Consider the following 54,386-nt stretch of genomic DNA (forward strand, 5'->3'; position numbering starts at 1 on the left):
GGGCGCATAGCTCAGTTGGTAGAGCAGCTGACTCTTAATCAGCGGGTCCAAGGTTCGAGTCCTTGTGCGCCCACCATCTCTTGAACATTTCCTACGGATGGGCGCATAGCTCAGTTGGTAGAGCAGCTGACTCTTAATCAGCGGGTCCAAGGTTCGAGTCCTTGTGCGCCCACCATCCATAAGGGGCTGGAACCGAGCAGGTTCCGGCCCCTTTCCATTTCCGGGGTTCTGTTGGGGGGCGGGATACCCCCTCCTCACCCCTCGGCCTGCGCCAGGAAATCCGCGGTCACCCGGTCCATCGTCGCCAGATGGGTGTGGAACCAGTCGGGGAAGTGCTCGGTCACATACAGGCGGGCGCGGGCCTCATTGCCCTCCTCCAGTTCGGCTTCCATGGTTGCGACCACCTTCAGGACGCGGGCGTGCTCGTCCTTGTGGCAATGCAGGGCGAAAAAGCCGTGCTGGGTCATCAGCGCGTTCTCGCGGGCGAAATGCTCGCGCAGATGCTTGGCGAAGGCGGCGAAGGGGGCCTGAAGCTGGCCGGCCGGCGCGTCGCAGGCCGCCTGAAGCAGGGCGACCGAATCGACATGGTCGCGGTCCATGACCTCATAGCCGAGCATGGGGACATTGGCAGTAGGGGCGGCAGTAGCGGCGGCGGCGGGGGCGGCGGGCGTGGTGGTCGCAAGCATGATGTTCGCTTCCAAAAAAGATGGCCTTCGGAGACGACGCTCCGAAGGCCACCATACCCGCACGCCGGTCAGGGTTTCTTGACGGCGGTCAAGACACCCGAATCGTCAGCTTTTCGCCTCGCCGGCCTCAAGCTCGTCGATGAAGCCGCGGATGACGCCGAGCCCTTTCTGCCAGAAGGCGGGGTCGGAGGCGTCGAGGCCGAAGGGGGCCAGCAGCTCCTTGTGGCGCAGCGTGCCGCCGGCCGACAGCATGGCCAGATACTTCTCGGCGAAGCCCTGCTCGGCATCCTGATAGACCGCGTAGAGCGAGTTGACTAGGCAGTCGCCGAACGCATAGGCGTAGACGTAGAAGGGCGAGTGGATGAAGTGGGGGATGTAGGACCAGTAATGCCGGTATCCCTCGTCGAAACGCAACGCCGGGCCCAGGCTTTCGATCTGCACCGCCATCCAGATTTCGCCGATCCGTTCCGGCGTCAGTTCGCCTTCGCGCCGTTCGGTGTGGACACGGCGTTCGAAATCGAAGAAGGCGATCTGGCGAACCACCGTGTTCAGCATGTCCTCGACCTTGCCGGCCAGCATGATGCGGCGGCGCTTCGGGTCGGACTCCGCCGCCAGCAGGGCGCGGAAGGTCAGCATCTCGCCGAACACCGACGCGGTTTCCGCCAGCGTCAGCGGAGTATCGGACAGGAAGTGACCTTGGCGGCCGGCCAGGATCTGGTGGACACCATGCCCCAGCTCATGGGCCAGCGTCATCACGTCGCGCGTCTTGCCCTGGTAATTGACCAGCAGATAGGGATGGACGCTGGGCACGGTCGGGTGGGCGAAGGCGCCCGGTGCCTTGCCGGGACGGACCGGGGCGTCGATCCAGGGGTTGTCGAAGAAGCGTTTTCCCAGGCTGGCGAGGTCGGGAGAGAAGCGGCCATAGGCGCCCAGCACGATGTCGCGCGCCTCGTCCCAGGGGATGCTGCGGTCGGCATCTTCCGGCAGGGGGGCGTTGCGGTCCCAGTAATCCAGATGGTCCTGGCCGAACCATTTCGCCTTCATCGCGTAATAGCGGTGCGACAGCTCCGGATAGGCGCCCTTGACGGCGGAGACCAGCGCGTCGACGACTTCATCCTCGACCCGGTTTGACAGGTTGCGGGCGGAGGTCGGCGTCGGATAGTTGCGCCAGTCGTCCTCGATCTCCTTGTCCTTGGCCAGCGTGTTGGTGATCAGCGAGAACAGCCGCGCATTCTCGCCCAGCACCTTGCCCACCGCTTCGCCGGCCTCGCGGCGGACGGCGGGGTTGCGGTCGGACAGGCGGTTCAGCGCCTCCGCACAGGTGAGGTCCTTGCCGCCCATGGGGAAGCGCAGGCTGGCGATGGTCTCGTCGAACAGGCGGTTCCAGGCGGCGCGGCCGACCACGTGCTTTTCGTGCAGCAGCCGCTCGATCTCGTCGGACAGCTGGTGGTCGCGGTAAAGGCGGACGTCGCGCAGCCACGGCTCGTAATGGCGCAGTGCCGCCGAAGCCTTCTGCTTGGCCGCCAGATCCTTTTCGTCCAGCCGGTTGATCTCCAGCGTGAAGAAGATCAGGTGGGCGGAGATGTCGTTCACCCGCTCCTGCGCCGACTGGTAGAATTTGGCGATGGCCGGGTCGATCATGTTGCCGTTGTAGACCAGCCCGGCATAGGACATGACGCGCGACAGCGTCTCGTCGATATCCTCATATGTGTGGATCGCCGCAGCCAGATCGTCGCCGTTCAGCGCCGCCAGCTTGCCGGCATAGCGCTCCCGGAAGGCCTTGCACTCCCGCTCCATCCGGTCGAGGTCGGCCTTCAGCTCCGGCGACTCGGTGCCGGGATAGAGGTCGCTCAGGTCCCAGGTGGGAAGCGCACCCAGATCGGGGGTGTCGTTTGCGGCCGTGGCGGCGCTGCTGGTCATCGAGTCCCTCCAGAGATTGGTTGGATCCATATAAGCGCGCACTCGGCGCGGGCAAAGCCTTCATCAGGCGGGCGGGCATCAGGCGGGCGGGCTTCCTGCCACGCCGCCGATGGGTTGCAGGGCTCGCCGTCCGGCATTCAGGACCGCGCGCGACAGCTCGGCCAGCGCGGTGCCGGCGATGCGGCTCTGTTGCCAATGCAGCGGCACGTCCAGCGGCCGGTCTGGCACCAGCTCCACCAGACGGCCGGCCGCCAGATGGTCGGCCACCAGCGGGTCGGGGTTCATCCCCCATCCCAGCCCGGCCAGCGCCCCGTCGACGAAGGCGTGGGTGGAGGGCAGCCAATGGGTGGGCGGGGTGGGCACCGGCGCCGACCCGTGATCGCTCAGCACCAGACGCAGCCACTGCGCCTGCAGCTGGTCCTTGCGGTTGAAGGTCAGGCAGGGTGCGGTGGCGAGGTTTTCAGCCGTCACCCCGTCGGCGAAATGGCGGCGCAGATACTCCGGGCTGGCGGTGGCGCGGTAGCGGAGTGCGCCGAGCGGATGGCTGTTGCAGCCGGGGACCGGCGTCGCGCTGGCGGTGACGGCGGCCAGCACCTCGCCCTTGCGCAGCCATTCGGCGCTGTGGTCCTGGTCGTCCAGCACCAGATCGAACAGGCAGCCGGGCGTTTCCGCCATCGCCGCGGCCATCGCCGCGACGAACCATGTGGCGAGGCTGTCGGCATTCACCGCGATTCGCAAGGTGACCGGACCATCCGCCGGGCTCAGCCCCGGCAGGGTGCCGCGCAGTTCGCTTTCCAGCAGCGCCACCTGCTCCACATGCTGACACAGGCGCTGGCCGGCGGCGGTGCCGGTGCAGGGCTGGCCGCGCACGACCAGGATGGCGCCCAGCCGCTCCTCCAGCAGCTTCACCCGCTGCGACACCGCCGATGGGGTGACGTTCAACTGCCGGGCGGCTCGCTCGAAGCTGCCGGTGCGGATCACGGCGGCCAGCGCCATCAGCAGCGGATAATCCAGCATGATTTAGCTCTGCTTAATCGCGGCAAGAAGGATTAAGTACGGCAAAGGAGCGCGAGGTGGTAGCGGATTGACATCCGCCGACTCCGGAGCCGCCGCGATGACCGACCTTTCCCCCGCCGCCCTGATGCCTGCCTTCCTGCCGGGCCTGTTCCTGGGTTTCAGCCTGATCGTCGCCATCGGGGCGCAGAACGCCTTCGTGCTGCGTCAGGGCCTGCGCAACGAGCATGTGCTGGTGATCTGCGCCACCTGTGCGCTGTCCGACGCCGTGCTGATCCTGGCGGGGGTGAGCGGATTCGCCACCGTCGCGGCGCGCTGGCCCTGGCTGGAACCGTTGATGCGCTATGCCGGCGCTGCCTTCCTGCTGGTCTATGGCCTGCGCAGTGCACGGTCGGCATGGGCCGGCGGCAGCGGGCTGAACCCGGCCGATCGCGAGCCGGGCGGGCTGTTGCCTGCACTGCTGACCTGTCTGGCGCTGACCTGGCTGAACCCGCATGTCTATCTGGACACGGTGGTGCTGCTCGGCTCCGTCTCCGCCCGCTTCGCCGAGGCAAGGGGCGCCTTCGCGCTTGGGGCGATGACGGCCTCCTTCCTGTTCTTCTTCGCGCTCGGCTATGGCGCCCGGCTGCTGCGCCCTCTGTTCGCCCGGCCCGCCGCCTGGCGGGTGATGGACGGCGTCATCGCCCTGGTGATGTGGGCGATCGCGGCGGGCCTGCTGATCGGTTAGGAGCGGGCGAACAAGGCGTCGTCCTCACAGAACAGCAGGGACCGGTGCAGCGCCGTTCCGGCGATCGTGCCGGCGCCGACGGCCAGCGCCACCGATCCCGCCGCCCGTGCCGCATCGCCGCAGGCGAAGACGCCGGGGATGCTGGTTTCCTGCATCGCATCGACACGGATATGAGTGCCGAGCGGCCCGTCTTCGGTCGCACACCCGAGCTGTGCGGCCAGCGGGCTTGCAACGCGGCTTCGCGGCAGCACGAACAGTCCGGCGAAAGGCAGTGTGCGCCCGTCGGCGAGCGAGACCTCCGGTGGATCCCCGTCGATCCCGCTGATGAGCGCGGTCTCGACGCTCACCCCGCGCCGCGCCAGATGGGCCGACTGATCGGCGTCGGGTTCGAACGCCGCGTTCAGGAGCAGTGTCGTCGGCCCCCAATCCGGCAGCATCAGCGCGTGGTGCATGGATTGCCCGGACACGGCGACGACACCGATACGGCCTTGCATCAGCTCATAGCCGTGGCAGTAGGGACAATGGAAGACGGAACGTCCCCAACGTTCCGCCAGACCGGGAATCGCCGGCAGTTCGTCGACCACACCGACGGCGATCAGCAGCCGGCGCCCTCTGTAGGCGATGCCGTCCTGGGCGGTGATTTGAAATCCCTCGCCCGTCCTGGCGGCCTCTCCGGCCCGACCGGTCATCCAGGTAACGGTCGGATAGCGTATCAACTGGTCGCGCGCTTCCGAGGCGATTTCTCCCGGCGGACGGCCATCCTGACCGAGGAAGCCATGCGAGTGGCTGGCGAAGCGGTTGCGCCGCAGTCCCTCATCCACCACCAGTACCCGGCGTCGGGCACGGGCCAGCTGCAGCGCGGCGGCGATGCCGGCATAGCTTCCGCCGACGATGATGGCGTCAAAGGTCGTCGTGTCGTTTCCGTTCATGTCTGTGCCTTTCCACGGATTGACCGGGTGCGTCGTTCGCGTCCGATCACGACACACGATAAGTTACATGAAAGGCCGCGGTCAATGTGCCATGTAACTTATGAAGTGGCCTGAGTTGACCGTCCGCCCGGCGTCACACCGAAGGAACCGATCACCGATGAGACAGGACAGCCGCCTTTCCCGCATGCTGCATGTGCTGATCCACATGGACCGGCATGACGGTGCGCTGACGTCGGAAGCGATCGCCGAGATGCTGAACACGAATCCGGTGGTCATCCGCCGGACAATGGCGGGGCTGCGCGAGGCCGGCCATGTGCGGTCGGAAAAGGGCCATGGCGGCGGGTGGCGGCTGGCACGGCCACTCGACGGGATCACCCTGCTGGACATTCACCGCGCATTGGGGGAACCGGGGATCTTCGCCATCGGTCCAACGGCGGACGAGCCGAGTTGCCTGGTGGAGCAGGCCGTCAATGCCGCCCTCGACGGGGCATTGCGTGAGGCGGAGGCGGTGCTTGTCCGCCATCTCGGCCAAGTGACGCTCGCCGATCTCGCGGCAGATTTCGATCGGCGCATGAGGGCACTGGGGAAGTGCTGAGCGCGGAGTCTAGCCCGCTTTGGGCGTCTCCCCCTCCTGCGCCCGCCGGATCGCCGCTTCCACGCATTGCAGATGCAGCTTCTTGCGGGCGAGCTGGCGGGCGCGGCGCTCCTCCAGGTCGGTGGTCGCCATCGCCTCGATGATGCAGCCGCGCCAGCCGTTGGCGTCCAGGGCGCGGGCGACCTCGGCATAGCCGAAATAGCCCTTGTCCGGCTGTTCCCAGGGCGCACGGAAATCGGCACGGCGCAGGACGAAGCGGTTGGACTGGCTGCCGCCGCCCAGATTGGTGAGACGGGCCACGATCAGGCGCTCGCCGTTGCCGTGAACGACGGTCAGGATCGGGCGAATCCCGGTGATGGGTGGATCGACGGCCATGTTCCATGCATAACGGTCCAGGGGCGTCCTGACCAGAGCGTCGCTGATCGCACTGCCGACGCTCCATCCCGCGCCCGAATGGAGAATCGCCCATGCGTCTCTTCAACCGCCCCGGCCTGCGTCATGGTCCCGGCCTGTCGTCCGCCGTCCTTTCGCTCCTTCTGCTGACCGGCCCTGCCGCGGCCCAGCTGGCGCCCGCGCCAGCGGCGTCGCCGACGGTGTGCGAGGCCTATGCGGCCGGCGCGATGATCGAGGCGCAATTGTTCTTCGGACGCAACATCGGCAACGAGCTTGGCGTCAGCGATCGCGAATGGACCGACTTTCTCGACCGGGAGGTGACGCCGCGCTTTCCCAACGGGCTGACCGTTGTCGACGCCTCCGGCCACTGGCGCGACATCCAGACCGGCCATCTGGTGCGGGAGCCCAGCAAAATCCTCACGCTGCTGGCCGATGGCGACCCGGCGACGCTACGGCTGATCCACGAAATCGTCGATCTGTACAAGGACCGCTTCCACCAACAGTCGGTCGGTCTGGCCATCCGGCCGGTGTGCGTTTCCTTCTGAAGCGGCAGGGCTATTCCAATTCCCGGAACTTCGTTTCACGAATGGGGAATGCGACAGCTCGCCGCACCCCCGACCTTCAGACATTTGCCTGCACTTATGCTTTTGTCGCAGATTGTGGAGGCTGCGTAGCGGATCGTTTCGCGGCCAAGAGGAAATACGCACCGAATAGTACTAAAATAGAACGAGGGACGCCCTGCCATGAGCGCGATCGCCAGCACCGCCACTGCCGAGCTTTTCGACCAGATGCATGCCCGCTCCTTGTCGGACCCGGCCGGGTTCTGGGGAGAGGCGGCGAAGGACATCTCCTGGTACAAGCCATGGGACAAGGTGCTGGACGACAGCAACGCGCCCTTCTACCGCTGGTTCACCGGCGGGGAGCTGAACACCTGCTACAACGCGGTGGACCGCCATGTGGAAGGCGGGCGCGGTGCCCAGGCCGCGATCATCTATGACAGCCCGGTCACCCAAACCGTCCAGACCATCACCTATGCCGAGTTGCAGGAGCAGGTCGCCCGCTTCGCCGGCGCGCTGCGCGCCCAGGGTGTGGAGAAGGGCGACCGCGTCCTCCTCTACATGCCGATGATCCCGCAGTCGCTGGTCGCCATGCTGGCCTGCGCCCGTCTGGGCGCGGTGCATTCGGTGGTGTTCGGCGGCTTCGCCCCGCACGAGCTGGCGACCCGCATCGACGACGCCAAGCCAAAGGCCATCGTTTCGGCCTCCTGCGGCATCGAGCCGAACCGCGTCGTCAAGTACAAGCCGATGCTGGACGCCGCCATCGAGCAGTCGGCCCACAAGCCGGCCAGCGTCATCGTCTGGCAGCGCCCGCAGGAAACCGCCTCGCTGATCGAAGGCCGCGACGTCGACTGGGCCGAAGCGGTGGCGAAGGCCGAACCGGCGGAATGCGTACCCGTCAAGGCGACCGACCCGCTCTACATCCTCTACACCTCCGGCACGACCGGCCAGCCCAAGGGCGTGGTTCGCGACAACGGCGGCCATGCGGTGGCCCTGCGCTGGACCATGACCAACATCTACAACGTCAAGCCGGGCGAGGTGTATTGGGCGGCGTCGGACGTGGGCTGGGTCGTCGGCCACTCCTACATCGTCTATGCGCCGCTGCTGACCGGCTGCACCACCGTGGTGTTCGAGGGCAAGCCGGTCGGCACCCCCGATCCGGGCACCTTCTGGCGCGTGATCGAGCAGCACAAGGTCGGCACGCTGTTCACCGCCCCCACCGCCTTCCGCGCCATCAAGCGCGAGGATCCGGACGCCAATTACCTGAAGAAGTACGACCTGTCGCACTTCCGCGCCTTGTTCCTGGCCGGCGAGCGCTCCGACCCCGACACGCTGCATTGGGCCGAGGACAATCTGCACGTCCCGGTGATCGACCACTGGTGGCAGACCGAGACCGGCTGGGCGATCTCCGGCAACCCGCTGGGAGTCCACCTGTTCCCGATCAAGTACGGTTCCGCCACCCGGCCGATGCCGGGCTGGGACGTGCGGGTGCTGAACGCCGAACTGAAGGAGGTTCCGCGCGGCGACATCGGCGCCATCTGCGTCAAGCTGCCGCTGCCTCCGGGCACGCTGCCGACGCTGTGGAACGCCGACGAGCGCTTCAAGAAGTCCTACCTTGCCGATTACCCCGGCTATTACCAGACCGGCGATGCCGGCTTCATCGACGATGACGGCTATGTCTATGTCATGGCCCGCACCGACGACATCATCAACGTCGCCGGCCACCGCCTGTCGACAGGCGCCATGGAAGAGGTGCTGTCGAGCCACAAGGACGTCGCCGAATGCGCGGTGATCGGCGTGGCCGACGACCTGAAGGGGCAGGTGCCGCTGGGCTTCGTCTGCCTGAAGGCCGGCGTCACCCGTCCGCATGAGGAGATCGTCAAGGAGGTCGTCCAGCTGGTGCGCGAGCAGATCGGCCCGGTCGCCGACTTCAAGCGCGCCCTGGTGGTCGACCGGTTGCCGAAGACGCGGTCGGGCAAGATCCTGCGCGGCACCATGCAGAAGATCGCCGACAGCCAGGACTACAAGATGCCGGCGACCATCGACGATCCGGGCATCCTGCCGGAGATCGCCGACGCGCTGAAGACGCTAGGCTACGCCAAGGCGAGCAATACGCCGGCCTGACGCGCCAAAAGGGAAAGGGCGGCCTTCGGGCCGCCCTTCTTCATTTCGGGACCGGGATCAGCATGAGACGACCGACAGGTTTTCCGGCTCCTCGCTGCCGAGGTCGAGCAAGGGCAGGAAACTCGCGGGCTCCTGCGCGCCGGACAGCGCATAGCGGCGATTGAAGATATAGCAGGGCACCGCCTGCAGCCCCATCTGGCGGGCCAGCGTATCGGCGGCAAGGACCGACGCCGATTCGGCATCGGTGAACAACTGGCGCCGTGTCTCGACGAAGTCCATTCCCAGACCGGCAGCGACACTGGCCAGCGCGTCCGGATCGCCGATGTCCACGCCCTCGACGAAATAGGCGGCGAACAACGCATCGGCCATGGCGTTGCCCAGCCCCAGGCGGCCGGCGATGCGGACCAGGCGGTGCGCGTCGAAGCTGTTGGGCGTGCGCTGGATGCGGTCGAGCGCCAGCGGCAATCCGTCGCGCGCCGCCGTATCCTCCACCACCCGGTGAATCTGCCGGGCCCGCTCCGCCCCGCCGAACTTTGCGGCGAGATAGTCGTCGCGCGACATCCCGCCGCGCGGCATGTCCGGATTCAGCTGGAACGGCTGCCAACGGATTTCCGGGCGCAGGTTCGGCCGCTGCATCAGCGCCCGGTCGAGCCGGCGCTTGCCGATGTAGCACCAGGGGCAGATCAGGTCGGCGAAGGTTTCGATCAGCATGCCGCCACTATCCGCGCCTCTTCCAAATGGAGCAACCGCTTCTTCCGTCTCATCCCGCGGGCCGGAAGGGACCCGCAACCGTTTGTTAACCGAGTTGGCCCAACAGTCCTGAATAGTTCCGCCGATACTTGCAAGGTCGGCGGACACATCCCGGTGGGCGATTCCCGATGAGCAATTCCTATGTCGACGGCAAGGTGCGCGAAGCGATCCTGGCGGCCAAGGGCAGCCGGATGAATGCGCAGAAGATCCTGATGGCCTGGGCCGTCGAGGATCCCGACCTGCTGCGCGGCATCGCCCAGCCCTTCCTGAAGGCCATCGCCGCCGCCGCCATCGAACGCGCCGGCCGTCCGGCCAGCAGCCGGCCGGCCGCGCGTTCGGCCGCCGCCGGTGGTGCGGGGGGCGGGCGTCCGTCGGCCTCCGGCCTCAGCCGCGATGCGCTTGAGAATCTGCTGAACCAGCTGGGCCGGGAGCCGGACGAACAGCCGGCTCCGCAGCGCGCAACGCCTGCCGGCAAATCCGCGCCTGCGGGGAAGGGCGCCACCATTCACAATGCACCGGCCGGCGGGCCGAATCATGAGAAGGCGATGATGGCGATCGCCAAGGCCTTCGTCGCCAAGAAGGTGCGCTGACGCCTTACGACCCGTTGTTGGCCGTATAGGGCGTGGCGTCGTCGAACCAGCTCCGCTTGCGCGGCAGCGTCCGGATGTCCGGCGGCGGACTGGCCAGCGCGGTGTTGCCGTTGCGGTAGGGATCCGGGATGTGGTGGCATTCGACGTCGGCCAGCGTGCGGTAGCAATAAAGCCGCGACCGGTCGACCTCGACCTTGTCAGGGCAATAATCGCCGTCCTTCTCGAAGCTGAGGATCGAGCAATCGCGCCCGGTGGCCGCCGACACGATATGGTCGCCGATGGTCTTCTTGGTCGCATTCAGCGTCACGACATCGGCACCCGCCGCGGCCAGCCCGAGCGGGGAGGTGCAGCCGGTCAGCGCCCACGCCGAAATCGCCAGCGACAGGACAAGCCGGGCCCGCCTGGACCCCGTTCGCGCCGCATCCCTACCTGCGCCCACCATCCTGCGATTCCTCTTGCCAAGCCCTCTTGTCTAGCAGGGGCCACCCGATCCTGCACATTGCGCGTGCCCCCGGTTAACGACCGGTGAATTCACCGATGAGGCGTGCCTCAACGAAGCAGGGTGCAGATGCGCGCCCGGCATAGCACGACGACGAAGGCGTCCTTATCCTCTGTGCAGCCGACCTTGAAGGTCGTCGATCCTTCCCGCCCGACGGTGTAGCGAAGCACCTCGACCTTCGCCGGCGTGCAGTTGCCCATCGACTTGGCGATCTCCTTCGCTTCGGCCTGGGCGGCCGACACGTTGGCAGCCGCCATGGCGGGGCCCGCCGCCGCGAAAACGGCGACGGCCGGAAGAGCGGCGACAAAGTGGAAGAGGGGCGAATCGCGGAACGTCATGGCCGAACTATCGCACGGGGTAGGGCGGTTCCGGAAGGGCTGCCTCCGAAATGTCGCAGCGATGCGAATCCCGCCGCGCAGGAATGACGAAGCTGCTATTCTCGCCCGGAAATGCAAACGGGAGGGCGCCTCGCCACCCGTTGCCTGATCTGGGTGGGGAAACGCATGACCTTGAACGAACGGCGGCTCGGCGACCGCATCCTTGCCGCGCTGGAGCTGGCGCTGGAACAGAAGCATCTCGACGTTGCCGAACATCTGGCCCGCGCGCTGGAAGAGACGCTGACCCGCTTCGGCGGACCGGATGCGGTCGACCACCGCGAACTGTCCGCCGGCATGCTGCAGGCGTTCGACCGGCTGGAGGCCCTGCGTCGCGATGCCCACCGTCTGCCCTGAGCGGGCGGGTGGGACATCCCGATGCCGCCGGCTGCACCTTCAACGAATTTTTTGCAATTTGGTGATTGACAGGCGGCGGCCGGGGCGACTACAAACCGCCCACCGAACGACGGGGGCCTTCAACGGTTCCGGTGAAAAACACTAAGCGGTTCAAGCCTTTGGCTCAGTGACGGCGTGGTGTTCTGAAACAAGTCGCTCTGCGCGGGTGTAGCTCAGTTGGTTAGAGCGCCGGCCTGTCACGCCGGAGGCCGCGGGTTCAAGTCCCGTCACTCGCGCCACTTCCTTTTTCAAATTGCGCGTAACGCGCCAGTATGTGCAAAGGACTCGCAAACCGCGGGTCCTTTTTCGCATGCGTATTGTCTTTCCTTTTCCCCGTTTTAAAAACGTGGTATTACCAAGCTCTCGCGCGGGGACCGGCTTGTCCTTCCGCGTGGTGAAAAGCGATTCAAAGCGCTTTCCTTGCCCACGGTCTCGGCATATATTCCGGCCCGTCTGATGGGCTAATCCAAGGCATGGCTGCCACGGCTTTGCGCTTCCGCCGATTTCCCGGCCGGAACGGCGCCCGTGGTCGTGGGCTTATGGGAGGAACGCGGTGTCGACTCCGCTGATCATTGAGTATCTTCCGATCCTGGTGTTTCTGCTGATCGGCATCGCGCTGGCGGCGGTGATGGTTGGGGCATCCTACGTCATCAGCCCGAAGAACCCGGACGCCGAGAAGGTCTCCCCCTACGAATGCGGCTTCGAGCCGTTCGAGGACGCGCGCACCAAGTTCGACGTGCGGTTCTACCTGGTCTCGATCCTGTTCATCATCTTCGACCTGGAAGTCGCCTTCCTGTTCCCGTGGGCGGTTGCGCTCGGCGACATCGGGCTGTTCGGCTTCTGGTCGATGATGCTGTTCCTGGGCATCCTGACCATCGGCTTCATTTATGAGTGGAAGAAAGGAGCTCTGGAATGGGAGTAGAGGTCGCCAAGCCGCTGGCGCCGATTCCGCCCGGACCGGAACAGGACGCCTACATCCGCGCGGTCTCGGACGAGATCCAGGACAAGGGCTTCGTGCTGGCGAAGTACGAGGATCTGCTGGCCTGGGCCCGGACCGGCTCGCTGTGGCCGATGACCTTCGGTCTGGCCTGCTGCGCGGTGGAGATGATCCACGCCTACATGAGCCGGTATGACCTGGACCGTTTCGGCGTGATTCCGCGTCCCAGCCCGCGCCAGTCCGACTGCATGATCGTCGCCGGCACCCTGACCAACAAGATGGCCCCGGCGCTCCGCAAGGTCTACGACCAGATGCCGGAGCCGCGCTGGGTCATCTCGATGGGCTCCTGCGCAAACGGCGGCGGCTACTACCACTATTCCTACGCGGTGGTGCGTGGCTGCGACCGGATCGTGCCGGTGGACATCTATGTGCCCGGCTGCCCGCCGACGGCGGAGGCGCTGATTTACGGCATCCTCCAACTCCAGAAGAAGATCAAGCGCGGCAACCGCATCGCCCGCTGATCCCAGCGGACCGGACCGGCCGGGGCCGACAAGGCTCCGGACCCGCGGACGGAAGAGAAGCGCGCTGAAGACAAGTAGGAAGGCAGGGTCCCACCCATGTCCGAACAGGCGTTGAAGGAACTCGGGGACGTCATCGCCGCCAAGATCGGCGGCGACGTCCTGAAGGTCGAGGTGAGGCTCGGCGAATTGATGGTGACGGTCAAACGGCCGGCCATCCTGGCGGTGCTGACCGCGCTGCGCGACGACCCGGCCACCCGGTTCGAGCAGCTGACCGACATCACCGCGGTCGATTACCCGGACCGCGCGGAGCGGTTCGAGGTCGTCTACCAGCTGCTCAGCTACACCCACAACCGGCGCATGCGCGTGAAGCTGGCCACCGACGAGGACACGCCCGTCCCGTCGGCCGTTGCCGTCTTCAGCGCCGCGAACTGGTTCGAGCGCGAGGTGTGGGACCTGTTCGGCATCTTCTTCGAGAACCATCCGGACCTGCGCCGCATCCTCACCGACTACGGGTTCGAGGGTCACCCCTTCCGCAAGGACTTCCCGCTGACCGGCTACGTCGAAGCCCGCTACGACGAGGACCAGAAGCGCGTGATCTACGAGCCGGTCCGTCTGACCCAGGATTTCCGCGCCTTCGACTTCCTCAGCCCGTGGGAAGGCATGACCAACGTCATGCTGCCCGGCGATGAGAAGGCGGCCCTCCAGGACGGGAGCAAGAAGCCGTGAGCATGACCGTTTCGACCGAATCGGCGACCGGCGTCGTCTCGACTGGTCCGGCTATGACTGGTCTGGGCGGGGCGATCAGCGCCTCCGGTCCGGAGACCAAGACGCAGATCAAGCCCTACACGATGAATTTCGGGCCGCAGCACCCGGCCGCCCACGGCGTGCTCCGTCTGGTGATGGAGCTGAACGGCGAGGTGGTGGAGCGTTGCGATCCGCACATCGGCCTGCTGCACCGCGGCACCGAAAAGCTGATCGAGTACAAGACCTACATCCAGGCCGTGCCGTATTTCGACCGTCTGGACTATGTCAGCCCGATGTGCATGGAGCACGCCTATGTACTCGGCATCGAGAACCTGCTGCAGATCAAGGCGCCGCTGCGTGCCCAGTACATCCGCGTGCTGTTCTCGGAAATCACGCGCATCCTGAACCATATCCTGTCGATCACGACCGGTGCGCTGGACGTCGGCGCGATCACCCCGGCGCTGTGGGGCTTCGAGGAACGCGAAATCCTCATGGAGTTCTACGAGCGCGTGTCGGGTGCCCGCCTGCACGCCAACTATTTCCGGCCCGGCGGCGTCGCCTGGGACATCCCGGACGGCCTGCTGGACGACATCTGGGCCTTCACCGAGCGTTTTCCGAAGTTCATGGACGACCTCGAAGGCCTGCTGACCGAGAACCGCATCTTCAAGCAGCGCACGGTCGACATCGGCATCGTCACCAAGGAGCAGGCGCTCGACTGGGCCTTCACCGGCCCGATGCTGCGCGGCTCCGGCGTCGCCTGGGACCTGCGCAAGTCGCAGCCCTACGAGGTCTATGACCGCATGGAGTTCGACGTCCCGGTCGGCCTGACCGGCGACTGCTGGGCGCGCTATCTGGTCCGCATGGAGGAGATGAAGCAGTCGCTGCGCATCATCCGCCAGTGCTGCAAGGAGATGCCGGCCGGTCCCTACAAGATCGAGGACCGCAAGGTGTCCCCGCCGCCGCGCGGCGAGATGAAGCGCTCGATGGAAGCGCTGATCCACCACTTCAAGCTCTTCACCGAGGGCTTCCACGTTCCCGCCGGCGAGACCTACACCGCCATCGAGGCGCCCAAGGGCGAGTTCGGCGTGTATCTGGTGTCCGACGGCACCAACAAGCCCTACCGCTGTAAGATCCGCGCGCCGGGCTTCGCCCATCTTCAGGGCCTGGACTTCATGTCGAAGGGTCACATGCTGGCCGACGCCGTCGCCAACATCGCCTCGATGGACATCGTTTTCGGAGAAATCGATCGATGAGCGCGCCCGCTTCCGATCACGGCCACGCCGAGCCGACCAGCTTCACCTTCACTCCGGAGAACCTGGAGCTGGCGAAGCGAATCATCGCCAAGTACCCGCAGGGCAAGCAGGCCAGCGCCTGCATGCCGCTGCTGGACGTGGCCCAGCGCCAGAACGGCGGCTGGCTGCCGCGCGTCGCCATGGACGCCGTTGCCGACCTGCTGGGCATGCCGCGCATCCGCGTGTACGAGGTCGCGACCTTCTACACGATGTACAACAAGAATCCGGTCGGCAAGCACCACATCCAGGTGTGCACCACCACCCCCTGCTGGCTGCGCGGGTCGGACGACATCGTCCACACCTGCAAGAAGAAGCTCGGCATCGAGGTGGGCGAGACCACGGCCGACGGCCAGTTCACGCTGGGCGAGGTCGAGTGCTCGGGCGCCTGCGTCAACGCGCCGGTTGTGCAGATCGGCGACGATTACTACGAAGACGTGGCCCCGGAGCATATGGAGCACATCCTCGACGCGTTGGCGCGCGGCGAGACGCCCAAGCCCGGTTCGCAGATCGGCCGTCAGTCCTCGGAGCCGGTCGGCGGCCCGACGACGCTGAAGGCCTTTACCACCGCGCAAGCGGACGATTGAGGGGGAGGGGACAGCGATGCTTCGCGATGAGGACCGCATCTTCACCAACCTCTACGGCTACCAGGACTTCGGTCTCGAGGCGGCCCGCAAGCGCGGTGATTGGGACAACACGGCGTCCTTCCTGGCAAACGGCCGGGACTGGATCATCGATCAGGTGAAGGAATCGGGGCTGCGCGGCCGCGGCGGCGCCGGCTTCTCGACCGGCATGAAGTGGTCCTTCATGCCGAAGAACGTGACCGACAAGCCCGTCTACCTTGTCATCAACGCCGACGAGGGCGAGCCCGGCACCTGCAAGGACCGCGACATCCTGCGCCACGATCCGCACAAGCTGATCGAAGGCTGCCTGATCGCCGGTTTCGCCATCGGTGCCAGTGCCTGCTACATCTACATCCGCGGCGAGTTCTACAACGAGGGCTCCAACGTCCAGCGCGCGATCGACGAGGCGTATGCGGCGGGGCTGATCGGCAAGAACGCCTGCGGCACCGGCTATAGCTACGACGTCTACATCCACCGGGGTGCGGGCGCGTATATCTGTGGCGAGGAAACCGCGCTCATCGAGTCGATCGAGGGCAAGAAGGGGCAGCCGCGCAACAAGCCGCCGTTCCCCGCCCAGGCCGGTCTCTATTCCTGCCCGACCACGGTGAACAACGTCGAATCCATCGCGGTTGTTCCCACCATCCTGCGTCGCGGCGCTTCCTGGTTCGCCGGCCTCGGCCGTCCGAAGAACTCGGGCACCAAGCTCTTCTGCATCTCCGGGCACGTCAACAATCCGTGCAACGTGGAAGAGGAGATGGGCATCCCGCTGAAGGAACTGATCGAGAAGCATGCCGGCGGCGTGCGCGGCGGCTGGGACAACCTTCTGGGCATCATCCCCGGCGGTTCGTCGGTCCCGGTCCTGCCGAAGTCGATCTGCGACACCGTCCTGATGGATTTCGACAGCCTGCGCGAAGTGCAGTCGGGCCTCGGCACCGCCGCGGTGATCGTGATGGACAAGTCCACCGACATCGTGAAGGCCATCGCCCGCCTGTCGCAGTTCTATGCGCATGAATCCTGCGGCCAGTGCACGCCGTGCCGCGAAGGCACCGGCTGGATGAGCCGCGTCATGCAGCGCATGGTCACCGGCAACGCGCGCATGGAAGAGATCGACATGCTGCTGCAGGTCACCAAGCAGGTCGAAGGCCACACCATCTGCGCGCTCGGCGACGCTGCCGCCTGGCCGATCCAGGGCCTGTTCCGCCACTTCCGCCCGGAAGTGGAACGGCGCATCCAGGCCTACCGCAACAGCGCCCCGCTGGCGGCCGAGTAAGGAGTTCCCGTTCCCATGCCGAAACTGACCATCGACGGGATCGAGATCGAGGTCGAGCCGGGCACCTCGATCCTCCAGGCTTGCGAGCAGCTGGGGATCGAGATTCCGCGCTTCTGCTACCATGAGCGCCTCAGCGTGCCGGCCAACTGCCGCATGTGCCTGGTGGAGATGGAGCGCGCGCCCAAGCCGGTCGCGTCCTGCGCCATGCCCTGCGGCGACGGAATGGTCGTCCGCACCAACAGCGAGACCGTCCTGAAGGCCCGCAAGGGCGTCATGGAGTTCCTGCTGATCAACCACCCGCTGGATTGCCCGATCTGCGATCAGGGCGGCGAGTGCGATCTGCAGGACCAGGCCATGGCCTATGGCTTCGACCGCGGCCGCTACGGCGAGAACAAGCGGGCGGTCAAGGACAAGTATATGGGTCCGGTCATCAAGACCATCATGACCCGTTGCATCCACTGCACCCGCTGCATCCGCTTCATCAACGAAGTGGCCGGTGTTCCCGATGTCGGCGCCGTCTATCGCGGCGAGCACATGGAGATCACCACCTTCGTCGAAAAGGCGATCGGCTCGGAGCTGTCGGGCAACCTCGCCGACGTCTGCCCGGTGGGTGCGCTGACCCACAAGCCCTATGCCTTCACGGCCCGTCCGTGGGAACTGCGCAAGACCGAAACCATCGACGTCCTCGACGCCGTCGGCTCGAACATCCGCGTCGACGCCCGTGGCGCCGAAGTGATGCGCGTCCTGCCGCGCGTCAACGACGACATCAACGAGGAGTGGCTGAACGACAAGAGCCGCTACTCCTACGACGGTCTGAAGCGCCAGCGCCTCGACCGCCCCTACATCCGCCAGAACGGCAAGCTGGTCCCGGCCAGCTGGGCCGAGGCCTTCACGGCCATCGCGGCGCGCCTGAAGGGCCTGTCCGGCAACCGCATCGCCGCCATCGCCGGCGATCTGGTCGATGTCGAGGCTCAGTTCGCGTTGAAGGAACTGCTGTCGCGGCTCGGCTCGGCCAACCTGGATTGCCGCCAGGACGGTGCGCGGTTCGACACCTCGGTGCGCGCCGGCTACCTGTTCAACTCGGGCATCGCCGGCATCGAGAAGGCCGACGTCATCCTGCTGGTCGGCACCAACCCGCGCTGGGAAGGCACGCTGGTCAACGCCCGCATCCGCAAGCGTTATCTGGCCGGCGGCGTAACCATCGCCTCGATCGGCGAGCAGCGTGACCTGACCTATCCCTACAGCGTGATCGGCTCCGGTCCGGACACGCTGCAGCAGCTGGTCGACGGCAGCCACCCGTTCTCCGAGACGCTGCGCGCCGCCAAGAACCCGATGATCATCGTCGGCATGGGCGCCTTCCAGCGCGCCGACGGTCTCGCGGTCCAGGCCGCCGCCCGTCTGGTCGGCGAGGCCTACGGCATGTTCCGCGACGACTGGAACGGCTTCAACGTCCTGCACACCGCTGCGGCGCGTGTCGGCGGCATCGAGGCCGGCTTCCTGCCGGGCGAAGGTGGTCGCGACACCCACGGCATCCTCGACGGCGCGTCGAAGGGCGAAATCGACTTCGTCTACCTGCTGGGCGCCGACGAGATCGACATGGCCAAGCTCGGCAATGCCTTCGTCGTGTACCAGGGCCACCATGGCGATGCCGGCGCCCACCGCGCCGACATCATCCTGCCGGGCGCCGCCTACACCGAGAAGAACGCGGTCTACGTCAACACCGAGGGCCGTCCGCAGCTCGCCCGCCTCGCGGTCTTCCCGCCCGGCGAGGCTCGCGAGGACTGGAAGATCGTCCGCGCCCTGTCGGAAGTCCTGGGCACCACGCTGCCCTTCGACACCCATGGCCAGCTGCGCCAGCGGCTGATGGCGGCGAACCCGATCTTCGGTGCGGTGGGCGAGATGACCCCGGCCAGCTGGGCGCCGTTCGGCGCGCAGGGACCGGTCGACGCCGCCCCCTTCGTGACGCCGATCACCAACTTCTACATGACCGACCCGATCAGCCGGGCCTCGGTGACGATGGCCAACTGCACGGAAGCGCTGGTGGGCCCTGCTCAGGAGAGGACTGGCACCCATGGCTGAGTTCTGGAGCGGCTTCCTCCTGCCGCTGATCATTATGGTTCTGGAGATCCTGGCGATCACCGTGCCGCTGCTGGTGGCCGTCGCCTTCATGACCTATGCCGAGCGCAAGATCATGGGCGCGATGCAGCTGCGCCAGGGCCCGGCGATCGTCGGTCCCTTCGGCCTGATGCAGCCCTTCGCCGACGGCCTGAAGCTGTTCGCCAAGGAGCAGATCCTGCCGGAAGGCGCCAACCGCGTCGTGTTCTACATCGCGCCGATGCTGACCTTCTTCCTGGCGCTGATCGCCTGGGCGGTCATCCCGTTCGACTACGGGGTGGTGCTGTCCAACATCAACGTCGGCGTGCTGTACCTGTTCGCGATCTCCTCGCTGGGCGTGTACGGCATCGTGATGGCCGGCTGGGCCTCGAACTCGCGCTATGCCTTCCTCGGTGCGCTCCGCTCCGCGGCGCAGATGGTGTCCTACGAGGTCTCGATGGGCCTCATCATCATCACCGTGCTGCTGTGTGTCGGTTCGCTGAACCTGACCGACATCGTGCGGGCCCAGGAGACGGTCTGGTTCTGTATCCCGCTGCTGCCGATGTTCGTGATGTTCTTCATCTCGGCGCTCGCGGAAACCAACCGCGCCCCCTTCGACCTGCCGGAAGGCGAGTCGGAACTGGTTGCCGGCTTCATGGTCGAGTACAGCTCGGCTCCCTTCGCGCTCTTCTTCCTTGGCGAATACGCCAACATGATCCTGATGAGCGCGATGACGAGCATCCTGTTCCTCGGCGGCTGGCTGCCCCCGCTGCCCTTCGCGCCATTCACCTGGGTGCCGGGCATCGTGTGGTTCGCCCTGAAGATCGCGTTCTGCCTGTTCACCTATGTCTGGGTTCGCGCCACCGTGCCGCGCTACCGCTACGACCAGCTGATGCGGCTGGGTTGGAAGGTCTTCCTGCCCCTGTCGCTGTTCTGGGTCGTTCTGACCGCCGGCGTCCTGGTGACCTTCGGCTGGCTGCCGAAGTAAGCGACGGCGAAAGCCGGCAACCGAACCCACCATCGACATGTCGATTTGAGTGCCGGCGAGCCGCCCGACCAATGGGCGGCCACCGGCGAGGAAGGAGACGAAGAGGCCATGGCGTTCCTCGACCGCGCGGCGCGCAGCCTGTTCCTGACCGAGCTGCTGGGCGGCATGGCGCTGACCTTGCGCTACATGTTCAAGCCCAAGGTCACGATCAACTACCCCTATGAGAAGGGCCCCATCAGCTCCCGCTTCCGCGGCGAGCATGTGCTCCGCCGTTATGCGAACGGCGAGGAGCGCTGCATCGCGTGCAAGCTGTGCGAAGCGGTGTGCCCGGCTCTCGCCATCACCATCGAGGCCGAACCGCGTGACGACGGCAGCCGCCGCACGACGCGCTACGACATCGACATGACCAAGTGCATCTACTGCGGCCTGTGCCAGGAAGCCTGCCCGGTCGATGCGGTGGTCATGGGGCCGAACTTCGAGTTCTCCACCGAATCCCGTGAAGAGCTCTTCTACAACAAGCAGAAGCTGCTGGCGAACGGCGACCGCTGGGAGGCGGAAATCGCCCAGAACCTCGCGGCCGAGGCTCCTTACCGGTAAGCGGAAGCGAGAAAAACGATGATACTCCAAGGCATCGCCTTCTACGTGTTCGCCGCGCTGCTGGTGGCCTCCGGTGTGATGGTCATCTCGGCGCGGAACCCCGTTCATTCTGTCCTTTTCCTGATCCTCGCCTTTTTCCAGGCAGCCGGTCTTTGCCTTCTGATGGGGGCAGAGTTCATCGCGATGATCCTCGTCATCGTCTATGTCGGCGCCGTCGCCGTGCTGTTCCTGTTCGTGGTCATGATGCTCGACATCAACTTCCGCGAGCTGCGCAAGGGTGCGATGGAAGCGCTGCCGCTGGGTGCGCTGGTGGGGCTGATCCTGCTGGCCGAACTGGCCGCCGTGCTCGGCGGCTGGATCGTGGCTCCCAACGTGGCGGCCATCGCCGGTGCGCCGACCCCGGCCTTCGATCAGGTGTCGAACACCCAGGCGCTGGGCCGGCTGATGTACACGCAGTACGTCTACCTGTTCCAGGCGTCGGGCATCGTCCTGCTGATCGCCATGATCGGCGCGATCGTCCTGACGCTGCGGCACCGTCCGGGCGTGCGCAAACAGAATGTCGGCGCTCAGATTTCCCGTCGCCGGGAAGACGTGGTCGTCATTCGCAAGGTTACGACCGGGGAGGGCGTGTGATCATGGAGATCGGTCTCGGACATTACCTGACGGTCTCGGCAATCATCTTCACGCTGGGTGTGCTGGGCATCTTCCTGAACCGGAAGAACGTCATCATCATCCTGATGTCGATCGAGATGATGCTGCTGGCGGTGAACCTGAACCTCGTCGCCTTCTCGACCTTCCTGCACGATCTGGTCGGCCAGATCTTCGCCATGATCATCCTGACCGTCGCCGCCGCCGAGGCGGCCATCGGCCTCGCCATCCTGGTGGTCTACTTCCGCAACCGCGGCTCGATCCGAGTCGAAGACATCAACATGATGAAGGGCTGAGGCGGCGCCATGGAAGTGCTAGTCGTATTCCTTCCGCTCCTGGCGTTCCTCGTCGCCGGATCGATCGCGCTGTTCGGCGGGCCGAAGGCCGAGCCGGCAGCCGCGGGTCACGGAAGCCACGGTCATGACCATGACGATCACGGGCACGCCCGGATCGCCCATGCCCATGACGATCATGCCCACCACATCTCGCACGACGAGCTGGACCACGCGCACGACGACGCCCACGACGACCACCATGTCGTCGCCGGTCCGCCGACCGTGGGCGACCGCGTCTCGCAGTTCGTGACCGCGGGCGCCGTCATCGTCTCGGCGATCCTCTCCTGGATCCTGTTCTTCGACGTCGCCGTGCACGGCAATCCGCGCACGATCGAGCTGATGACCTGGATCCAGAGCGGCACGCTGGACGTGAAGTGGGCGCTGCGCGTCGACCAACTCACCGCGGTGATGCTGATCGTTGTCAACACCGTCTCGGCCTGCGTGCACGTCTATTCCATCGGCTACATGGCCGAGGACCCGCAGAAGCCGCGTTTCATGGGCTACCTGTCGCTGTTCACCTTCGCCATGCTGATGCTGGTGACGGCCGACAATCTGGTCCAGCTGTTCTTCGGCTGGGAGGGCGTCGGTCTGGCTTCCTACCTGCTGATCAACTTCTGGTACGAGAAGCCCTCGGCCAACGCCGCCGCCATGAAGGCCTTCCTGGTCAACCGCGTCGGCGACTTCGGCTTCGCGCTCGGCATCTTCGCGATCTTCGTGCTGACGGGTTCGGTCCAGTTCGACACGATCTTCGCCAAGGCTCCGACGCTGACCGGTCAGACGCTGCATTTCCTCAGCTGGGACTTCAACGGCCTGACCATCGCCTGCCTGCTGCTGTTCATGGGCGCGATGGGCAAGTCGGCGCAGCTCGGCCTGCACACCTGGCTGCCGGACGCGATGGAAGGCCCGACCCCGGTGTCGGCGCTCATCCACGCGGCCACCATGGTCACCGCCGGCGTCTTCATGGTCTGCCGCCTGTCGCCCGTCTTCGAATACGCCCCGACGGCGCTCGAGGTGGTGACGGTGGTCGGCGGCCTGACCGCCTTCGTCGCGGCGACCATCGGCTTCACACAGTTCGACATCAAGCGCGTCATCGCCTATTCGACGATGTCGCAGCTCGGCTACATGTTCTTCGCCGCCGGCGTCTCGGCCTACGGCGCGGCCATGTTCCACCTGTTCACGCACGCCTTCTTCAAGGCCCTGCTGTTCCTCGGTGCCGGCTCGGTCATCCATGCCCTGCACCATGAGCAGGACATGCGGAAGATGGGCGGCGTCTGGCGCAAGATTCCCTTCACCTATGCGGTGATGTGGATCGGCAATCTGGCGCTCGCCGGTCTGCCCTTCTTCGCCGGCTACTATTCCAAGGACATGATCCTGGAGGCGGCCTTCGCCTCAGGCAGCGGGGTCGGGCGCTTCGCCTTCGCCCTGGGTATTGCTGCTGCTCTGCTGACCGCCTTCTATTCCTGGCGCCTGCTGTTCATGACCTTCCACGGCACGCCGCGGATGGACAAGGAAGTGTACGACCACGCTCACGAATCCCCCGTTGTCATGCTGATCCCGCTGGCGGTCCTGACGCTTGGCGCACTGTTCGCCGGCTTCGGTTTCCACCAGTGGTTCATCGGCCACGACCGGATGGAGTTCTGGGGCAAGGCCATCATGACCCTGCACGAGCATGACGCCATCGAGGCCGCGCACCATCACACCCCGGGCTGGGTCGCCATCGCCCCGCTGGTGGTCGGCCTGATCGGTATCGCCATGGCCTATATCGGCTATGTGATGATGCCCCGGCTGCCGGGCCGGATCGCCTCCACCTTCCGCGGCATCCACCAGTTCCTCTACAACAAGTGGTATTTCGACGAGCTGTACGACGCGCTGTTCACCCGTCCGGCCAAGGCCCTGGGCTACGGCCTGTGGAAGTCGGGCGACGGGGCGGTGATCGACGGCGTGGGTCCGGACGGCATCGCCGCCGCCACCCGCGACGTCGCGGCACGCGCCAGCCGGCTGCAGTCGGGGTACGTCTATCACTACGCCTTTGCCATGGTGATCGGGGTCGTCCTGCTCGTCGCCTGGCTGTCGGTCTTCGGCTGAGCGGTTTCGAAGGAGAACAACAACAATGGCTAGCTGGCCGATCCTGTCGTTCGCGACCTTCCTGCCGCTCGTGGGCGTCGCGCTGATCCTGCTGTTCTGCCGGGGCAATTCCCCGGACGTGCTGCGGAACGTGCGGTACATCTCGCTGTGGACGACCCTCGTCACCTTCGTCCTGACCCTGCTGGTCTGGGCCAACTTCGATCCGCGCAATCCCGGCTACCAGATGGTCGAGAAGGCGGGCTGGATCCCCGAGTTCGGCATCAACTACCACATGGGGGTCGACGGCATTTCCGTGCTGTTCGTCGTCCTCGCCGGCTTCCTGATGCCGCTGTGCATCCTGGCGAGCTGGGAGTCGGTGCAGGTCCGCCTGAAGGAATACATGATCGCATTCCTCGCGCTGGAAACCCTGATGATCGGGATGTTCTGCGCGCTGGACTTCGTTCTGTTCTACATGTTCTTCGAAGGCGTCCTGATCCCGATGTTCCTGATCATCGGCATCTGGGGCGGTCCGCGCCGCGTCTATGCCGCCTTCAAGTTCTTCCTCTACACGCTGCTCGGCTCGGTCCTGATGCTGCTGGCGATCCTGGCCATGTATTATGTGGCCGGCACCACCGACATCCCGACCATCACCGCCACCCAGTTCCCGCGCAACATGCAGCTGTGGCTGTGGCTGGCCTTCTTCGCCTCGTTCGCGGTGAAGGTGCCGATGTGGCCGGTCCACACCTGGCTGCCGGATGCCCACGTCGAGGCGCCGACCGCCGGTTCGGTGATCCTGGCCGGCGTGCTGCTGAAGATGGGCGGGTACGGCTTCCTGCGCTTCAACATTCCGATCCTGCCGGAAGCGACCGAGTATTTCGCGCCGCTGATCTACACCCTGTCGGTCGTCGCCGTGATCTACACCTCGCTGGTCGCTCTCGCCCAGGAGGACATGAAGAAGCTGATCGCCTACTCGTCGGTCGCCCACATGGGCTTCGTCACCATCGGCATGTTCGCGCTGAACCAGCAGGGCATCGAGGGTTCGGTGTTCCAGATGCTGTCCCACGGCGTGGTGTCGGGTGCGCTGTTCCTGTGCGTCGGCGTCGTCTATGACCGGTTGCACACCCGCGAGATCGCCCGTTACGGCGGCCTCGTGAAGAACATGCCGAAATACGCGGTGGTCTTCCTGTTCATGACCATGGCCTCTGTCGGCCTGCCGGGCACTGCCGGCTTCGTCGGCGAGTTCCTGGTGCTGATGGGCGTCTTCCGCGACAACACCTGGGTCGCCGCCCTCGCCGCCACCGGCATGGTTCTCGGCGCCGCCTATGCGCTGTGGCTGTACCGCCGCGTTGTCTACGGCAAGCTGACCAAGCCGGACGTCAAGGCGATGTTCGACATAACCCCGCGCGAAATCGCGGTGTTCGTGCCGCTGATCGTTGTCGTCCTGTGGATGGGCGTCTATCCCAGCAGCTTCCTGAACGTCACCTCGGCGTCGGTCGAGCAGCTGATCCAGACCTACCAGACCAAGCTGGCCGCGTCGCACGCCGCGTCCGGTGTCTCGGTCGCCGCTCGGTAAGGGGTTCTTCGACATGACCGCAGTGTTTCCCGACATCTGGCCGGCCCTGCCGGAGATCTTCCTGGCACTCTCGGGCGTCGCCCTGCTGATGCTGGGCGTGTTCCGCGGCGACGGTTTCACCCGTCCCGTCTCCTACCTGGCGATCGTCTGCATGCTGCTCGCCGCCGTCCTGGCGATGGGCTATGGCAGCGGCCGCGTCGTCACCTTCAACGGCATGTTCGTGATGGATGCCTTCGGCGTCTTCATGAAGGTGCTGGTGCTGGTGTCTGCGGCCTTCGCGGTCATCCTCTCGCTCGGCTTCAACGAGCGGGAGCAGATGGCCCGCTTCGAGTTCCCGGTGCTGATGCTGTTCGCCACGCTCGGCATGCTGATGATGATTTCGGCAAACGATTTCATCTCGCTGTATGTCGGCCTGGAGACGCAGAGCCTGGCGCTCTACGTCATCGCGGCCTTCCGCCGCGACAGCGGCAAGTCATCGGAAGCCGGCCTGAAGTATTTCGTCCTCGGCTCGCTCTCTTCGGGCATGCTGCTGTACGGCGCCTCGCTGGTCTACGGCTTCGCCGGCACGACTTCGTTCGACAAGGTGGCGGCGCTGTTCGCCGGCGGCGCGCATGTGTCGCCGGGGCTGGTGATTGGTCTGGTGTTCGTGATGGCCGGTCTGGCCTTCAAGATCTCGGCCGCTCCCTTCCACATGTGGACGCCGGACGTGTATGAGGGTGCGCCGACCCCGGTGACCGCCTTCTTCGCGGCGGCGCCGAAGGTGGCGGCCATCGCCCTGCTGACCCGCGTGGTGATGGAGCCGTTCGGCCACCTCGCCGCCCAGTGGCATCAGGTGCTGGTGGCAACCGCCATCCTGTCGATGGTGATCGGTTCCTTCGTCGCCATCATGCAGACCAACATCAAGCGCCTGATGGCCTACAGTTCCATCGGCCATGTCGGTTACGCGCTGGTCGGCCTGACCACCGGGACCCAGGACGGCGTGCGCGGCGTGCTGATCTACATGGCGCTCTACATCGCCATGAACATCGGTGCCTTTGCCGTCATCCTCAGCATGAAGGCCAAGGGCCGGATGCTGGAGGAGATCAAGGACTTCTCCGGCCTGTCCAAGACCAATCCGATGCTGGCCGCGACCATGGCGATCTTCATGTTCTCCATGGCCGGCATCCCGCCGATGGCGGGCTTCTTCGGCAAGCTCTATGTCTTCCTGGCCGCCGTCGCCGCGCAGGAATACACGCTGGCCGTTGTTGGTGTGCTGACCAGCGTCGTGGGTGCCTTCTACTATCTGCGCATCATCAAGATCATGTATTTCGATGAGCCCGCAGTGGTGGTCGACAAGGTCGACGACGACGGCATGACCGGCGTCCTGGTGCTGACCAGCCTGTTCACCCTGCTGTTCTTCGTCGCTCCGGCGCCGATCCTGAACGGTGCGGCTGCTGCCGCCGCGGCGCTGTTCGCCGGGTGACATCCGACCGATGACGTTATCGCTCGAAGCGGAGGCGGCGCGTCTGCGCCTGCCTCCGGGCTTCCAGGTCAAGGCCTTCGACTCCGTCGGCAGTACGAACGACGAAGCGAAGGCCTTGTCGCGTTCCGGGGCGCCCGAGGGCACAATCGTCTGGGCGCGCCGGCAGGACAGCGGCCGTGGACGCCGTGGTCGCGCCTGGACTTCCCCCGAGGGCAACCTCTACAGCACGACCATCCTGCGGCCCGGCCTGCCACCGGCGGAGGCGGCGCAGATCTCCTTCGTCGCGGCGCTCGCCATCGCGGAAACAGCCGAGTCGGTCCTGCCTGACCCGATCGGCGTTCGATGCAAATGGCCCAACGACGTTCTGGTGCATGACCGCAAGCTGTCGGGCATCCTGCTCGAGTCGGAACCGGCAGCCGACGGCAGGATCGCCTGGGTGGTGCTGGGGGTCGGCATCAACCTGCGGCATTTTCCCGCGACCGCCGATTACGGCGCCACCTCCCTGACCGCCGAGGGCGCTCCGCCGATGGGGCCGGGGGCGCTGCTCGAGGTCTATGCGGAGCATCTGGCCACTTGGTATGGCCGTTGGCGCGCCCATGGTTTCGCGCCCGTGCGCGAGGCGTGGCTGGCGCGGGCCAAGGGGTTGGGAGGGCCGATCCTGGTCAGGCTGGCCGATCGGACGATCCCCGGGACTTTCGCCGATCTGGACAGCGACGGCGTTCTGTTGCTTGATCCAACGGACGGAGGGCCGCGGCAGCGGATCGCCGCCGGCGATGTGTTCTTTGCCCCGCCTCCAGCGGGCTGAGTTCGCCAGCCGAGTTCAAACGTCCATCGCCTTCAGGACCTTGCCATGCTGCTTGCCATCGACGCCGGAAACACGAATGTGGTGTTCGCCATCTATGACGGCGACCGCCAGCGCGGCATCTGGCGCACGGCGACCGATCCAAAGCGCACCTCCGACGAGTACATGGTGTGGCTGACCCACCTGATGGCGTTGAGGGGGCTGAAACCGGTCGACATCCATGGCGCCATCATCGCCAGCGTGGTGCCCGGGGCCACCTTCAACCTGAAGCGGCTGTGCAAGGATCATTTCGGCTGCGAACCGGTGATCGTCGGCCAGCCCGGAGTCGATCTCGGTGCCAAGGCTCTGGTCGACCGGCCGGAGGAGGTGGGGGCCGATCGTCTGGTCAACACGGTGGCCGCCGCGGCGACCTACAAGACCCCGCTGATCGTCATCGATTTCGGTACGGCGACCACCTTCGACGTGGTGGATGCCGATGGCAATTACTGCGGCGGCGTGATCGCACCGGGGCTGAACCTGTCGTTGGAAGCGCTGCAGATGGCCGCGTCCAAGCTGCCGCGCGTCGAAATCCAGCCGCCCGCCGAGGTGATCGGCAAGAACACGATCGCCTGTATGCAGTCGGGCATCTTCTGGGGGTATGTCGGGCTGATCGAAGGGCTGGTCTCCCGCATCCGGGCGGAGTACGGCGAACCGATGCGGGTGGTCGCCACCGGCGGATTGGCTGTTCTTTTCGCCAAGGCTACCCATGTGATCGAACACACCGACAACGAGCTGACGCTCCGCGGTCTCCTCCTGATCCACAAGCGCAACACGGTCCAATGACACAATCCTCCAAGACAGCCGCCGGAACGTCCGAAGCCCCGGCGGACACCTTCGTTCCGGAGGATGGCGCGCTGTATTTCGTCCCGCTCGGCGGTTCCGGCGAGATCGGGATGAACCTCAATCTCTACGGCCATCGGGGCAAGTGGTTGATGGTCGATCTCGGCATCTCGTTTGCCGACGACACCATGCCCGGGCTGGACGTGATCATGCCGGACCCGACCTTCATCGCCGAGCGTCGCGACGATCTGGTCGGTCTGGTGCTGACCCATGCGCATGAGGACCATCTGGGCGCGGTGCAGTACCTGTGGCCGGAGCTGCGCTGTCCCGTCTATTGCACGCCCTTCACCGCAGCCTTCCTGCGCGCCAAGCTGCATGAGAAGGGCCTGAGCAGCACGGTGCCGATCCACGAAATCCCGCTGGGCGGCACGGTGGAGGCCGGTCCCTTCTCCGTCGAATACGTCACCATGACGCATTCGATTCCGGAACCGAACGCGCTCGCGATCCGTACCTCGGCCGGGACAATCCTGCACACCGGCGACTGGAAGCTGGACCCCGATCCGCTGGTCGGCGAGACGGCCGACGAGGAGCGGCTGCGCGCCATCGGCGATGAAGGGGTTCTGGCGCTGGTCGGCGACAGCACCAACGCGCTGGTGCCGGGTGCCGCCGGGTCGGAGGCGACCGTCCGTGCCGCCTTGATGGAGTTGTTCGGCCGCTACCGCGACCGCCGCATTGCCGTCAGCTGCTTCGCCACCAATGTGGCGCGGCTGGAGAGCATCGCCGCCGCCGCCGCCGCGCACGACCGCCATGTGGCGCTGGTCGGCCGGTCGCTGTGGCGCATCAACGAGGCGGCGCGGGCCACCGGCTATCTCACCGACGTGCCGAAATTCCTGTCGGAGCACGACGCGAGCTACCTGCCGCGAGAGAAGCTGGTGCTGATCTGCACCGGTAGTCAGGGCGAGCCGAGGTCAGCCCTTGCCCGCATCGCCGCCAACGATCATCCGCAGATCACGCTGTCGCGCGGCGACGTGGTGATCTTCTCCTCCCGCGAAATTCCCGGCAACGAGCGCGCCATCGGCCGCATGCAGAACCAGCTGGTCGCCCAGGGCGTCGAGCTGGTGACGGCGGACGAGGCGCCGGTCCATGTCTCCGGCCACCCGGCGCGGGACGAGCTGGTACGCATGTACCAGTGGGTGCGTCCGCGCATCGCCGTGCCCGTCCATGGCGAGCAGCGCCACCAGCAGGCCCATGCCGCCCTCGCGGAGGACTGTCAGGTCGCCCACAGCATCGTTCCGGCCAACGGCGAAGTCCTCCGGCTCGACGGGCCGGAGGGCGCGCGGGTGGTGGCCACTGTGCGGGCGGGACGCATGGCGGTGGACGGCAAGCGTCTGGTGCCGCTCGACACCGGCATGATGCGTGCGCGCAACCGCATGGTGAACAACGGCGCCGCCGTGGTGACGCTGGTGATGACCGGAACGGGCGAACTGATGACGGCGCCGCAGCTGGCGGTGATGGGGCTGATCGACGAGGCGACGGACCGCGACCTGCTGCTGGACGTGGTGGATGCGGTGCGCGAATCGGTGGCGATGCTGCCAAAATCGGCGCGGGCCGACGACGCCCAGGTGAAGGAGGCGGCGCGGATCGCCGTCCGCCGCTGCTTCAACGCGACCCATGGCAAGAAGCCGGTGACGGAGGTCCATCTGGTCCGCGTCTGAGCGAATCCAAGAACGGAAATGATGTATAACCGGCTTATCAGAGCCCGCTAACGGGCCAGCGACAGCCAGCGAGAGGACACGCATGATCGGGAAGCTCAACCACGTCGCCATCGTCGTTCCGGATCTTCCGGCGGCGACCGCGCTCTATCGCGACACGCTGGGCGCCGCGGTGTCGCAGCCGGTGGATCTGCCGCCGCACGGCGTCACCGTCGTCTTCGTCACCCTGCCCAACACCAAGATCGAACTGCTGCATCCGTTCGGCGAGAAGTCGCCGATCGCCGGCTTCCTGGAAAAGAACCCGTCCGGCGGCATCCACCACATCTGCTATGAGGTGGAGGACATCCTGGCAGCCCGCGACCGGTTGAAGGAGCAGGGCGCCCGCGTGCTGGGTGACGGTGAGCCGAAGATCGGCGCCCATGACAAGCCGGTCCTGTTCCTGCACCCGAAGGATTTCTGCGGGACGCTGGTGGAACTGGAGCAGGCCTGAACGGCTGAAACGCGGAGGGGACGATGGACAACTGGGTGACTGGAGCCTTCGTTTACATCGTCGTCTGGTGGGTGGTGCTGTTCGCGGTGCTGCCCTGGGGCGTCCGGACGCCGGAGAGCCCGGAGCCTGGCATGGCCACCTCCGCGCCGGTCGAACCGCGCATCCTGCGCAAGTTCATGATCACGTCGCTGGTCGCCCTGCTGGTGTGGCTGGTGATCTTCGGGATCGAGCGGTCCGGCATCATCTCCTTCCGGGAAATGGCGCGGGACATGTTCTGACGCCAGATTGCTCAGACTATCGAGGGGAGCGAGGCGGGTGAGCCTGACCTATTGCGCGGCCGCACCCGGCCATCCTCATCACGGCCCCTACCATGACGGCGAGTACGGCTTTCCCAGCAGCGACGACCGCGTGCTGTTCGAGCGTCTGGTGCTGGAGATCAATCAGGCGGGCCTGTCCTGGCTGACCATCCTGAAGAAGCGTGACGCTTTCCGCGCCGCCTTCGACGGGTTCGACATCGACCGGGTGGCCGCTTATGGCGAGGCCGAGCGGGCGCGGCTGCTGGCGGACGCCGGTATCATCCGCAACCGCCTGAAGGTGGACGCGGTGATCGAGAACGCCCGCCGCATCGTCGCGTTGCGGGAAACCCACTGCTCCTTCGACGGTTGGCTGCGCGCCCATCATCCGCTGACCAAAGCGGAGTGGGTGAAGCTGTTCGGCCGGACCTTCCGTTTCACCGGTGGCGAGATCGTCGGGGAGTTCCTGATGAGCCTGGGCTATCTGCCGGGCGCCCATCAGTCCGACTGCCCGGTTCAGGCCACCGTGCTTGCCCAGAGTCCTCCGTGGAAGGCGGCGGTGGACGCCGGGTATCGCGGGTACGCGCCCATGGAATAGGCAAACGGCCGCCCAGAACGACGGCAATCGCCGAAAAGCCGGGCAGAAATGCAAAAACTTTGTGCATGAAGTGTCTCTGCCTTTGTTTTGGGCTTGCTATAGCCGTGGCTCGGGTTCACTCTTTGGGAGTGATGAGGGAGGATATTCCTCCCTTTCCGACGCCTGGTGGCGATTCCTCCCTAAACTCGACAGGCCGCGCCGCTTCTGCCGCGCGGCCTTTCTTTATCCGGCGGGCGGGAGGAGACCGGGCAGGGGCGCGGACAGAAAATTTCCGCGCTGCTCCAGAAAACGTTAACGGTTTACTTGGTAGCGTTGCTTGGCATAGCTCGCATCGGAGATTTCCCCAATCAGGGCTATGAGCCGGGCTGCGAGATCGTCACCGGCGGGCACACCGCCGGGGCGAAACCGCTTTGCCCACTTTTCAGTTGGGCCTTTGCCCGCTTCGGCGGGTGGCAGGAAAAAGGACGACAGTCGAGGCGCCGATGGCCGCGAATGAAAACGAACGGTTCGATCAGTTCGCCGCGGTTCTGTCGACCGAACTGTTGGAGCGGACCAAGAAAAGCATGGAGTTGCTGGCGCCGGAGCTTCAGCCATGCTCGGTCTTGCCCTTCATCCAGACACCGTCCTTCGTCGAGTTCTATCAGGAGTTGGTGCGCGTCGGCATCCTGCCGGTGGTGCTCAGCCGCCGTCCGGTGCGCGCGATCGTCGGCGACGTCGATTGGGCGCGGGAGGGGCGCGAATATCTGCTGACGGTCCTCGACGACCGCTCCAACGCTGTCTTCACCGCCTGGGAATATGCCTGGGACTCGCTGTGGGACGAACGCAAGGTCGGGCAGGACAGCGGTGGCGGGAATCAGGCCAAACCGAAGAAAGGGTTTTTCAGCGCGCTGTTCGGCCGCAAGCGCGAGGAGAAGGCGGACAGAGCCGGCGGCGAAGGCGGCGAGGGCGGTGTCATGGCCGGCCTGCATACCATGCTGACCGAACTGGCGGAAAAGCGGGGTTTCCTGCCGCTGTTCCATGACGATGTCCGCATCCTGAAGGCGCTGCCGCGCCTGAAGCCCGGCCGCGTGGCGCAGGCGTGGAAGGAGATCTCGCAGTACCACCACCAGGAATTCTACCTGCCCGAACCCGAACAGGCGAAGCCGGGTGTGACCTCCGAGTGCCTGCAGAAATGGCATTACAATCTGCCGGACAAGATCGGCGAGTTCCTGGTGCTGAAGGCCGCGGTGGACCTTGAGCATGTGAACAAGCCCTTCATCGGCAAATACATCCGCCAGTCGGCGCGGACCCAGGAGGAGGCGGAAAAAGGAATGCCCTACCTGTCGCTCTACTGGAAAGCCATGCGCAACCCGGCCCCGGTGGCCGAGCGGCACACGCTGTGAGCGCGCGCGGCACCCTGCACGCCGGCCTGGCGGCTGCGGCATTTTTCCTGGCGGCCATGCCGGCATCGGCGCAAACCCAGCAGCCGCGTCCCGGCCCGATCCCGCTGACCCCTGATGCCGCCCGCGACCGGCCGGTGGTGGATCTGTCGCTGTGCCAGCGGCTGACCCGTCATGTGCCGGCCGCCGACGTCGAATACCGGCCGGGCGTGGATGTGCATGGCCGCGCGGTCGCCCCCGCGGACTTGGCCGGCAGCGCGGGCGCGCAGCCGCCGATCCCGATCGATTTGCCGCTGTCGGTCGATCTTGCCCGGCGCATGGGAATCGCCCTGCCGTCGGTGCCGTTTCTGCCCGACGAAGTCACCGCGGTATGGCTGACCGTCGTCGGGAACCAACTCTATCTGAACGGCCAACCGATCGATCCGGGCGCCGAGGAACGCCTTTACCTCTACTGCCGCTCCCGGTAGCCGGCGGCCAAGCGGGGGGCTTACAGTGGACAAGTGCGGGCGACCTTCCTAAAGTCGCTCACCCGCCGCGCCCGTGTCCGTTCCTGTCCGCAGGGGCCATGCGCGTGCGGCCTTGTCGAACACCTCGCACACGAGAGCAGAGCCATGCGGCTGTCCAGCTTCTTCATGCCGACCCTCAAGGAGACCCCGACCGAGGCGCAGATCGTCTCGCACCGCCTGATGCTGCGGGCCGGGATGATCCGCCAGACCAGCGCCGGCATCTATGCCTGGCTGCCGCTGGGCTATCGGGTTCTGCGCAAGATCGAGCAGATCGTCCGCGAGGAGCAGGACGCAGCCGGCGCGCAGGAACTGCTGATGCCGACCATCCAGTCGGCCGATCTGTGGCGCGAGAGCGGCCGTTACGACGATTACGGCAAGGAGATGCTGCGCATCACCGACCGTCACGACCGCGAGATGCTGTTCGGCCCGACGAACGAGGAGATGATCACCGACATCTTCCGCTCCTTCGTCAAGAGCTACCGCCAGTTGCCGCTGAACCTCTACCACATCCAGTGGAAGTTCCGTGACGAGATCCGCCCGCGCTTCGGCGTGATGCGCGGCCGCGAATTCCTGATGAAGGACGCCTATTCCTTCGACATCGACGCGGACAGCGCGCGCCGTTCGTACCAGAGAATGTTCCTGGCCTATCTCCGCACCTTCGCCCGCATGGGGCTGAAGGCGATTCCGATGCGCGCCGACACCGGCCCGATCGGCGGCGACCTGAGCCACGAGTTCATCATCCTGGCCGAGACCGGCGAGAGCGGTGTCTTCTGCCACAAGGACTGGATGGACCTGGACGTGCTGAAGGACGCCCCCGGCATCGAGGACGACCTGCAGCCCTTCTTCGACCGCGTCACCGCAATCTACGCCGCGACCGACGAAAAGCACGATCCGGCCAACAGCCCGGTGCCGGAGTCGGATCTTGTTTCGGCCCGCGGCATCGAGGTCGGCCACATCTTCAACTTCGGCACCAAGTATTCCAAGCCGATGAACGCCGTGGTCGCCGGCCCTAACGGCGAATCGATCCCGGTGGAGATGGGCAGCTATGGCATCGGCGTGTCGCGCCTGATGGGTGCGATCATCGAGGCCAGCCACGACGACAACGGCATCATCTGGCCGGACGCCGTCGCTCCCTTCAATGTCGGCCTGATCAACCTGAAGTCCGGCGACGCCGAGACCGACCGCGTCTGCGCCGAGCTGTATGCGAAGCTGGAATCGGCCGGCCTTGAAGTCGCCTATGACGACCGCGACGAGCGCCCCGGCGCCAAGTTCGCCGACATGGACCTGATCGGCGTTCCATGGCAGCTGGTCGTCGGCCCGCGCGGCCTGAAGAACGGCGTCGTCGAGCTGAAGCGCCGCGCGACGGGCGAGAAGGAAGAGCTGCCGGTCGAGGCGGCGTTGGCGAAGCTGTTGGGCTGATCGGCTTAGCTCGAACAGGAAGCCCGGATCGCCCAAGTCGGCGATCCGGGCTTTGCCCTTTTCCCGCCACGCTCACGTTCTTATGTAGGGCATCGTTTCCGCCCACCTACATGCCCTCGCCACAGGACCCCCGCCTCATGATCTTCAACGCCTTCGAACGCATGGTCGCGATGCGTTACCTTCGGGCGCGCCGCCAGGAAGGGTTCATCTCGGTCATTGCGGGGTTCTCGCTGCTGGGCATCGCGCTCGGCGTGGCGACGCTCATCATCGTGATGGCGGTGATGAACGGCTTCCGGGCGGAGCTGCTGGGCCGGGTGCTCGGCCTCAACGGGCATCTCAACGTCTATAACATGCGCGGCGGGCCGCTGCCGGACTTCGACATCCTGGCCGGCAAGCTGCGCAACACGCCGGGCGTGGTCAACGTCACTCCGACCGTGGAGGGGCAGGCGCTGGTGTCGGTGCGCGGCGTCGCATCGGGCGCCGTCATCCGCGGCGTGCGGCCGGAGGATTTCCGGGTGCGCCCGACGCTCGCCAACAACATCATCCGCGGTTCGGCGGATGAGTTCGGCGAGGACCGCGTCGCCATCGGCGTGCGCATGGCCCAGCGGCTGGGCCTGAGCATCGGCGACCAGATCACGCTGATCGCCCCCCAGGGCAACGTCACCGCCTTCGGCACCGTGCCGCGGATGCGCAGCTATCCCATCGGCGCGATCTTCGACGTCGGCATGTTCGAATACGACAACAGCTTCATCTTCCTGCCGCTGGAGGAGGCGCAGGCCTTCTTCCGCACCGGCGACGCCGTGACCTCGCTTGAGGTCTTCGTGAGCGACCCGATGCAGATCGCGTCGGCCCGCGCCGCCGTCCAGTCGGTGGTGGCGGGGGAGGGCAGAGTGGTCGACTGGCAGCAGTCGAACGCCAGCTTCTTCACCGCGCTGCAGGTCGAACGCAACGTGATGTTCCTGATCCTGTCGCTGATCATCATGGTCGCCGCCTTCAACATCATCTCCAGCCTGATCATGCTGGTGAAGGACAAGGGGCGCGACATCGCGATCCTGCGCACCATGGGGGCGACGCGCGGCATGATCATGCGCATCTTCTTCCTGTCCGGCGCCAGCGTCGGGGTGACGGGGACCTTGCTGGGACTTGCGCTCGGCGTGTCCTTCGCGCTGAACATCGAGAGCATCCGACAGGTCATCCAGGGGCTGACCGGGACCAACCTATTCAATGCCGAGATTTACTTCCTGTCCCACCTGCCGGCGAAGATCGACTGGAGCGAGGTCATTCAGGTGACTCTAATGGCGCTGGGCCTGTCCTTCGCCGCCACCATCTATCCGTCCTGGCGTGCCGCCCGGCTCGATCCGGTGGAGGCCCTGCGCTATGAGTGACGTGGTTATGCAGCCGATGCTGGAATTGAAGGGCATCGTCCGCCGCTTCGAACAGGCGGGCGAGACGCTGGAGGTGCTGCGCGGGGTCGACCTGACCGTCGGCGCCGGAGAGCTGGTGGCGCTGGTCGGCCCGTCGGGTGCCGGCAAATCGACGCTGCTGCACATCGCCGGACTGCTGGAGCGGCCGACCGACGGCATCGTGAGAATCGCCGGCACCGACGTGTCCAACCTGGATGACGGCAAGCGGACGGAGGTGCGGCGGCGCTCCATCGGCTTCGTCTACCAGTTCCACCACCTGCTGCCGGAATTCTCGGCGCGGGAGAACATCGTCCTGCCGCAGATGATCGCCGGCGTGTCGAAGTCGGTCGCCCGCCAGCGCGCGGACGAGCTTCTGCGCATGGTCGGGCTGGAGCAGCGCGGCACCCACCGCCCGGCCCGCCTGTCCGGTGGCGAGCAGCAGCGCGTCGCCATCGCCCGCGCGCTGGCCAACGCCCCGTCGCTGCTGATCGCCGACGAGCCGACCGGCAACCTCGACCCGCACACGGCGGAGCATGTCTTCGCCATGCTGTCGGCCATCGTCCGGCAGGCCAAGGTCGGCGCCCTGGTGGCGACCCACAACCTGGACCTCGCCCGCCGCATGGACCGGGTTCTGGAGATGCGCGACGGGCATCTGGTGGAGTATCAGCCGTCGGAACTGGTCCCCCTGAGCGAGGTGGCGCCGGAAGCCCCATAAGCAGCGTCATAGGCCGAAAGCGGATCCGCACCCCCGGTTGCCAAGCCGGCGCGGCGCCCCCACTCTCAAGCGCGACCGCACCGGCTGAGTTGCGGCGCCGAAAAGACAGGGGGCATCGGGGATGGACCAGCGGATCATCGATCTCTACGACGAATACACCCATGCGCCGCTGCCACGCCGGGTCTTCCTGGAACGGTTGGCAGCGCTGGCCGGCAGTGCGGCAGCCATTCCCGCGATTCTGTCGGCGATCGAGCCGAACTATGCCCGTGCCGCCGTGGTCGGCGAGAACGACACCCGTCTGGCGGCGGAAAAGGTGTCCTTCCAGGGGGCGACCGGCGACGTGTCCGGCTATCTTGCCCGGCCAAAGCTGATCGACAAGGCTCCGGCGGTCGTCGTCGTCCACGAGAACCGGGGCCTGAACGCCTATGTCGAGGACGTCGCCCGCCGCCTTGCCACCGAAGGCTTCGTGGCGCTGGCGCCGGACCTGCTGTCGCCGCTGGGCGGCACGCCGCAGGACGCCGACAAGGCCCGCGACATGATCGGCCAGCTCGATACCGACAAGACGGTCAACAATCTGATCGCGGCAATGAGCTACCTGATGGCCTACCGCTATTCCTCGGCGAAGGTCGGGGCGGTCGGCTTCTGCTGGGGCGGAGGCATGATCAACCGGCTGGCGATCAAGGCGCCCGATCTGAAGGCGGGCGTCGCCTTCTACGGCCCGACCCCCGACCCGGCGCTGGTCGGTACGGTGAAGTCGCCGCTGCTGCTGCACTATGCCGGGCTGGACCAGCGCGTGAACGCCGGCATCCCCGCCTATGACGAGGCGCTGAAGAAAGCCGGCGTCGAGCATCAGATTTATGTGTACGAGGGCGTCAACCACGCCTTCCACAACGACACCTCGGCCGAGCGCTACAACAAGGAGGCCGCCGATCTGGCCTGGAAGCGCACGGTGGAGTTCCTGAAGGCGAAGCTGGCGTAGGGTGGGGGCAATCAGCCCAACAGCTGCGCGGTGTCCACGACCTTTGCATACTCCCCGTCCATGTTGGCGAGCGACAGGTTGTGGACCTCGTCCGCCGTCCACAGCCGCCCCGACCGGTCTTTCCTGGCGAAGGTGAAGCAGGCGTCGGCCACCAGGCGCACGTCGTAGCCGAGGTTGCCGGCCATCCGCACCGTCGCCTCGACGCTGTTGTTGGTGACGACGCCGGCCACCACCAGCGTGGCGATGCCGCGGCCGCGCAGCCACTCGTCCAGGCCGGTGCCGATGAAGGCGCTGTTCACCCGCTTGCCGATCACCGTCTCGGCCGGAAGCGGCATCGCCTCGTCCTTGAAGGCGTGGCCGGGGCTGCCGGGGCGGTAGCTGGAGTCGGGCTCCACCGAATCGTGGCGGACATGGACGATGGGCCGTCCGTCCCGCCGCCAAGCGGCCAGCAAGACGGCGACGTTGGCCTCCGCCTGCGGGTTGTTGCGCGGGCCGATCCGGCTCCAGCGTGGGTCGTCGATGGCATTCTGCAGGTCGATGACCAGCAATGCGGCGTTGGAGGAGAGGGTTTCCATGCCGACGATCCTGCCGCGATAGTCCATCGCGTGACAAGTCCGCCGGTTTCTGGCTCTAATCCGGCGCTCGACCATCGTTTCCCGTTTCAAGCGCTCGTCCGGAGGCGCCGTGCTCGCATCCCCCCTGTCATTGCTCGCCGTCGCCGCCGGAGGTGCCGCCGGATCGGTGGCGCGTTACCTGGCGCTGTTGCTGGTCGCACAATGGATCGGCACCCGCTTTCCGGTGGGGACGATCATCGTCAATGTGATCGGCTGCACGGTGATGGGGGTGCTGTCGGAGCTGGCGGTGCTGACATGGTCGCCGTCGCCGGAACTGCGAGCCTTCCTTCTGGTGGGCATCCTGGGCGGCTTCACCACCTTCTCCTCCTTCACGCTGGACATCGGTGTCCTCGTCGCCCGTGACGAGATCGCTGCGGCGGCGGGTTACTTCCTCGCCTCGACGCTGTTCAGCGTGGTGGGCTTCTTTGCCGGCCTGTGGGCCGTGCGTTCTCTTGTTTCGGTGTCCATCTGATGACTGACTCTCCCAAGCCCACTGCCGATCACGCTGATACCACGTCGACTGAAGCCAAAGGCGACAGCAAGGTCGAAATCCGCACCGTGACGGCCGACGAGGCCGACATGCGGCTCGACCGCTGGTTCAAGCGGCATTTCCCCGACGTGAACCACAGCTACCTGCAGAAGCTGCTGCGCACCGGCCAGGTCCGCATCGACGGTAAGCGGGCGGAGACGTCGTCGCGGCTGGTGGCCGGGCAGGGCATTCGCATCCCGCCGCTGGCCGCCTGGGCCGCGCCGGTCAGGGGGCCGAGTCAGGGAGCCAGCAAGCCCAAGGGCATGTCGGACAAGCAGATCGCCGAACTGCAGGCGCTGGTGCTCTACCGCGACGCCGACGTCATCGCCATCAACAAGCCGGCCGGTCTGGCGGTGCAGGGCGGCACCGGCACCTCCAAGCATCTCGACGCCATGCTGGATGCCCTGCGCTTCGACGGCAACGAGCGGCCGAAGCTGGTCCACCGGCTGGACAAGGACACCTCGGGCGTGCTGCTGCTGGCCCGCACCACCTTCGCCGCCAGCAAGCTGACGGAACTGTTCCGCGGCAGCGCGGTGCGCAAGATCTACTGGGCCGTCACCGTCGGCGTACCGACGCCCTACCAGGGCAAGATCGACCTCGCGCTGGCCAAGGAAGGCGGCCCGCAGGGCGAGCGGGTGGCGGAGAACAAGGAAGAGGGCAAGCGCGCCGTCACCGTCTATTCGGTGCAGGAGAATGTCGGCAAGCAGGCGGCCTTCGTCGCCATGTGGCCGCTGACCGGCCGCACCCACCAGTTGCGCGTCCACATGGCCGCCGTCGGCACGCCGATCCTGGGCGACGGCAAATATGCCGGGCAGGGCGCCTTCCTGGCCGGGGCGGAGGTGGCGAAGAAGCTGCATCTGCATGCCCGCCGGCTGATCCTGCCGCACCCGCGCGGCGGCAAGACCATCGACGTGACGGCGCCGCTGCCTGACCACATGCAGGCGACCTGGAAATATTTCGGCTTCAGCCCCAACCTGCGCGACGACCCGTTCGAGGATTTCGAGTGATGGCCTCCTCGGGGAAAGCGCCGCTGCGATTGGCTCTGTTCGACTGCGACGGCACCCTGGTCGACAGCCAGTTCGCCATCATCGACGCCATGACCCAGGCCTGGGCCGAGCATGGGCTGGGCGAACCCGACGCTGCCGATGTCCGCCGCATGGTCGGGCTGTCGCTGGTGGAGGCAGTGGCCCTGCTGCTGCCGAAGCGCGACGCGGACCTGCATGTCGCGGTGGCGGAGAGCTACAAGCGGGCCTTCTCCAGCGCCCGCAGTCGCGGCGAGGTGGACGAGCCGCTGTTCCCCGGCATTGTCGACACGCTGGCGGCGCTGGAGGCGGCGGGCGTGCTGCTGGGCGTCGCCACCGGCAAGTCGCGGCGCGGGTTGGACGCGGTGCTGAGGGGCCACGGGCTGACCGGTCGCTTCGTCACCTTGCAGACCGCCGATGTCGGCCCCGGAAAGCCCAATCCGCACATGGTGCAGCGTGCGCTGGCGGAGACCGGTGCTGACGAGGCGGCGACGGTTGTGATCGGCGATACGACCTACGACATACAAATGGCCCGCAACGCGCGGGTGCGGTCGGTCGGTGTTTCCTGGGGGTATCATGCGGTGCCGGAGCTGGAGCGGGCCGGGGCCGACCGCATCGTTCACCGCGGGCGTGACGTCGCCACCGCGGTGCTGGAGCTTTTGGAAGGGTAAGCGATGAAGCGTTTCTACAAGGCGGCGGACGTCGGCGAGACCGAAGGCGGCTTTCAGGTCGAGTTGGACGGCCGTCCGGTGCGCAGCCCGGCCAAGGCGCCGCTGATCTTCCCCAGCCGGCCGCTGGCCCAGGGCGTGGCGGATGAATGGTCGGCGCAGGGCGATCGGATCGACGCCCATTCGATGCCGCTGATGCAGCTGTCGAGCACCGCGATCGACCTGATCCCGGCCAAGCGGCCGGACATCGTCCAGGCCATCAGCGCCTATGCCGGCACCGACCTGCTGTGCTACCGCGCCGAACATCCCCAACCGCTGGTGGAGCGGCAGGCACAGCATTGGCAGCCGCTGCTGGATTGGGCGGCGCTGACCTATGACGCGCCGCTGCATGTGTGTGCCGGACTGATGCCGCAGCCGCAGCCGGAGGAGGCGCTGGGCGCCCTGCGCCGGGTGGTGGAGCGGACCGACGACTGGTATCTGTCGGCGCTGCAGACCGCGACCGGCGTCTGCGGGTCGATCATCGTGGCGCTGGCGCTGCTGGAAGGCCGCCTCAGCGCCGAAGAGGCGTTCGAGGTCTCGCAGCTGGACGAAACCTATCAGATCGAACAATGGGGCGAAGACGCCGAGGCCACGAAACGCCGCGCCAACGTGCGCGCGGAGATCGTGGCCTGCCGGCGGTTCGTGGATCTGCTGCGGGGGTGAGGTGTGGGGGCGTCAGACCCCCACACCGTCAGGAACCCCTTACTTCGTGGTGGTGGTGCCGGTGGAACCGCTGGTGGGGGCGGCGCCCGGCGCCACCTTCTCGGTCTCGGCCGGCTTCCGGTTCTTGTTCAGCGACGTCATGGTGTCGTCGTACTTGAACTCCGGCATCGCCTTGACATCGTCGCGGCTCATGCCGGCGAGGTTCAGGCGGTTGTTCTGCGAATCCCAGTTGGCGGCGCTGTAATCGACGGCGACCTGCTTCTCGCCGATGCCGAGGAAACCGCCCGAGCTGATGACCAGCTGCTTGGCCTTGCCGCTGGCGTCGAGGATGACGTCCTCGATTTCGCCGATCTTGTTGTTGTCCCGGCCGTAGACGTTCTTGCCGATCAACTCGTCGGCACTGGCCAACTGGCCGCCCAGGCCGCCGGACGTGGCGGCGCTGCCGGACGTCGTGCTGTCCGACTTGGTGGCATCGGACTTCATCGTATCCGACTTCACCGTACCGGTCTTGGTGCCGTCCGGGGCCGCGGAGTTGGACATGCTGGAGGTGGAGGAAGACGGGTTGCCCACGGTCGGCGAAGTGGTCTGTGCGACGGCGGCGCCGGTCATGAGAGCCAGCGAAGCGGCGGTAGCGATCAGGATGCGACGCATGGGGGGCTCCTTTGTCGTTGTGTCGAGGACACGGGGTTCGTGTGTCTAGAGACATCGGAACAACAGCGATGGAGCCCGTTTTATTGCACCTTCCGGGAATTCTTTTGGTGAGGGACTACCCCTTTGAGGTGTGATCCCAGTCCGGTTCGTGCGGAATCAGCGCCACCGGACCGGCATGGAAGGTCAGTCCGTTTTCGGCCGCGCGCTGCACGTCTTCCAGTCGCAGCAGGGCGAGTGCGGCACCATCGCGGGTGCTGCGCACCTCGCCGGCATCCTTGCCGTCCAGCGTCACCGGTGTGCCCGCTTCCGGCGCCGCGCCTTCGAAGGTGACGGGGAACAGCTTCTTCTTGATGAGGGCGCGGTATTTGGTGCGGGCGGTCAGTTCCTGCCCCATGTAGCAGCCCTTGTCCCAGGAGATGGCGTTCAGCGCGTCCATCCGGCTTTCCAGCGGTATCGACTTTTCCGGGATCAGGTCCAGCGTGCCGTCCGGCACGCCGAGCGACAGGCGCAGCCGGTCGTAGTCCGCCACGTCCCGCCGCGCCAGTCCGGCCGACTCCAGTGCGGCGACCCCATCGGCCGGCAGGAACAGACGGGCGCCCAAAGCCGGCAGCCGCGGATCGGTGAAGGCGACTCCGCCGGCGAAGGGCCGCGCCGCGCCCGGTTCGGCCGGCAGCCCGAGCGCCTCCAGCGCGCCGTTCCCGAAGGCGACGGCCACGCACAGCCGGTCCGCCCGGTCTTCCAGGGCGATCTTCGACCGCAGCTTGTACATCTTCAGCCGCCGCAGCAGGTCGGCGCGCCGGTCCGTTTCCGGATCCAGCAGCAGGACGGCATCCTCGCCGCTGTCCGACTCGACGATGCTGAAATCATGCAGGAACTTGCCCTGCGGGGTCAGGAACAGGGCGTAGGCGGCATGGTCGGGCGTGACCCGCAGCATGTCGTTGGACACCAGCCCCTGCAGGAAGGCCTTGCGGTCCTCGCCCGAAACCGCCACCACGCTCCGCTGGTCCAGCACTGCGTAACCCGCCGACATCCTAGCCTCCCCATCACTCGATAGCCTGAAGTGTTGGGCCGAACGGGCCCGCTGGCAAGAGTCTGCCGCATTGCAGAAGGCTGGGTTGCGAGTGCCGACTGTGGCATGATGACCAAAGCGGCAGATGCATCACCGTTGGGCAGAGGATCGGCTGTTGACGGCCGGTGGTGCCGCCGGATTACTCTGTTGGTAGCGGTGGCACGGCTTTGGCAATGCCATGCAGGTTTGACCTTTTCCCGGATTGCTCCTCCTTGCCTTCGCCCGCCGAGACCTTACCCCCGGACGCTCCGCCGCCCCGACTGGAGCTGCGCGGCATCACCAAGCGATTCCCCGGCTGCCTGGCCAACGACCATGTCGACCTCGTGCTGCAGCCGGGCGAGATCCATGCGCTGCTGGGCGAGAACGGGGCCGGCAAGTCCACCCTGGTCAAGATGATCTACGGGGTGCTGCACCCTGATTCCGGCACGATGCTGTGGCAGGGGGCGGAGACGACGGTGCCCGATCCGGCCGGTGCCCGCCGGCTCGGCATCGGCATGGTGTTCCAGCATTTCTCGCTGTTCGACACGCTGACGGTGACGGAGAACATCGCCCTCGGCCTCGACGATGCCGGGCCGATGGACCAGCTCGCCGACCGCATCCGCATGGTGTCGGAACGCTATGGGCTGGCGCTCGACCCCGGCCGCCACGTCTTCCACCTGTCGGTGGGTGAGCGGCAGCGGGTGGAGATCGTGCGCTGCCTGTTGCAGGACCCGAAGCTGCTGATCATGGACGAGCCGACCTCGGTCCTGACGCCGCAGGAGGCCGCCAAGCTGTTCGAGACGCTGCGCGTCCTGGCGGCGGAGGGCTGCACGATCCTCTACATCTCGCACAAGCTGGAGGAAATCCGCGCCCTGTGCAGCCGCGCCACCGTGCTGCGCGCCGGCAAGGTGGTGGGTGCCGCCGACCCGCGGCAGGAGACGGCACGCAGCCTCGCCGAGATGATGATGGGGGCGGAGCTGTCGACCCCCGAACGGCCGCCGCAGGGCGCCGCCGGGGCCGCCCGCCTAACGGTGCGCCATCTGTCGACGACCTCCGACAACCCATTCGCCACCAATCTGAAGGACGTCAGTTTCGAGGTGCGGGCGGGCGAGATCCTGGGCATCGCCGGTGTCGCCGGCAATGGTCAGGCGGAGCTGATGGCGGCGCTGAGCGGCGAGGTGCTGCTGGCCGACGCCGACGCCGTGGTGATCGAGGGCGCATCGGCCGGACATCTGGGGCCGCGGGCGCGCCGCGAACTCGGCCTCGCCTTCGTGCCGGAGGAGCGGTTGGGCCGCGGCGCCGTGCCGGAGCTGAGTCTGTCGGAGAATGCGCTGCTCTCGGGCTATGCCCGCGAACCGCTGGTGCGTGGCGGCATGGTCCATTTCGCCCGTGCCCGTGCCTATGCCGAGACCATCATCCGCGGCTTCAACGTGGTCGCCCATGGCCATCGGGCGGAGGCGCGGTCGCTGTCCGGCGGCAATCTGCAGAAATTCATCATCGGTCGCGAAATCCTGCAAAAGCCCAAGCTTCTGGTCGTCGGCCAGCCGACCTGGGGCGTCGATGCCGGTGCCGCGGCCGCCATCCACAAGGCGCTGATCGATCTGGCCCGGTCGGGTGCGGCGGTGCTGGTCATCAGCCAGGATCTGGACGAGCTGTTCGTGCTGAGCGACCGGATTTCCGTGCTGTTCCACGGCCGCCTGTCCGACAGCCGGCCGACGCACGAGACGACGGTGGAACGCATCGGCCTGCTGATGGGCGGCCTGTTCGGCACGCCGCCGGACGAAGACGGGGAGATCACGCGTGCGGTCTGATGGTTATTTGAGCGCCGGAGACGCCGCATGAGCTTCATCCGTCTCGAGCCGCGCGGGCAGGCGTCGAAGACCATGGTCTATGCCACGCCGCTGCTGGCGGTGGCGCTGACCCTGCTCAGCGGCTTCATCCTGTTCATGGCGATGGGCTTCGACCCGCTGAAGGCGCTCTATTCCTTCTTCGTCGCGCCGCTGACCTCCGTGCGTGGGCTGGGCGAGCTGGTGGTGAAGGCGACGCCGCTGGTGCTCTGCGCCGTCGGTCTCGCCATCGGCTTCCGTGCCAATGTCTGGAACATCGGTGCCGAAGGACAACTGACGCTGGGCGCCATCACCGGCGGCGGGCTGGCGCTGGCCTTCTATGGCGAGGGCGGCTGGTGGCTGCTGCCGCTGATGGTGATCGGCGGGGCGATCGGCGGGGCGGTGTGGGCGGCGGTGCCGGCCTATCTGCGGCTGCGCTTCAACGCCAGCGAGATCCTGACCAGCCTGATGCTGAATTACGTGGCTCTGCTGTTGCTGAACTATCTGGTCCATGGCCCCTTCCGCGACCCGGACGGCTTCGCCTTCCCCGAATCGCGGCTGTTCGAGGCCGATGCCACGCTGCCGATCCTGTGGGCGGGGACGCGCGTGCATCTGGGCGCGCTGTTCGCCCTGATGGCCGTGGCGGGCGGCTGGCTGCTGATCGCGCGGACCTTCATCGGCTTCCAGATCAAGGTGATCGGCCTGACCCCGGCCGCCGCCGGCTACGCCGGATTCGACCAGAAGCGCATCGTCTGGCTGACGCTGCTGCTGTCCGGCGCGCTCGCCGGCATCGCCGGCATGGGCGAGATCGCCGGTCCCATCGGCCAGATCACTGCCAGCATCTCGCCCGGTTACGGCTATACCGCCATCATCGTCGCCTTCCTGGGCCGGCTGCATCCGGTCGGCATCCTGCTGGCGGCGCTGCTGATGGCGCTGTCCTTCATCGGCGGCGAGGCGGCACAGATCGCCATGGGCCTGCCCAAGGCAATCACCGGAGTGTTCCAGGGCATGCTTCTGTTCTTCCTGCTGGCGAGCGACGTGCTGATCCGCTACCGGGTCCGCTTCGGAGCGCGGAGGGTCGCGGCATGAACGACCTCGCCCTGATCGGGCCGATCCTGGCCGCCATGTTCGCGGCCGCGACGCCGCTGCTGTTCGCTGCCCTGGGCGAGCTGGTGGTCGAGAAGTCGGGCGTCCTCAACCTCGGTGTGGAAGGGATGATGCTGGTCGGTGCCGTCTGCGGCTTCGCCGTGACGGTGCAGACCGGCAGCGCCACCGCCGGATTTCTCGTCGCCGCGCTGGCCGGTGCCGCCACCGCCTCGCTGTTCGCCGTGCTGACCCTGTTCCTGCTGGCCAATCAGGTGGCGACCGGCCTTGCGCTCACCCTGTTCGGCGTCGGCCTGTCGGCGCTGATCGGCCAGGGCTTCGTCGGCATCCCGCTGGACGGGCTGCCGAAGCTGTATATCCCCGGCCTGACCGACCTGCCGGTGGTTGGGCAGGCGCTGTTCGGCCAGGACATCATGGTCTATCTGGCGGTCGCCGCCGTGCCGCTGGTCCATCTGTTCCTCTACCGCACCCGCGCCGGTCTCGTCCTGCGCGCGGTGGGAGAGAACCACACGGCCGCCCATGCACTGGGCTACAAGGTCCTGCGCATCCGCTTCCTCGCCGTGCTGTTCGGCGGCGCCATGGCCGGGCTGGGCGGCGCCTTCCTGTCGATGGACTACACGCCGATGTGGGCGGAGAACATGACGTCGGGCCGCGGCTGGATCGCGTTGGCGCTGGTGGTCTTCGCCACCTGGAAGCCGGCCCGTGCCATGCTCGGCGCCTGGCTGTTCGGCGGCGTCACCATCCTACAGCTGCATGTCCAGGGGCTGGGCATCGACGTGCCGTCGCAGCTCTTGTCGATGCTGCCGTATCTGGCTACCGTTCTGGTTCTGGTGCTGATTTCGCGGGACGTCGCCCGCATCCGCCTGAACGCGCCGGCCTGTCTGGGAAAACTGTTTCATCCCGATGCTTGACGCGTCGTTTTGAAATCGAAACAAAGCCCATATCTAAAGACACTGAAGAACAAGGAGCGTCGACGTGAACAGAAGGACGATGGGCAAGGCGGTGCTGGGCCTGGCCGGTGCCGCGGTCGCGCTGAGCGTGGGCATGGGCGCCGGTATGGGGTCCGCCTTCGCGCAGGAGAAGCTGAAGGTCGGATTCGTCTATGTCGGCCCGGTCAGCGACCACGGCTACAGCTACCAGCACGATCAGGGCCGTCTGGCCGTGGAGAAGGCGCTGGGCGACAAGGTCACCACCACCTTCGTCGAGAATGTGCCGGAAGGCGCCGACGCGGAGCGCGTGATCGAGCAGCTGGCCGCCAGCGGCCACAAGCTGATCTTCACCACGTCCTTCGGCTTCATGAATCCGACGCTGAAGGTGGCCAAGCGCCATCCCGACGTGAAGTTCGAGCATGCCACCGGCTACAAGCGCGCCGAGAACGTCGCGACCTACTCCGGCCGCTTCTATGAGGCCCGCACCGTGGTCGGCGCCATCGCCGGCAAGATGACCAAGTCGAACATCATCGGCTATATCGGCTCCTACCCGATTCCCGAGGTGATCAGCGGCATCAACGCCTTCACCATCGCGCTGCGCGAGCAGAACCCGAAGGCCGAGGTCCGCGTGGTCTGGGTCAACAGCTGGTACGACCCCGGCAAGGAGGCCGAGGCCGCCAAGGCGCTGATCGACCAGGGTGCCGACGTGATCGTCCAGCACACCGACAGCCCGGCCCCGATCCAGACCGCTCAGGAGCGTGGGCTGTGGTCGGTCGGCCAGTCGTCGGACATGACCCGTTTCGGTCCGAAGTCGCACCTGACCGCGATCGTCGAGGACTGGAACGGCTACTATGTCGACCGCGTCAAGGCGGTGCTGGACGGCACCTGGAAGCCGATCGACACCTGGGGCGGCATCAGCACCGGCATGGTCGAGCTGGCCCCCTACAATCCGGCCATCCCGGCCGACGTCGTGAAGCTGGCCGACCAGATCAAGGCCGACATCGTGTCGGGCAAGCGCCACTCCTTCCAGGGCCCGGTCAAGGACCAGTCCGGCAAGGTCGTGATCCCGGAAGGCAAGCATGCCACCGACGAGCAGATCCTGAAGATGGACTGGTACGTCGAGGGTGTGCAGGGCAAGGTACCGAAGTAAGCACCGTGCATTACTGCGGGCCGGGGGCGACAGCCTCCGACCCGCAACGATGTGGCGATGTCGGCTGATGTGGGGAGGTGGGCGATGGACGGAAGCAGCCTCTACGACAGCGATTTCTACGCCTGGGCGAACGAACAGGCCGCCCTTCTGCGGGCCGGCAAGCTCGACTCGGCGGATATCGAACACATCGCCGAGGAGATCGAGAGCATGGGGCGCAGCGAGAAACGCGAGCTGGTCAACCGCTTGGTCGTTCTGCTGCTGCACCTGTTGAAGTGGCGCTATCAGGCGCCATTGCGTGGCAACAGCTGGCGCCTCAGCATTGAGGAGCAACGCTATCGGCTCGCCGCTCATCTGCGCGACAACCCAAGCCTCAAGTCCTCGCTTGGAGCATCTGTCGAGGATGCGTACCGGCTCGCGTTGATCGCGGCCGAACGCGAAACCGGCATTTCGCGGCAAGTCTTCCCCACGGAGTGCCCGTGGAGCTTTGACGAGATGATGGACGAGGGGTTCTGGCCGGAAGGCTGACCGGTTCCGGCCACCCCCTACAGATACTCGCCAAGCAGCCGCAGGAACGGACGGGCTTCCTGCAGGACCAGGATGGTCTGGTGGAACAGGTCATCGGGCGACGCGTGGTGTTCCAGGCGGATTTCCGAGAACAGGATGATCTTCTGCCCGCCCTGGACAATGAAGCGGACATGCGGCAGCCCCTCGATCCCGCGCAGGACAGCCAGCAGGGCGCGCCGGCGCTCCGGCGCCTGGGCGGTGTAGGGGACATGGCCGACATCGGCCCAAATCTGGCAGATCGACCCGCCGCCTTCCTCCGGCCCCTCGTGCCGGACGGCGACGTTGAAGGGCAGGCCGTCGGCCATGAAGGTCAGCTTGCAGGGGCGGGGCGGCCTGGCAATGCCCAGCACGCCTTCCGGCGTCACCTCGATCGAACCGGGATTGATCGGCAGGGCGCCGTCCGGCACTTCGGCCAGCGATTGAATGGTCTTCAGATCGGGAACGGACAAGGCGGCACGCTCGGCTTCTGGGTCGACGGAGACGACAGCATGGGCGCTGGCCGCTAAAATTCTGTAAAGGCTCGGAACGCACAGCTAGAATGGCTGTTCGCTGTGGTCTGAAAATACGAAGAAAGCAGGCGATGTCCGCCATCGATACCGTCGTCGTCCCCATCCACCGTGCCGGCTGGCCCTTCATCGCCGGATTCGCCGTGGTTTCCCTGATCCTCGGTCTCGCCGTCTGGGCGCCGCTCGGTTGGATCGGCCTGGTGCTCACCTTGTGGTGCGCCTATTTCTTCCGCGATCCCGACCGGGTGACGCCGACGCGGCCCGGCCTGCTGGTCAGTCCGGCCGACGGGCGCGTCACCATGATCGTCCAGGCCGTGCCACCGAAGGAGTTGGGCATGGGCGACAAGGCGCTGACCCGGATCAGCGTCTTCCTCAACGTCTTCAACGTCCACGTCAACCGCGTGCCGGCCGACGGCACCATCGTGGCGGCCGAATACCACAAGGGCACCTTCGTCAACGCCGCGCTGGACAAGGCGAGCGACGAGAATGAACGGATGGCCTTCCGCCACCGTCTGCCGGACGGGCGCGAGATCGCCTATGTCCAGATCGCCGGGCTGGTGGCGCGCCGCATCCTGTGGTGGGTGAAGGCCGGGCAGGAGGTGAAGGCGGGCGAGCGATTCGGCCTGATCCGCTTCGGCAGCCGCACCGACATCTATCTTCCCGACGGCGTCGCCCCGCTGGTCTGCGTCGGCCAGACCGCCATCGGCGGCGAGACGATCCTGGCCGATCTGAACGGCACCGAACCGCAACGGCAGGGGGACGTGCGGCGATGAAACGACCGCCCGTCTTCCGCCAGCAAATCTTCCGCCCGCACCGGGCCCGCCGTCCCGGCCGGCCGCATCCACGGCTGAAAGGGCTGTCGATCAACCACCTGTTGCCGAACGTCCTGACGGTGCTGGCGCTCTGCTCCGGCCTGACGGCGATCCGATTCGCCATGCAGGGGCGGTGGGAGCCGGCGGTCATCGCCATCGTCATCGCCGCGATCCTGGACGCGCTGGACGGCCGCATCGCCCGCCTGCTGAACGGCCAGAGCAAGTTCGGCGCGGAGTTGGACAGCCTGTCAGACGCCATCAGCTTCGGCGTGGCGCCGGCCTTCATGATGTATCTGTGGGGGCTGAACGGGGCGGGCAGCCTGGGCTGGATCGCCGCCATGGCCTATGCCGTGTGCTGTGCGCTGCGTCTGGCCCGCTTCAACTCGCGACTCGGTGTCGTCGACCTGCCGCCCTGGGCCTACAACTACTTCACCGGCGTGCCGGCGCCGGCCGGTGCCGGCCTCGTGCTGCTGCCGATGATCCTGGGGTTCGAGATCGGGCCGCAATATCCCGGCCACCCGGCGGTGATCGTGCCATGGACGCTGCTGATCGGCGGGTTGATGGTCAGCACCCTGCCGACCTTCTCCTTCAAGGGCGCGCGGGTTCCGGCCCAGTGGGTGGTGCCGGCGCTGGCCGGTGTCGGCCTGCTGGCGGCGATGATGGTCAGCCAGCCCTGGTGGACGCTGTCGATCGTCGGCACCGTCTATATGGTCACCCTGCCGTTCTCCATTGGCCAGTTCCGGAAGCTGCAGCGCGCCGCGGAACTGATGCGCACGGAGATCGTCGAGACCTCGGCGGAGGGCGGAGTGGATGCCGATCCCGCTACGGACATGGACAAGGCGGATGGGACCGCCACCGAACCGGAAGGGCCGGCCGGCGACAGGGAACCATCCAGGCCGGCCTGACTGGCGACTGGCCTGGATGGCGACCGGGCGATGGTTACGGGCGGCGGTTACTCCGCCGCAGCCAGCAGTGCGGCGGAGTCCGCGGTGACATCCGTCACCGTGACCCGTGCGACCATGGGGATCTGGCTTAGACAGCGGCAGATGTGATCGGTTTCCGCCTGTGGCAGGTCGCCGACCTTCATTTCGATCGCCAGGCTATCGCCGATGCAGTCGCTGCGCAGCGACAGCGGGACGTGGCCACGCTTGGCGACCAGTTCCAGGATGCGGGGCAGGGTGCCGGGATCGGCATCGGCCAGCAGGGAGAATGCGACCTGGCGGCCGGGGGCCGTGGGACGGGCGTCCGGCGCGGACATAGGAGTCGCGGCGGTGGAAACCGTGTTCAGAAGGGTGGACATGACGCGGTCAGGCCTTCAATCGGGTCTGCGGAATGGGCGTGGAAAATCCCCGGCCCTCAAAGGAGAGCCGGGCCACTAATTCGCAGAATGCCGTCGAGACGAAGCGCGTTCATGCCCACCACCCTACGGTGTTGCCGCCGGCCGGTCAACCTCGCCGGAGACGGCCCGTTTACAAAGACAGCTTGTCCAAGCCGGCGGCCACCGAGCTCTTGTTTTCGCCGGCTCGGCTGTTGCAGGGTGAGAGCGCGCCGCCGGCAACGAACTCCAGCAGGTCGTCGGGCAGTTTGGGTCGGCGACATCCCCGCCGGATCACGACCTTCGCCAGCTTCGTCGACGATCTGTACCGGATGGACCGGCCGCCGGGGTGAGCCCCTCCCGCAGCCGGCATTCCGAAAGGCCGGGCGTATCGCGTTCGGGGAGCGTCGGAGGTGCCGCATCCTCCCTTGGTGGTGGCGGACGGTCACGTTCGAGCCGGACAGGAACAATCCTCTCCGAGACCTGTTCAGGTTCCGCTTGCCCGTTATGAAAGCTCTACCGGAAGGGAGAAGGCCATGCTCGGCACAATTCTGCTCATCATCCTGATTCTGCTGCTTCTCGGTGCCGTTCCGGCCTGGCCGCACAGCCGCGGCTGGGGCTACGGTCCCAGCGGCATCCTCGGCGTGCTTCTGATCGTCCTGATCGTTCTGCTGCTGATGGGCCGGATCTGATCTCCGGCTAATCTGCCTGATGCTATCTGCCGGATGCGCGGCGGGGCCGGCGGAGTGCGAACATCAGCCATCCGACCGGTCCCAGCATCAGCACCATCACCAGCCAGCCGGCGCGCGGCCCGAAGGGGCAGCGCGACCCGGCCGGCGGGCGCCATCCGCCGCCGCGGCGCGACAGCGCCACATGCAGCAGTGGCAGCCCGTAAAGGGCGAACAGCACCAGCCAGGGAATCGCAGCCCCAGGGATCCAGGCGGAAAGATCGGCATTCATCGCCTGACGATAGCATCATTCCCAGACCCGTTGCGACCGATCGTCACGTCATAGTACGGGCGCATGCAGCCTCGGTTGCGCTCCGCACAGAGCAACGAGGTTGAAGCCGGCAGGGACTTTCGGCTAGGGTCGTCGGCGAGTTCGTCCGAAGGGCCTAGCCATGGCACTGGAAATCGAGCGGCGCTTTCTGGTCCGCAAGGATGTCGGGCATCTCTGCCGGGATGGCGTCCGAATCCTCCAGGGATACCTGCCATCCGACGGCGCCAGCACGGTCCGCGTCCGCATTGCGGAGGACCGCGCCACACTGACCATCAAATCGCTGAAACGGGGCGCTTGCCGGGACGAAGTGGAACACCCGCTGGCACTGGATTTCGCCTGCCAACTCCTGTTGCATGGCTGCGAAGGGCGGGTGATCGAAAAGACGCGCTACCGCCACCGCCAGGACGGGCTGTGCTGGGAGATCGACGTCTTCCACGGCGACAATGCCGGGCTCGTCATTGCGGAGGTCGAGTTGGATTCTCCCGACCAGATGGTGCCGCTGCCGGACTGGATCGGTGCGGAGGTCACCACCCTGCGCGCCTACGGCAACTCTGCCCTCTCCCGCGCGCCGATCCGGCGCTGGTCGGCCGCCGCGGCCTGACGATGCGGAGGTAGGTCGGGCGTGCGGCTCCGCTCCCGCACGCCGCTTCAAATAGTCAGGCTCTAAACGTCAGGCTGTCCGTACCTTGTTCAGGAAGCCCTGGACCTCGCCGCGCAGGCGGTCGGCCTGGGTGGCGAGCGTGCGGCTGGCGGTCAGGACCGCATCGGCGGCTCCGCCGGTCTTGGTGGCGGCGGTGGTCACCTCGGCGATGTTGCGCATCACCTGCTGGGTGCCTTCGGCCGCCTGCTGGACATTCTGGGCGATCTCGCGGGTTGCGCTGCCCTGCTGCTCCATCTCATGGGCGATGTCGGTAACGGTGCCGCTGATGGCGGTGACGGCTTCGGAGATGGTGCGGATGGCGTCCACCGCACTGGTGGTGGCGGTCTGCATCTCCGCGACCTGGGCGGAGATCTCCTCGGTCGCCTTGGCGGTCTGGCCGGCGAGGTTCTTCACCTCGGTCGCCACCACGGCGAAACCCTTGCCGGCTTCACCGGCGCGGGCAGCTTCGATGGTCGCGTTGAGCGCCAGCAGATTGGTCTGCTCGGCGATCTCGCCGATCAGGCCGACGACCTGACCGATCCGCTCGGCGGCGAGCGACAGACCTTCGACGATGCTGTTGGTCTGCACCGCCTTGTCGGCCGCACCGGAGGCGGTGGCCGAACTGGCGTTGAGCTGGCGGGAAATTTCGGCGATGGAAGCCGACAGTTCCTCGGCCGCCGCCGCGACCGTCTGCACGTTGGCGGTGGCCTGCTGCGAGGCCGTGGCGACCGCGGTGGACTTGGCGGTGGTCAGCGCCGCGTCCGACGACATCTCCTGCGCGTCCCGGCCCAGCGAGTTGGCCGACTCGGTCAGAGACATGACCACGCCCGACACCGCCTGTTCGAAGCCGTTGGCGAACTCGTTCATCGTGCGGCGGCGGTCGGCATCGATCTGGATGCGCATCTCCTCCCGCTCGCGTTCCATCCGCTGCATCTCCAGGGCGTTGTCCTTGAAGATGGTCATGGCGGCGGCCATGTTGCGCAGCTCGTCCTTGCGGTCGCCACCGGGAATGTCGACCGTCAGGTCTCCTTCGGCCAGCCGGCCCATGGCGCCGGTCATGGCGTGCAGCGGATGGGTGATGGCACGGTCGATGATCCAGGCCATCAGCATGCCAAGGATCAGCGCCACGGTGGCCCCCACGGCGATCACCATCCCGGCGCTGGCGCGCCCAGCTTCGCGGTCGTCGCGCTGCAGGGTGACCAGCCGGCCGACCTGGCCGCTGACCGTGGCGGACGCCTGGGCCATCGCCGCCGATGCCTCGTGCTGCTTGGCCACGGCGGACGACAGCGAGGCGAATTCCGAGTCGAAGGCCCGCGCTGCCTCGGTGATGGCGGCGATCAGCGCGCGCCCTTCCTGGTCGACCAGCACGGCGCCGGCCTGTTCGGCGAGCCCCAGGATCTCCTTCACCGCGGCGTCGGCAATGGCCTTGGCGTCGGCCGTGCCGGTCAGCAGGAAATCGCGCTGGCCCAGCATCGCGGATTGGGCGCCCTGCA

60 protein-coding genes, 3 tRNA genes and 1 pseudogene (1 of these 64 cut by a window edge) are annotated in these 54,386 nt (G+C 66.5%); 49 read left to right on the top strand and 15 right to left on the bottom strand.

Features of this window, described 5'->3' with window-relative positions; all coding sequences use genetic code 11:
- Together FZ938_RS08825 and FZ938_RS08830 are read left to right on the top strand one after the other, a co-directional pair.
- Positions 1-76 (top strand) — tRNA-Lys (locus FZ938_RS08825).
- 23 nt (positions 77-99) lie between these two features.
- A tRNA-Lys gene (locus FZ938_RS08830) sits at positions 100-175 on the top strand.
- Positions 176-254: 79 nt separating this feature from the next.
- Here FZ938_RS08830 and FZ938_RS08835 read toward each other — a convergent pair.
- The 3 genes from FZ938_RS08835 to FZ938_RS08845 form a co-directional block, all read right to left on the bottom strand.
- The gene (locus tag FZ938_RS08835) at positions 255-686 is read right to left on the bottom strand and encodes a bacteriohemerythrin (RefSeq protein WP_149198166.1); all 432 of its coding nucleotides are present in this window, start codon (positions 684-686) and stop codon (positions 255-257) included.
- A gap of 105 nt (positions 687-791) precedes the next feature.
- On the bottom strand, positions 792-2,606 hold the full coding sequence (locus FZ938_RS08840; RefSeq protein WP_149198167.1) for a M3 family oligoendopeptidase: 1,815 nt from the start codon (positions 2,604-2,606) through the stop codon (positions 792-794).
- Between the two features lie 78 nt (positions 2,607-2,684).
- Positions 2,685-3,623, bottom strand: coding sequence for a LysR family transcriptional regulator ArgP (locus FZ938_RS08845; protein WP_149198168.1), 939 nt, complete (start codon positions 3,621-3,623; stop codon positions 2,685-2,687).
- Positions 3,624-3,720: 97 nt separating this feature from the next.
- Here FZ938_RS08845 and FZ938_RS08850 point away from each other — a divergent pair, with 97 nt between their 5' ends.
- Positions 3,721-4,347, top strand: coding sequence for a LysE/ArgO family amino acid transporter (locus FZ938_RS08850; protein ID WP_149198169.1), 627 nt, complete (start codon positions 3,721-3,723; stop codon positions 4,345-4,347).
- On the opposite strand, the gene FZ938_RS08855 is transcribed toward FZ938_RS08850, so the two are convergent.
- On the bottom strand, positions 4,344-5,276 hold the full coding sequence (locus tag FZ938_RS08855; RefSeq protein WP_149198170.1) for an NAD(P)/FAD-dependent oxidoreductase: 933 nt from the start codon (positions 5,274-5,276) through the stop codon (positions 4,344-4,346). The two genes, FZ938_RS08850 and FZ938_RS08855, sit on opposite strands and share 4 nt — an antisense overlap.
- Before the next feature lie 157 nt (positions 5,277-5,433).
- Between FZ938_RS08855 and FZ938_RS08860 the strand changes: the two genes are divergently transcribed.
- Entirely contained in the window at positions 5,434-5,871 is a 438-nt protein-coding gene (locus FZ938_RS08860) for an Rrf2 family transcriptional regulator (RefSeq protein WP_149198171.1), read from the top strand.
- Between the two features lie 9 nt (positions 5,872-5,880).
- On the opposite strand, the gene FZ938_RS08865 is transcribed toward FZ938_RS08860, so the two are convergent.
- Complete coding sequence (locus FZ938_RS08865; protein ID WP_109074006.1) at positions 5,881-6,246, bottom strand: hypothetical protein; 366 nt, start codon at positions 6,244-6,246, stop codon at positions 5,881-5,883.
- A gap of 92 nt (positions 6,247-6,338) precedes the next feature.
- Between FZ938_RS08865 and FZ938_RS08870 the strand changes: the two genes are divergently transcribed.
- A complete protein-coding gene (locus tag FZ938_RS08870; RefSeq protein WP_149198172.1) occupies positions 6,339-6,809 on the top strand; it encodes a DUF3574 domain-containing protein in 471 nt (156 codons plus the stop codon).
- Between the two features lie 198 nt (positions 6,810-7,007).
- Positions 7,008-8,945 carry a propionyl-CoA synthetase gene (locus tag FZ938_RS08875; RefSeq protein WP_149198173.1) on the top strand — a complete coding sequence of 646 codons (1,938 nt, stop codon included), beginning with the start codon at positions 7,008-7,010 and terminating at the stop codon, positions 8,943-8,945.
- A gap of 57 nt (positions 8,946-9,002) precedes the next feature.
- On the opposite strand, the gene FZ938_RS08880 is transcribed toward FZ938_RS08875, so the two are convergent.
- Positions 9,003-9,656, bottom strand: a complete 654-nt coding sequence (locus FZ938_RS08880) for a DsbA family oxidoreductase (RefSeq protein ID WP_149198174.1) — start codon at positions 9,654-9,656, stop codon at positions 9,003-9,005.
- A gap of 167 nt (positions 9,657-9,823) precedes the next feature.
- Here FZ938_RS08880 and FZ938_RS08885 point away from each other — a divergent pair, with 167 nt between their 5' ends.
- Complete coding sequence (locus FZ938_RS08885; RefSeq protein WP_149198175.1) at positions 9,824-10,285, top strand: hypothetical protein; 462 nt, start codon at positions 9,824-9,826, stop codon at positions 10,283-10,285.
- Positions 10,286-10,289: 4 nt separating this feature from the next.
- On the opposite strand, the gene FZ938_RS08890 is transcribed toward FZ938_RS08885, so the two are convergent.
- Both FZ938_RS08890 and FZ938_RS08895 read right to left on the bottom strand, forming a co-directional pair.
- Positions 10,290-10,727, bottom strand: a complete 438-nt coding sequence (locus tag FZ938_RS08890) for a hypothetical protein (protein ID WP_149198176.1) — start codon at positions 10,725-10,727, stop codon at positions 10,290-10,292.
- A 107-nt stretch (positions 10,728-10,834) separates the two neighbouring features.
- Complete coding sequence (locus FZ938_RS08895) at positions 10,835-11,041, bottom strand: hypothetical protein (protein WP_149198609.1); 207 nt, start codon at positions 11,039-11,041, stop codon at positions 10,835-10,837.
- Between the two features lie 246 nt (positions 11,042-11,287).
- Here FZ938_RS08895 and FZ938_RS08900 point away from each other — a divergent pair, with 246 nt between their 5' ends.
- The 29 genes and pseudogenes from FZ938_RS08900 (at position 11,288) to FZ938_RS09035 (ending at position 37,814) form a co-directional block, all read left to right on the top strand.
- Positions 11,288-11,515 (top strand): hypothetical protein, encoded by a 228-nt coding sequence (locus FZ938_RS08900; protein WP_085089951.1) that lies wholly within the window; start codon positions 11,288-11,290, stop codon positions 11,513-11,515.
- 201 nt (positions 11,516-11,716) lie between these two features.
- A tRNA-Asp gene (locus tag FZ938_RS08905) sits at positions 11,717-11,793 on the top strand.
- Between the two features lie 314 nt (positions 11,794-12,107).
- Positions 12,108-12,476, top strand: coding sequence for an NADH-quinone oxidoreductase subunit A (locus FZ938_RS08910; protein ID WP_045580751.1), 369 nt, complete (start codon positions 12,108-12,110; stop codon positions 12,474-12,476).
- Positions 12,467-13,012, top strand: coding sequence for a NuoB/complex I 20 kDa subunit family protein (locus FZ938_RS08915; protein WP_174470176.1), 546 nt, complete (start codon positions 12,467-12,469; stop codon positions 13,010-13,012). Before FZ938_RS08910 ends, FZ938_RS08915 begins: the two co-directional genes overlap by 10 nt.
- 96 nt (positions 13,013-13,108) lie before the next feature.
- Entirely contained in the window at positions 13,109-13,738 is a 630-nt protein-coding gene (locus FZ938_RS08920; protein WP_109074000.1) for an NADH-quinone oxidoreductase subunit C, read from the top strand.
- Between the two features lie 53 nt (positions 13,739-13,791).
- Positions 13,792-15,009, top strand: coding sequence for an NADH-quinone oxidoreductase subunit D (locus tag FZ938_RS08925; protein ID WP_174757381.1), 1,218 nt, complete (start codon positions 13,792-13,794; stop codon positions 15,007-15,009).
- Positions 15,006-15,632, top strand: a complete 627-nt coding sequence (gene nuoE / locus FZ938_RS08930) for an NADH-quinone oxidoreductase subunit NuoE (protein ID WP_149198177.1) — start codon at positions 15,006-15,008, stop codon at positions 15,630-15,632. Before FZ938_RS08925 ends, nuoE begins: the two co-directional genes overlap by 4 nt.
- A 16-nt stretch (positions 15,633-15,648) precedes the next feature.
- On the top strand, positions 15,649-16,938 hold the full coding sequence (nuoF, locus tag FZ938_RS08935; protein WP_109151176.1) for an NADH-quinone oxidoreductase subunit NuoF: 1,290 nt from the start codon (positions 15,649-15,651) through the stop codon (positions 16,936-16,938).
- Positions 16,939-16,953: 15 nt separating this feature from the next.
- Positions 16,954-19,017, top strand: a complete 2,064-nt coding sequence (gene nuoG, locus FZ938_RS08940; RefSeq protein WP_149198178.1) for an NADH-quinone oxidoreductase subunit NuoG — start codon at positions 16,954-16,956, stop codon at positions 19,015-19,017.
- Positions 19,010-20,020 (top strand): NADH-quinone oxidoreductase subunit NuoH, encoded by a 1,011-nt coding sequence (gene nuoH, locus FZ938_RS08945; protein ID WP_149198179.1) that lies wholly within the window; start codon positions 19,010-19,012, stop codon positions 20,018-20,020. The genes nuoG and nuoH overlap by 8 nt, the downstream gene beginning before the upstream one ends.
- A gap of 108 nt (positions 20,021-20,128) precedes the next feature.
- Positions 20,129-20,617 (top strand): NADH-quinone oxidoreductase subunit NuoI, encoded by a 489-nt coding sequence (nuoI, locus tag FZ938_RS08950; protein WP_014248411.1) that lies wholly within the window; start codon positions 20,129-20,131, stop codon positions 20,615-20,617.
- 18 nt (positions 20,618-20,635) lie between these two features.
- Complete coding sequence (locus FZ938_RS08955; RefSeq protein ID WP_149198180.1) at positions 20,636-21,250, top strand: NADH-quinone oxidoreductase subunit J; 615 nt, start codon at positions 20,636-20,638, stop codon at positions 21,248-21,250.
- A 2-nt stretch (positions 21,251-21,252) separates the two neighbouring features.
- On the top strand, positions 21,253-21,561 hold the full coding sequence (nuoK, locus tag FZ938_RS08960; protein WP_014248409.1) for an NADH-quinone oxidoreductase subunit NuoK: 309 nt from the start codon (positions 21,253-21,255) through the stop codon (positions 21,559-21,561).
- A gap of 9 nt (positions 21,562-21,570) precedes the next feature.
- A complete protein-coding gene (nuoL, locus tag FZ938_RS08965) occupies positions 21,571-23,685 on the top strand; it encodes an NADH-quinone oxidoreductase subunit L (protein WP_149198181.1) in 2,115 nt (704 codons plus the stop codon).
- Between the two features lie 25 nt (positions 23,686-23,710).
- Positions 23,711-25,237 (top strand): NADH-quinone oxidoreductase subunit M, encoded by a 1,527-nt coding sequence (locus tag FZ938_RS08970; RefSeq protein ID WP_149198182.1) that lies wholly within the window; start codon positions 23,711-23,713, stop codon positions 25,235-25,237.
- 13 nt (positions 25,238-25,250) lie between these two features.
- Positions 25,251-26,699 carry an NADH-quinone oxidoreductase subunit NuoN gene (nuoN, locus tag FZ938_RS08975; protein ID WP_149198183.1) on the top strand — a complete coding sequence of 483 codons (1,449 nt, stop codon included), beginning with the start codon at positions 25,251-25,253 and terminating at the stop codon, positions 26,697-26,699.
- Positions 26,700-26,709: 10 nt separating this feature from the next.
- On the top strand, positions 26,710-27,504 hold the full coding sequence (locus FZ938_RS08980; RefSeq protein ID WP_149198184.1) for a biotin--[acetyl-CoA-carboxylase] ligase: 795 nt from the start codon (positions 26,710-26,712) through the stop codon (positions 27,502-27,504).
- Between the two features lie 45 nt (positions 27,505-27,549).
- Positions 27,550-28,323, top strand: a complete 774-nt coding sequence (locus FZ938_RS08985; protein ID WP_149198185.1) for a type III pantothenate kinase — start codon at positions 27,550-27,552, stop codon at positions 28,321-28,323.
- The gene (locus tag FZ938_RS08990; protein WP_149198186.1) at positions 28,320-30,035 is read left to right on the top strand and encodes a ribonuclease J; all 1,716 of its coding nucleotides are present in this window, start codon (positions 28,320-28,322) and stop codon (positions 30,033-30,035) included. The genes FZ938_RS08985 and FZ938_RS08990 overlap by 4 nt, the downstream gene beginning before the upstream one ends.
- An 82-nt stretch (positions 30,036-30,117) precedes the next feature.
- Positions 30,118-30,522 carry a methylmalonyl-CoA epimerase gene (mce, locus tag FZ938_RS08995; protein WP_085089939.1) on the top strand — a complete coding sequence of 135 codons (405 nt, stop codon included), beginning with the start codon at positions 30,118-30,120 and terminating at the stop codon, positions 30,520-30,522.
- Between the two features lie 23 nt (positions 30,523-30,545).
- Positions 30,546-30,800: a DUF1467 family protein gene (locus FZ938_RS09000; protein ID WP_149198187.1), complete on the top strand. Its 255-nt coding sequence runs from the start codon at positions 30,546-30,548 to the stop codon at positions 30,798-30,800.
- A 37-nt stretch (positions 30,801-30,837) separates the two neighbouring features.
- Positions 30,838-31,413 (top strand): DNA-3-methyladenine glycosylase I, encoded by a 576-nt coding sequence (locus FZ938_RS09005; RefSeq protein WP_149198188.1) that lies wholly within the window; start codon positions 30,838-30,840, stop codon positions 31,411-31,413.
- Between the two features lie 482 nt (positions 31,414-31,895).
- Positions 31,896-32,795, top strand: a complete 900-nt coding sequence (locus tag FZ938_RS09010) for a hypothetical protein (RefSeq protein ID WP_149198189.1) — start codon at positions 31,896-31,898, stop codon at positions 32,793-32,795.
- Complete coding sequence (locus FZ938_RS09015; RefSeq protein WP_246457766.1) at positions 32,792-33,259, top strand: hypothetical protein; 468 nt, start codon at positions 32,792-32,794, stop codon at positions 33,257-33,259. The genes FZ938_RS09010 and FZ938_RS09015 overlap by 4 nt, the downstream gene beginning before the upstream one ends.
- Positions 33,260-33,403: 144 nt before the next feature.
- Positions 33,404-34,717, top strand: coding sequence for a proline--tRNA ligase (proS, locus tag FZ938_RS09020; RefSeq protein WP_149198190.1), 1,314 nt, complete (start codon positions 33,404-33,406; stop codon positions 34,715-34,717).
- A 137-nt stretch (positions 34,718-34,854) separates the two neighbouring features.
- A complete protein-coding gene (locus tag FZ938_RS09025) occupies positions 34,855-36,102 on the top strand; it encodes a lipoprotein-releasing ABC transporter permease subunit (protein ID WP_149198191.1) in 1,248 nt (415 codons plus the stop codon).
- A complete protein-coding gene (locus tag FZ938_RS09030) occupies positions 36,095-36,835 on the top strand; it encodes an ABC transporter ATP-binding protein (RefSeq protein WP_149198192.1) in 741 nt (246 codons plus the stop codon). The genes FZ938_RS09025 and FZ938_RS09030 overlap by 8 nt, the downstream gene beginning before the upstream one ends.
- 112 nt (positions 36,836-36,947) lie before the next feature.
- Positions 36,948-37,028 (top strand): annotated as a pseudogene (locus FZ938_RS31510) (hypothetical protein); the annotation flags it as partial.
- A gap of 147 nt (positions 37,029-37,175) precedes the next feature.
- A complete protein-coding gene (locus tag FZ938_RS09035) occupies positions 37,176-37,814 on the top strand; it encodes a dienelactone hydrolase family protein (protein ID WP_425492020.1) in 639 nt (212 codons plus the stop codon).
- An 11-nt stretch (positions 37,815-37,825) separates the two neighbouring features.
- On the opposite strand, the gene FZ938_RS09040 is transcribed toward FZ938_RS09035, so the two are convergent.
- On the bottom strand, positions 37,826-38,416 hold the full coding sequence (locus tag FZ938_RS09040; RefSeq protein ID WP_246457770.1) for a cysteine hydrolase family protein: 591 nt from the start codon (positions 38,414-38,416) through the stop codon (positions 37,826-37,828).
- Between the two features lie 82 nt (positions 38,417-38,498).
- Between FZ938_RS09040 and crcB the strand changes: the two genes are divergently transcribed.
- Genes crcB through FZ938_RS09060 form a run of 4 tightly spaced genes read left to right on the top strand, consistent with a single transcriptional unit; the run spans position 38,499 to position 41,349 of the window.
- Positions 38,499-38,900 carry a fluoride efflux transporter CrcB gene (gene crcB, locus FZ938_RS09045; RefSeq protein ID WP_149198194.1) on the top strand — a complete coding sequence of 134 codons (402 nt, stop codon included), beginning with the start codon at positions 38,499-38,501 and terminating at the stop codon, positions 38,898-38,900.
- On the top strand, positions 38,900-39,964 hold the full coding sequence (locus FZ938_RS09050; RefSeq protein ID WP_149198195.1) for an RluA family pseudouridine synthase: 1,065 nt from the start codon (positions 38,900-38,902) through the stop codon (positions 39,962-39,964). The genes crcB and FZ938_RS09050 overlap by 1 nt, the downstream gene beginning before the upstream one ends.
- Positions 39,964-40,650, top strand: a complete 687-nt coding sequence (locus FZ938_RS09055; RefSeq protein ID WP_149198196.1) for an HAD-IA family hydrolase — start codon at positions 39,964-39,966, stop codon at positions 40,648-40,650. The genes FZ938_RS09050 and FZ938_RS09055 overlap by 1 nt, the downstream gene beginning before the upstream one ends.
- A gap of 3 nt (positions 40,651-40,653) precedes the next feature.
- Positions 40,654-41,349 (top strand): ATP12 family chaperone protein, encoded by a 696-nt coding sequence (locus tag FZ938_RS09060; RefSeq protein WP_149198197.1) that lies wholly within the window; start codon positions 40,654-40,656, stop codon positions 41,347-41,349.
- A gap of 39 nt (positions 41,350-41,388) precedes the next feature.
- On the opposite strand, the gene FZ938_RS09065 is transcribed toward FZ938_RS09060, so the two are convergent.
- Both FZ938_RS09065 and ygfZ read right to left on the bottom strand, forming a co-directional pair.
- Entirely contained in the window at positions 41,389-42,000 is a 612-nt protein-coding gene (locus FZ938_RS09065; RefSeq protein ID WP_149198198.1) for a PRC-barrel domain-containing protein, read from the bottom strand.
- A gap of 115 nt (positions 42,001-42,115) precedes the next feature.
- Complete coding sequence (ygfZ, locus tag FZ938_RS09070) at positions 42,116-43,030, bottom strand: CAF17-like 4Fe-4S cluster assembly/insertion protein YgfZ (RefSeq protein ID WP_149198199.1); 915 nt, start codon at positions 43,028-43,030, stop codon at positions 42,116-42,118.
- A gap of 212 nt (positions 43,031-43,242) precedes the next feature.
- Here ygfZ and FZ938_RS09075 point away from each other — a divergent pair, with 212 nt between their 5' ends.
- The 5 genes from FZ938_RS09075 to FZ938_RS09095 all read left to right on the top strand — a co-directional run bounded on the left by FZ938_RS09075 (position 43,243) and on the right by FZ938_RS09095 (position 48,582).
- Positions 43,243-44,859: an ABC transporter ATP-binding protein gene (locus tag FZ938_RS09075; RefSeq protein ID WP_246457773.1), complete on the top strand. Its 1,617-nt coding sequence runs from the start codon at positions 43,243-43,245 to the stop codon at positions 44,857-44,859.
- A 27-nt stretch (positions 44,860-44,886) separates the two neighbouring features.
- A complete protein-coding gene (locus FZ938_RS09080) occupies positions 44,887-45,963 on the top strand; it encodes an ABC transporter permease (RefSeq protein WP_149198201.1) in 1,077 nt (358 codons plus the stop codon).
- On the top strand, positions 45,960-46,889 hold the full coding sequence (locus FZ938_RS09085) for an ABC transporter permease (protein ID WP_149198202.1): 930 nt from the start codon (positions 45,960-45,962) through the stop codon (positions 46,887-46,889). Before FZ938_RS09080 ends, FZ938_RS09085 begins: the two co-directional genes overlap by 4 nt.
- 79 nt (positions 46,890-46,968) lie before the next feature.
- Positions 46,969-48,057, top strand: coding sequence for a BMP family ABC transporter substrate-binding protein (locus FZ938_RS09090; protein ID WP_149198611.1), 1,089 nt, complete (start codon positions 46,969-46,971; stop codon positions 48,055-48,057).
- Positions 48,058-48,141: 84 nt separating this feature from the next.
- Positions 48,142-48,582: a DUF29 domain-containing protein gene (locus FZ938_RS09095; protein WP_149198203.1), complete on the top strand. Its 441-nt coding sequence runs from the start codon at positions 48,142-48,144 to the stop codon at positions 48,580-48,582.
- A 17-nt stretch (positions 48,583-48,599) separates the two neighbouring features.
- Here FZ938_RS09095 and FZ938_RS09100 read toward each other — a convergent pair whose 3' ends face one another.
- The gene (locus FZ938_RS09100; RefSeq protein WP_149198204.1) at positions 48,600-49,070 is read right to left on the bottom strand and encodes a hypothetical protein; all 471 of its coding nucleotides are present in this window, start codon (positions 49,068-49,070) and stop codon (positions 48,600-48,602) included.
- An 89-nt stretch (positions 49,071-49,159) separates the two neighbouring features.
- On the opposite strand from FZ938_RS09100, the gene FZ938_RS09105 reads away from it, so the two are divergent.
- Positions 49,160-49,900 carry a phosphatidylserine decarboxylase gene (locus tag FZ938_RS09105; protein ID WP_085089917.1) on the top strand — a complete coding sequence of 247 codons (741 nt, stop codon included), beginning with the start codon at positions 49,160-49,162 and terminating at the stop codon, positions 49,898-49,900.
- Positions 49,897-50,844: a CDP-alcohol phosphatidyltransferase family protein gene (locus FZ938_RS09110; RefSeq protein WP_246457775.1), complete on the top strand. Its 948-nt coding sequence runs from the start codon at positions 49,897-49,899 to the stop codon at positions 50,842-50,844. Before FZ938_RS09105 ends, FZ938_RS09110 begins: the two co-directional genes overlap by 4 nt.
- A 47-nt stretch (positions 50,845-50,891) precedes the next feature.
- Here the strand turns inward: FZ938_RS09110 and FZ938_RS09115 are convergent, their stop codons facing one another.
- Positions 50,892-51,239: a hypothetical protein gene (locus FZ938_RS09115; protein ID WP_149198205.1), complete on the bottom strand. Its 348-nt coding sequence runs from the start codon at positions 51,237-51,239 to the stop codon at positions 50,892-50,894.
- Between the two features lie 551 nt (positions 51,240-51,790).
- On the opposite strand from FZ938_RS09115, the gene FZ938_RS09120 reads away from it, so the two are divergent.
- Positions 51,791-51,946 carry a DUF3309 family protein gene (locus FZ938_RS09120; protein WP_082860756.1) on the top strand — a complete coding sequence of 52 codons (156 nt, stop codon included), beginning with the start codon at positions 51,791-51,793 and terminating at the stop codon, positions 51,944-51,946.
- Positions 51,947-51,968: 22 nt separating this feature from the next.
- On the opposite strand, the gene FZ938_RS09125 is transcribed toward FZ938_RS09120, so the two are convergent.
- A complete protein-coding gene (locus FZ938_RS09125) occupies positions 51,969-52,214 on the bottom strand; it encodes a hypothetical protein (RefSeq protein WP_149198206.1) in 246 nt (81 codons plus the stop codon).
- A 160-nt stretch (positions 52,215-52,374) separates the two neighbouring features.
- Between FZ938_RS09125 and FZ938_RS09130 the strand changes: the two genes are divergently transcribed.
- Positions 52,375-52,854 carry a CYTH domain-containing protein gene (locus tag FZ938_RS09130; RefSeq protein WP_149198207.1) on the top strand — a complete coding sequence of 160 codons (480 nt, stop codon included), beginning with the start codon at positions 52,375-52,377 and terminating at the stop codon, positions 52,852-52,854.
- A gap of 69 nt (positions 52,855-52,923) precedes the next feature.
- Here FZ938_RS09130 and FZ938_RS09135 read toward each other — a convergent pair whose 3' ends face one another.
- On the bottom strand, positions 52,924-54,386 hold the 3' portion of the coding sequence (locus tag FZ938_RS09135; RefSeq protein ID WP_149198208.1) for a methyl-accepting chemotaxis protein. Its footprint extends 943 nt past the window's final position; the window shows 1,463 of its 2,406 coding nt (coding positions 944-2,406); the start codon falls outside the window, past its right edge; its stop codon occupies positions 52,924-52,926.

Origin of the sequence: Azospirillum oryzae, from assembly GCF_008364795.1 — a bacterium.
Taxonomy (GTDB): domain Bacteria; phylum Pseudomonadota; class Alphaproteobacteria; order Azospirillales; family Azospirillaceae; genus Azospirillum; species Azospirillum oryzae.

Bases quoted from the DNA above. Each gene is read 5' to 3' on its own strand.
- FZ938_RS08835 (WP_149198166.1), bottom strand. From the start codon at position 686: ATGCTTGCGACCACCACGCCCGCCGCCCCCGCCGCCGCCGCTACTGCC.
- FZ938_RS08840 (WP_149198167.1), bottom strand. From the start codon at position 2,606: ATGACCAGCAGCGCCGCCACGGCCGCAAACGACACCCCCGATCTGGGT.
- FZ938_RS08845 (WP_149198168.1), bottom strand. From the start codon at position 3,623: ATGCTGGATTATCCGCTGCTGATGGCGCTGGCCGCCGTGATCCGCACC.
- FZ938_RS08850 (WP_149198169.1), top strand. From the start codon at position 3,721: ATGACCGACCTTTCCCCCGCCGCCCTGATGCCTGCCTTCCTGCCGGGC.
- FZ938_RS08855 (WP_149198170.1), bottom strand. From the start codon at position 5,276: ATGAACGGAAACGACACGACGACCTTTGACGCCATCATCGTCGGCGGA.
- FZ938_RS08860 (WP_149198171.1), top strand. From the start codon at position 5,434: ATGAGACAGGACAGCCGCCTTTCCCGCATGCTGCATGTGCTGATCCAC.
- FZ938_RS08865 (WP_109074006.1), bottom strand. From the start codon at position 6,246: ATGGCCGTCGATCCACCCATCACCGGGATTCGCCCGATCCTGACCGTC.
- FZ938_RS08870 (WP_149198172.1), top strand. From the start codon at position 6,339: ATGCGTCTCTTCAACCGCCCCGGCCTGCGTCATGGTCCCGGCCTGTCG.
- FZ938_RS08875 (WP_149198173.1), top strand. From the start codon at position 7,008: ATGAGCGCGATCGCCAGCACCGCCACTGCCGAGCTTTTCGACCAGATG.
- FZ938_RS08880 (WP_149198174.1), bottom strand. From the start codon at position 9,656: ATGCTGATCGAAACCTTCGCCGACCTGATCTGCCCCTGGTGCTACATC.
- FZ938_RS08885 (WP_149198175.1), top strand. From the start codon at position 9,824: ATGAGCAATTCCTATGTCGACGGCAAGGTGCGCGAAGCGATCCTGGCG.
- FZ938_RS08890 (WP_149198176.1), bottom strand. From the start codon at position 10,727: ATGGTGGGCGCAGGTAGGGATGCGGCGCGAACGGGGTCCAGGCGGGCC.
- FZ938_RS08895 (WP_149198609.1), bottom strand. From the start codon at position 11,041: ATGGCGGCTGCCAACGTGTCGGCCGCCCAGGCCGAAGCGAAGGAGATC.
- FZ938_RS08900 (WP_085089951.1), top strand. From the start codon at position 11,288: ATGACCTTGAACGAACGGCGGCTCGGCGACCGCATCCTTGCCGCGCTG.
- FZ938_RS08915 (WP_174470176.1), top strand. From the start codon at position 12,467: ATGGGAGTAGAGGTCGCCAAGCCGCTGGCGCCGATTCCGCCCGGACCG.
- FZ938_RS08920 (WP_109074000.1), top strand. From the start codon at position 13,109: ATGTCCGAACAGGCGTTGAAGGAACTCGGGGACGTCATCGCCGCCAAG.
- FZ938_RS08925 (WP_174757381.1), top strand. From the start codon at position 13,792: ATGACTGGTCTGGGCGGGGCGATCAGCGCCTCCGGTCCGGAGACCAAG.
- nuoE (WP_149198177.1), top strand. From the start codon at position 15,006: ATGAGCGCGCCCGCTTCCGATCACGGCCACGCCGAGCCGACCAGCTTC.
- nuoF (WP_109151176.1), top strand. From the start codon at position 15,649: ATGCTTCGCGATGAGGACCGCATCTTCACCAACCTCTACGGCTACCAG.
- nuoG (WP_149198178.1), top strand. From the start codon at position 16,954: ATGCCGAAACTGACCATCGACGGGATCGAGATCGAGGTCGAGCCGGGC.
- nuoH (WP_149198179.1), top strand. From the start codon at position 19,010: ATGGCTGAGTTCTGGAGCGGCTTCCTCCTGCCGCTGATCATTATGGTT.
- nuoI (WP_014248411.1), top strand. From the start codon at position 20,129: ATGGCGTTCCTCGACCGCGCGGCGCGCAGCCTGTTCCTGACCGAGCTG.
- FZ938_RS08955 (WP_149198180.1), top strand. From the start codon at position 20,636: ATGATACTCCAAGGCATCGCCTTCTACGTGTTCGCCGCGCTGCTGGTG.
- nuoK (WP_014248409.1), top strand. From the start codon at position 21,253: ATGGAGATCGGTCTCGGACATTACCTGACGGTCTCGGCAATCATCTTC.
- nuoL (WP_149198181.1), top strand. From the start codon at position 21,571: ATGGAAGTGCTAGTCGTATTCCTTCCGCTCCTGGCGTTCCTCGTCGCC.
- FZ938_RS08970 (WP_149198182.1), top strand. From the start codon at position 23,711: ATGGCTAGCTGGCCGATCCTGTCGTTCGCGACCTTCCTGCCGCTCGTG.
- nuoN (WP_149198183.1), top strand. From the start codon at position 25,251: ATGACCGCAGTGTTTCCCGACATCTGGCCGGCCCTGCCGGAGATCTTC.
- FZ938_RS08980 (WP_149198184.1), top strand. From the start codon at position 26,710: ATGACGTTATCGCTCGAAGCGGAGGCGGCGCGTCTGCGCCTGCCTCCG.
- FZ938_RS08985 (WP_149198185.1), top strand. From the start codon at position 27,550: ATGCTGCTTGCCATCGACGCCGGAAACACGAATGTGGTGTTCGCCATC.
- FZ938_RS08990 (WP_149198186.1), top strand. From the start codon at position 28,320: ATGACACAATCCTCCAAGACAGCCGCCGGAACGTCCGAAGCCCCGGCG.
- mce (WP_085089939.1), top strand. From the start codon at position 30,118: ATGATCGGGAAGCTCAACCACGTCGCCATCGTCGTTCCGGATCTTCCG.
- FZ938_RS09000 (WP_149198187.1), top strand. From the start codon at position 30,546: ATGGACAACTGGGTGACTGGAGCCTTCGTTTACATCGTCGTCTGGTGG.
- FZ938_RS09010 (WP_149198189.1), top strand. From the start codon at position 31,896: ATGGCCGCGAATGAAAACGAACGGTTCGATCAGTTCGCCGCGGTTCTG.
- proS (WP_149198190.1), top strand. From the start codon at position 33,404: ATGCGGCTGTCCAGCTTCTTCATGCCGACCCTCAAGGAGACCCCGACC.
- FZ938_RS09025 (WP_149198191.1), top strand. From the start codon at position 34,855: ATGATCTTCAACGCCTTCGAACGCATGGTCGCGATGCGTTACCTTCGG.
- FZ938_RS09030 (WP_149198192.1), top strand. From the start codon at position 36,095: ATGAGTGACGTGGTTATGCAGCCGATGCTGGAATTGAAGGGCATCGTC.
- FZ938_RS09040 (WP_246457770.1), bottom strand. From the start codon at position 38,416: ATGGACTATCGCGGCAGGATCGTCGGCATGGAAACCCTCTCCTCCAAC.
- FZ938_RS09050 (WP_149198195.1), top strand. From the start codon at position 38,900: ATGACTGACTCTCCCAAGCCCACTGCCGATCACGCTGATACCACGTCG.
- FZ938_RS09055 (WP_149198196.1), top strand. From the start codon at position 39,964: ATGGCCTCCTCGGGGAAAGCGCCGCTGCGATTGGCTCTGTTCGACTGC.
- FZ938_RS09060 (WP_149198197.1), top strand. From the start codon at position 40,654: ATGAAGCGTTTCTACAAGGCGGCGGACGTCGGCGAGACCGAAGGCGGC.
- FZ938_RS09065 (WP_149198198.1), bottom strand. From the start codon at position 42,000: ATGCGTCGCATCCTGATCGCTACCGCCGCTTCGCTGGCTCTCATGACC.
- ygfZ (WP_149198199.1), bottom strand. From the start codon at position 43,030: ATGTCGGCGGGTTACGCAGTGCTGGACCAGCGGAGCGTGGTGGCGGTT.
- FZ938_RS09075 (WP_246457773.1), top strand. From the start codon at position 43,243: ATGCCATGCAGGTTTGACCTTTTCCCGGATTGCTCCTCCTTGCCTTCG.
- FZ938_RS09080 (WP_149198201.1), top strand. From the start codon at position 44,887: ATGAGCTTCATCCGTCTCGAGCCGCGCGGGCAGGCGTCGAAGACCATG.
- FZ938_RS09085 (WP_149198202.1), top strand. From the start codon at position 45,960: ATGAACGACCTCGCCCTGATCGGGCCGATCCTGGCCGCCATGTTCGCG.
- FZ938_RS09090 (WP_149198611.1), top strand. From the start codon at position 46,969: ATGGGCAAGGCGGTGCTGGGCCTGGCCGGTGCCGCGGTCGCGCTGAGC.
- FZ938_RS09095 (WP_149198203.1), top strand. From the start codon at position 48,142: ATGGACGGAAGCAGCCTCTACGACAGCGATTTCTACGCCTGGGCGAAC.
- FZ938_RS09105 (WP_085089917.1), top strand. From the start codon at position 49,160: ATGGCTGTTCGCTGTGGTCTGAAAATACGAAGAAAGCAGGCGATGTCC.
- FZ938_RS09110 (WP_246457775.1), top strand. From the start codon at position 49,897: ATGAAACGACCGCCCGTCTTCCGCCAGCAAATCTTCCGCCCGCACCGG.
- FZ938_RS09115 (WP_149198205.1), bottom strand. From the start codon at position 51,239: ATGTCCACCCTTCTGAACACGGTTTCCACCGCCGCGACTCCTATGTCC.
- FZ938_RS09120 (WP_082860756.1), top strand. From the start codon at position 51,791: ATGCTCGGCACAATTCTGCTCATCATCCTGATTCTGCTGCTTCTCGGT.
- FZ938_RS09125 (WP_149198206.1), bottom strand. From the start codon at position 52,214: ATGAATGCCGATCTTTCCGCCTGGATCCCTGGGGCTGCGATTCCCTGG.
- FZ938_RS09130 (WP_149198207.1), top strand. From the start codon at position 52,375: ATGGCACTGGAAATCGAGCGGCGCTTTCTGGTCCGCAAGGATGTCGGG.